The 57,671-nt window shown below is 50.8% G+C and carries 39 protein-coding genes, 3 tRNA genes and 3 pseudogenes (1 of these 45 running past the window's edge); 20 read left to right on the forward strand and 25 right to left on the reverse strand.

All coding sequences use genetic code 11. The features are described 5' to 3' along the window. Nucleotides 1-117: 117 nt before the first annotated feature. Nucleotides 118-594, reverse strand: a complete 477-nt coding sequence (locus EFB02_RS07965) for an ATP-dependent Clp protease proteolytic subunit (protein ID WP_438947142.1) — start codon at nt 592-594, stop codon at nt 118-120. 33 nt (nt 595-627) lie between these two features. Here EFB02_RS07965 and EFB02_RS08925 point away from each other — a divergent pair. Continuing rightward, nucleotides 628-966 (forward strand): annotated as a pseudogene (locus EFB02_RS08925) (hypothetical protein); the annotation flags it as partial. On the opposite strand, the gene EFB02_RS07970 reads toward EFB02_RS08925, so the two are convergent. Next, complete coding sequence (locus tag EFB02_RS07970; RefSeq protein WP_438947143.1) at nt 907-2,178, reverse strand: phage portal protein; 1,272 nt, start codon at nt 2,176-2,178, stop codon at nt 907-909. The pseudogene EFB02_RS08925 and the gene EFB02_RS07970 sit on opposite strands and share 60 nt — an antisense overlap. A 137-nt stretch (nt 2,179-2,315) precedes the next feature. Between EFB02_RS07970 and EFB02_RS07975 the strand changes: the two genes are divergently transcribed. Continuing rightward, entirely contained in the window at nt 2,316-2,936 is a 621-nt protein-coding gene (locus EFB02_RS07975; protein ID WP_122821066.1) for a DUF1643 domain-containing protein, read from the forward strand. Here EFB02_RS07975 and EFB02_RS07980 read toward each other — a convergent pair. Then, a pseudogene (locus tag EFB02_RS07980) lies at nt 2,922-3,704 on the reverse strand (terminase TerL endonuclease subunit); the annotation flags it as partial. The gene EFB02_RS07975 and the pseudogene EFB02_RS07980 overlap by 15 nt on opposite strands. A gap of 243 nt (nt 3,705-3,947) precedes the next feature. Next, entirely contained in the window at nt 3,948-4,391 is a 444-nt protein-coding gene (locus EFB02_RS07985) for a hypothetical protein (RefSeq protein ID WP_122821067.1), read from the reverse strand. 816 nt (nt 4,392-5,207) lie between these two features. Here EFB02_RS07985 and EFB02_RS07990 point away from each other — a divergent pair. Next, entirely contained in the window at nt 5,208-7,055 is a 1,848-nt protein-coding gene (locus tag EFB02_RS07990) for a phosphoenolpyruvate carboxykinase (GTP) (RefSeq protein ID WP_122821068.1), read from the forward strand. A gap of 551 nt (nt 7,056-7,606) precedes the next feature. Here EFB02_RS07990 and EFB02_RS08945 read toward each other — a convergent pair. From EFB02_RS08945 to EFB02_RS08020, 6 genes and pseudogenes are all read right to left on the reverse strand, one after another. Continuing rightward, nucleotides 7,607-7,784: pseudogene (locus tag EFB02_RS08945) on the reverse strand (terminase large subunit); the annotation flags it as partial. 292 nt (nt 7,785-8,076) lie between these two features. Then, nucleotides 8,077-8,856, reverse strand: a complete 780-nt coding sequence (locus tag EFB02_RS08000) for an ABC transporter permease (RefSeq protein ID WP_122821069.1) — start codon at nt 8,854-8,856, stop codon at nt 8,077-8,079. Continuing rightward, nucleotides 8,853-9,686: an ABC transporter ATP-binding protein gene (locus tag EFB02_RS08005; RefSeq protein ID WP_122821070.1), complete on the reverse strand. Its 834-nt coding sequence runs from the start codon at nt 9,684-9,686 to the stop codon at nt 8,853-8,855. The genes EFB02_RS08000 and EFB02_RS08005 overlap by 4 nt, the downstream gene beginning before the upstream one ends. A gap of 2 nt (nt 9,687-9,688) precedes the next feature. Continuing rightward, nucleotides 9,689-10,015, reverse strand: a complete 327-nt coding sequence (locus EFB02_RS08010) for a PLD nuclease N-terminal domain-containing protein (RefSeq protein ID WP_160115400.1) — start codon at nt 10,013-10,015, stop codon at nt 9,689-9,691. Beyond that, nucleotides 10,015-10,707, reverse strand: a complete 693-nt coding sequence (locus tag EFB02_RS08015; protein ID WP_122821072.1) for a DUF5808 domain-containing protein — start codon at nt 10,705-10,707, stop codon at nt 10,015-10,017. The genes EFB02_RS08010 and EFB02_RS08015 overlap by 1 nt, the downstream gene beginning before the upstream one ends. Beyond that, complete coding sequence (locus tag EFB02_RS08020; protein WP_122821073.1) at nt 10,707-11,033, reverse strand: PadR family transcriptional regulator; 327 nt, start codon at nt 11,031-11,033, stop codon at nt 10,707-10,709. The genes EFB02_RS08015 and EFB02_RS08020 overlap by 1 nt, the downstream gene beginning before the upstream one ends. Nucleotides 11,034-11,517: 484 nt before the next feature. Between EFB02_RS08020 and EFB02_RS08025 the strand changes: the two genes are divergently transcribed. Together EFB02_RS08025 and EFB02_RS08030 are read left to right on the forward strand one after the other, a co-directional pair. After that, nucleotides 11,518-12,024, forward strand: a complete 507-nt coding sequence (locus EFB02_RS08025) for a methyltransferase family protein (protein ID WP_200831587.1) — start codon at nt 11,518-11,520, stop codon at nt 12,022-12,024. Between the two features lie 231 nt (nt 12,025-12,255). Then, nucleotides 12,256-14,052, forward strand: coding sequence for an NTP transferase domain-containing protein (locus EFB02_RS08030; RefSeq protein ID WP_122821074.1), 1,797 nt, complete (start codon nt 12,256-12,258; stop codon nt 14,050-14,052). A gap of 42 nt (nt 14,053-14,094) precedes the next feature. Here EFB02_RS08030 and EFB02_RS08035 read toward each other — a convergent pair whose 3' ends face one another. The 8 genes from EFB02_RS08035 to EFB02_RS08070 all read right to left on the reverse strand — a co-directional run bounded on the left by EFB02_RS08035 (nt 14,095) and on the right by EFB02_RS08070 (nt 25,227). After that, nucleotides 14,095-16,368 (reverse strand): BspA family leucine-rich repeat surface protein, encoded by a 2,274-nt coding sequence (locus EFB02_RS08035; protein ID WP_160115401.1) that lies wholly within the window; start codon nt 16,366-16,368, stop codon nt 14,095-14,097. Nucleotides 16,369-16,538: 170 nt separating this feature from the next. Next, on the reverse strand, nt 16,539-18,374 hold the full coding sequence (locus EFB02_RS08040; protein WP_234992798.1) for an ABC transporter ATP-binding protein: 1,836 nt from the start codon (nt 18,372-18,374) through the stop codon (nt 16,539-16,541). Beyond that, entirely contained in the window at nt 18,307-20,121 is a 1,815-nt protein-coding gene (locus tag EFB02_RS08045; protein ID WP_234992799.1) for an ABC transporter ATP-binding protein, read from the reverse strand. The genes EFB02_RS08040 and EFB02_RS08045 overlap by 68 nt, the downstream gene beginning before the upstream one ends. 13 nt (nt 20,122-20,134) lie before the next feature. Beyond that, nucleotides 20,135-21,598, reverse strand: coding sequence for an ABC transporter ATP-binding protein (locus EFB02_RS08050; RefSeq protein ID WP_122821077.1), 1,464 nt, complete (start codon nt 21,596-21,598; stop codon nt 20,135-20,137). Continuing rightward, complete coding sequence (locus EFB02_RS08055) at nt 21,595-22,404, reverse strand: energy-coupling factor transporter transmembrane component T family protein (protein WP_122821078.1); 810 nt, start codon at nt 22,402-22,404, stop codon at nt 21,595-21,597. Before EFB02_RS08055 ends, EFB02_RS08050 begins: the two co-directional genes overlap by 4 nt. Beyond that, complete coding sequence (locus tag EFB02_RS08060) at nt 22,404-22,970, reverse strand: MptD family putative ECF transporter S component (protein WP_122821079.1); 567 nt, start codon at nt 22,968-22,970, stop codon at nt 22,404-22,406. The genes EFB02_RS08055 and EFB02_RS08060 overlap by 1 nt, the downstream gene beginning before the upstream one ends. Before the next feature lie 261 nt (nt 22,971-23,231). Continuing rightward, nucleotides 23,232-23,900 (reverse strand): potassium channel family protein, encoded by a 669-nt coding sequence (locus EFB02_RS08065; RefSeq protein WP_147471056.1) that lies wholly within the window; start codon nt 23,898-23,900, stop codon nt 23,232-23,234. Further along, nucleotides 23,893-25,227, reverse strand: coding sequence for a TrkH family potassium uptake protein (locus EFB02_RS08070; RefSeq protein WP_200831588.1), 1,335 nt, complete (start codon nt 25,225-25,227; stop codon nt 23,893-23,895). The genes EFB02_RS08065 and EFB02_RS08070 overlap by 8 nt, the downstream gene beginning before the upstream one ends. Nucleotides 25,228-25,501: 274 nt before the next feature. Between EFB02_RS08070 and EFB02_RS08075 the strand changes: the two genes are divergently transcribed. Next, nucleotides 25,502-28,003 carry an isopeptide-forming domain-containing fimbrial protein gene (locus tag EFB02_RS08075; protein ID WP_160115402.1) on the forward strand — a complete coding sequence of 834 codons (2,502 nt, stop codon included), beginning with the start codon at nt 25,502-25,504 and terminating at the stop codon, nt 28,001-28,003. A gap of 84 nt (nt 28,004-28,087) precedes the next feature. On the opposite strand, the gene EFB02_RS08080 is transcribed toward EFB02_RS08075, so the two are convergent. Next, a complete protein-coding gene (locus tag EFB02_RS08080) occupies nt 28,088-28,978 on the reverse strand; it encodes a DMT family transporter (protein ID WP_122821082.1) in 891 nt (296 codons plus the stop codon). Nucleotides 28,979-29,404: 426 nt separating this feature from the next. Next, on the reverse strand, nt 29,405-32,086 hold the full coding sequence (locus EFB02_RS08085) for a DEAD/DEAH box helicase (RefSeq protein WP_160115403.1): 2,682 nt from the start codon (nt 32,084-32,086) through the stop codon (nt 29,405-29,407). Between EFB02_RS08085 and EFB02_RS08090 the strand changes: the two genes are divergently transcribed. The 5 genes from EFB02_RS08090 to EFB02_RS08110 all read left to right on the forward strand — a co-directional run bounded on the left by EFB02_RS08090 (nt 32,031) and on the right by EFB02_RS08110 (nt 36,215). Continuing rightward, nucleotides 32,031-32,912, forward strand: coding sequence for a fumarylacetoacetate hydrolase family protein (locus EFB02_RS08090; RefSeq protein WP_160115404.1), 882 nt, complete (start codon nt 32,031-32,033; stop codon nt 32,910-32,912). The two genes, EFB02_RS08085 and EFB02_RS08090, sit on opposite strands and share 56 nt — an antisense overlap. Before the next feature lie 80 nt (nt 32,913-32,992). Beyond that, a complete protein-coding gene (gene gltX, locus EFB02_RS08095; RefSeq protein WP_122821085.1) occupies nt 32,993-34,525 on the forward strand; it encodes a glutamate--tRNA ligase in 1,533 nt (510 codons plus the stop codon). A 101-nt stretch (nt 34,526-34,626) separates the two neighbouring features. After that, nucleotides 34,627-34,698 (forward strand) — tRNA-Gln (locus tag EFB02_RS08100). 32 nt (nt 34,699-34,730) lie between these two features. Then, nucleotides 34,731-34,806 (forward strand) — tRNA-Glu (locus EFB02_RS08105). 71 nt (nt 34,807-34,877) lie between these two features. Continuing rightward, a complete protein-coding gene (locus EFB02_RS08110) occupies nt 34,878-36,215 on the forward strand; it encodes a histidine--tRNA ligase (protein ID WP_160115405.1) in 1,338 nt (445 codons plus the stop codon). 125 nt (nt 36,216-36,340) lie between these two features. On the opposite strand, the gene nhaA is transcribed toward EFB02_RS08110, so the two are convergent. Continuing rightward, nucleotides 36,341-37,714 (reverse strand): Na+/H+ antiporter NhaA, encoded by a 1,374-nt coding sequence (gene nhaA / locus EFB02_RS08115; RefSeq protein ID WP_122821087.1) that lies wholly within the window; start codon nt 37,712-37,714, stop codon nt 36,341-36,343. 150 nt (nt 37,715-37,864) lie between these two features. Between nhaA and EFB02_RS08120 the strand changes: the two genes are divergently transcribed. From EFB02_RS08120 to EFB02_RS08135, 4 genes are all read left to right on the forward strand, one after another. Further along, nucleotides 37,865-37,938: transfer RNA gene (locus tag EFB02_RS08120), tRNA-Leu, on the forward strand. 96 nt (nt 37,939-38,034) lie between these two features. After that, the gene (locus EFB02_RS08125) at nt 38,035-38,991 is read left to right on the forward strand and encodes a Bax inhibitor-1/YccA family protein (RefSeq protein WP_122821088.1); all 957 of its coding nucleotides are present in this window, start codon (nt 38,035-38,037) and stop codon (nt 38,989-38,991) included. Between the two features lie 87 nt (nt 38,992-39,078). After that, entirely contained in the window at nt 39,079-39,576 is a 498-nt protein-coding gene (locus tag EFB02_RS08130; RefSeq protein WP_122821089.1) for a hypothetical protein, read from the forward strand. 107 nt (nt 39,577-39,683) lie between these two features. Further along, the gene (locus EFB02_RS08135; protein WP_122821090.1) at nt 39,684-41,282 is read left to right on the forward strand and encodes an AI-2E family transporter; all 1,599 of its coding nucleotides are present in this window, start codon (nt 39,684-39,686) and stop codon (nt 41,280-41,282) included. Between the two features lie 3 nt (nt 41,283-41,285). On the opposite strand, the gene EFB02_RS08140 is transcribed toward EFB02_RS08135, so the two are convergent. Then, the gene (locus EFB02_RS08140) at nt 41,286-42,050 is read right to left on the reverse strand and encodes an isoprenyl transferase (RefSeq protein ID WP_122821091.1); all 765 of its coding nucleotides are present in this window, start codon (nt 42,048-42,050) and stop codon (nt 41,286-41,288) included. 149 nt (nt 42,051-42,199) lie between these two features. Here EFB02_RS08140 and trhA point away from each other — a divergent pair, with 149 nt between their 5' ends. From trhA to EFB02_RS08155, 3 genes are all read left to right on the forward strand, one after another. After that, nucleotides 42,200-42,892: a PAQR family membrane homeostasis protein TrhA gene (trhA, locus tag EFB02_RS08145; RefSeq protein ID WP_122821092.1), complete on the forward strand. Its 693-nt coding sequence runs from the start codon at nt 42,200-42,202 to the stop codon at nt 42,890-42,892. Nucleotides 42,893-43,028: 136 nt separating this feature from the next. Further along, nucleotides 43,029-43,505, forward strand: a complete 477-nt coding sequence (gene greA, locus EFB02_RS08150; protein WP_122821093.1) for a transcription elongation factor GreA — start codon at nt 43,029-43,031, stop codon at nt 43,503-43,505. 206 nt (nt 43,506-43,711) lie between these two features. Then, nucleotides 43,712-52,414 carry a SpaA isopeptide-forming pilin-related protein gene (locus EFB02_RS08155; protein WP_122821094.1) on the forward strand — a complete coding sequence of 2,901 codons (8,703 nt, stop codon included), beginning with the start codon at nt 43,712-43,714 and terminating at the stop codon, nt 52,412-52,414. A gap of 132 nt (nt 52,415-52,546) precedes the next feature. Here EFB02_RS08155 and EFB02_RS08160 read toward each other — a convergent pair whose 3' ends face one another. From EFB02_RS08160 to xseA, 3 genes are read right to left on the reverse strand one after another with little or no spacing between them, the layout of a single operon-like run. Then, nucleotides 52,547-54,019, reverse strand: a complete 1,473-nt coding sequence (locus EFB02_RS08160) for an LssY C-terminal domain-containing protein (protein ID WP_122821095.1) — start codon at nt 54,017-54,019, stop codon at nt 52,547-52,549. A 2-nt stretch (nt 54,020-54,021) separates the two neighbouring features. Next, the gene (locus EFB02_RS08165) at nt 54,022-54,237 is read right to left on the reverse strand and encodes an exodeoxyribonuclease VII small subunit (RefSeq protein ID WP_122821096.1); all 216 of its coding nucleotides are present in this window, start codon (nt 54,235-54,237) and stop codon (nt 54,022-54,024) included. Nucleotides 54,238-54,246: 9 nt separating this feature from the next. Next, nucleotides 54,247-55,515, reverse strand: coding sequence for an exodeoxyribonuclease VII large subunit (gene xseA, locus EFB02_RS08170; RefSeq protein WP_234992800.1), 1,269 nt, complete (start codon nt 55,513-55,515; stop codon nt 54,247-54,249). Between the two features lie 79 nt (nt 55,516-55,594). Between xseA and EFB02_RS08175 the strand changes: the two genes are divergently transcribed. Both EFB02_RS08175 and EFB02_RS08180 read left to right on the forward strand, forming a co-directional pair. Beyond that, the gene (locus EFB02_RS08175) at nt 55,595-56,599 is read left to right on the forward strand and encodes a 4-hydroxy-3-methylbut-2-enyl diphosphate reductase (RefSeq protein ID WP_122821097.1); all 1,005 of its coding nucleotides are present in this window, start codon (nt 55,595-55,597) and stop codon (nt 56,597-56,599) included. Nucleotides 56,600-56,607: 8 nt separating this feature from the next. Then, a protein-coding gene (locus tag EFB02_RS08180; protein WP_122821098.1) for an alpha/beta hydrolase crosses the window boundary here: on the forward strand, nt 56,608-57,671 show its 5' portion. The gene runs 406 nt beyond the window's last position; only the first 1,064 of its 1,470 coding nucleotides appear in the window; it begins with the start codon at nt 56,608-56,610; its stop codon lies beyond the right edge, outside the window.

Here is a 57,671-nt window from a genome sequence, read left to right on the forward strand (position 1 = left end):
TTAAAAGGGCGTATAAATCAACAACCCGCCGACCACAAGGGGCAGCGGGCTTTAAACAAGGATGCTCACTTACAGGAGGCGGCGGCCCGGGAGGGGCAGCACTTTTACCGTGCATAGCTAGTTGGGCAACAAGTTGTTGCTCTGAAACCTTTCTGGAAAACACCACGCCGCGCTCATTTTTTGCTCGCCCCGGTGGTTTCTTGCTCGCGGATTCTTCATCCTCGCCATCACCAGGATCATCACCCTTGTCAGGATTGGCCTTATCGGGCTCATTGCCACCGTGGACGCCGCCATAGCAATCACAGATGCCGCCGATGCCGCGATCCCGTCAATATTCACCGTGACTTTACCGGGATAATCCAGCAGCATGTTATAGATACGAGCAGCTGCCACTACGTCACCGCCAGGCGAATTCAACCAGATAGTGACCGGCTCAGACCCCGCGTTTAACTCGGAGGCAAAAACCGCTGGGGTTATGTCATCATCTAGCCATGATTCCTCAGCAATAACCCCGTTAATACGCAAAACCCTTTCACCCCCATCACTGTCCGGGCTGGTTTCCTGTGGGGTTAGCCAGTTCCAAAAACGCTTCATATGTTTTCCTTTCGAATGTGGGAAGATTGATTAATGAACTACAACAAGACACCCGCGCAGCAGTGGGATGGAGTGCGTGAGCTCCATGACCAACTCGCAGCCGGAAATCAGGGCTACAGATTGGTGCCCCCTAGCAAGAACAAAGACGGAGTCACGGCTCTCGGTTCGATCAACTACGCCGACTGGCTCTGGGAAGGGATCTGGGATGGCATCAACCTGTTAAAAAACCACCTCAACGGAGACTGGGAACCGTACTACCACGACTTGGACGACTTCCCAACCGAGACAATCCCACAGGCCAGCATTGGTGAACTAACCGCGTGGTTTATCCTGTTTGGTAACCGCGAGCGCATCAATGAGGGTCTCATCTCCTCTGCGGTTGATGACGGCACGATTCTCGCCCTCTCCAAACGGTTCCTCGAGCTCGTCGACAGACCCACCTTCTAGCCCGATTCCCCTTGCGGCAGCGTAAGCACCGGCCATATCAAGCGGCAGCATGTTCCCATTAACCAGGTAGAGATCCCCGCCGTCTGCCGCCTCGATCCGGTCAAGGTTTTCTAACTCGCGGATGTCGTTGGCGCTCATCCACCCGTTTTGGCGAGCCACCGCATAGCCCTCCATCCGAGACTGATAATCGCCTCGCAGTAGGCCCTCGACATTGTACTTCACAAACAACTGCTGCTTTTCACGCGGGTTCAACAGAGTTTTCGTGATGGCTTGTTCCCAGCGAATCACCCACGGGTCAAGCGTGTACTTCACGAACTCTAAAGACTGCTGTTCAATATTGGAAAACGAGGATTTTTCCAGGTCACCAATCATGTGGGGCGGAATACGAAAAATACGGGCGATCTCATTGAGCTGAAACTTTCGTGTTTCTAAAAATTGTGCCTGCTCCGGGCTTACCGAGATCGGCGTGTACTTCATGCCCTCTTCAAGCACCGCAACTTTGTTGCCGTTACGAGCGCCACCAAACGTTGCCTGCCAAGACTCACGCACCCGAGAAGGATCCTTGATCGTGCCAGGATGCTCTAACACACCGCCAGGAGCCGCACCATTAGCAAAAAACGACGCTCCGTAATCCTCGGTAGCCTGCGCGAGTCCGATAGCGTTTTTTGCCATCGCGATCGGGGAATAACCAACCAACCCATCAAAACCAAGACCTGGAACATGAAGCACATCATTAGGGGTAGGCCGAATGGTTTGGTACTCTCCTGCGGGTTCGTCCCAGCTGGTTTGGTACTCGTAATACAAAGCCTTGCTGTCCAGATCCCTGCCTACGCTCATCCGATTCGGCTGCAAAGGATACAGACCAATGACTTCGCCCAGTCCGTTGCGCACTACCTGAGCGAACGCATTACCCCACAACAACAAATGCGTCATCAAAGTTTCGCGGAACACGAAGCTCGTCATCTCAGGGTTAGGTTCATCGTGAAGCAGGCGGTACAAACCATGATCGATCGCTTTTTCTTTACCACCGCCGTCCTTATAGCGGTATACGTGCAGTGGTAGCCCGGCTATAGCTTCAGCCAGGATCCTCACGCACGAATACACGGCGGTCATTTGCATCGCGCTTCGCTCGGTCACCGGACGGCCAGAGGAAGTGGGGCCGAACAGGAACGAATACGACGAGCAAATCGTATGGTTCTCGGTTTGGCGGGTTTTGAGGCGCAGCCAGTTCAGAAATCCCATGTGTCCTTCTACTTTCGATTTAAACTGTTGGGGTGGATAAGGGGTTTCGGCAGGCGTGGCAGAGTGGCGAGTTGGTATTTCCCGCGGCTCCTTCGCAAACTGGCCAGCGGTGGTTTCTATGTACGCCGGTGAATCCAGCGAATAGTCGAGACCTTGTGTTTATTGGGATTAACCCATCGAGTGCGACGCGATTTGCTGCTCAGAAACTGGGTGGTGATCCAACAACCGAAATGGTTCTGAAGTCTTTCCACCTCGGCGAAGATGGATCTCCGCTCGGCTGGCGTTCAATGACGATCCTGAACCTGCTCCCTTTGATTGGGCAGCCTCGTGATCTGCCTTGTTGGTATAGCGATACTGGCCGCCAGAAGATTCTGGATTCCATCGACATTACCCGTCAGATACTGAGAGTGATTCTCCCGAAATGCCACTGTGTTCATCTGATGTGGGGTACCCCCAATGACAAGAATTTCCCGTGGAAAAGCACAGTGCTCAAACAACTAATACCCGAGATCGACTTGCTTATTCCTGCCGATCACCAGGTTCAGGCGTACCTATCCAAGAGCGGACATCCACTGCATCCAGGGTTCGGCGGGCTTGCCCATTGGCGAGGCAAACAACCCCACGACGCATACCACCTGCTACAACACCAGTAACCCGCGCTGATCGTAGACCGATCCTGTTGATGTTCCTGTGCCGCAGCGGATGGCCCGGTCGAGAGCCATGATGGTGGCTACTACGCCGTCAATCTTCTCCGTAGACTTCTGCTTATCCGGCTTAATGTTGCCTGCCGGGTCGGTGCGCACGTGAATGTTATCGACCATCCAGGCCAGCACCGGGTGCCCACCATGGGTCAGCTTGCCTTCCAACGCCAGCTTCATCAGTTCCTTGGATGGTGGGGACATGTCTTTAAAACCTTGCCCGAAAGGCACCACCGTGAAACCAGCATCCTCAAGGTTTTGGCTCATTTGGACCGCACCCCACCGGTCGAAAGCGATCTCTCGGATATTAAACCGGGTGCCAAGATCCTCAATGAACTTCTCGATATACCCGTAGTGCACCACGTTGCCCTCGGTCGTCTCCAGGAATCCTTGACTGTTCCACAGGTCGTCGGGGACGTGATCGCGGGCTACCCTAAGTTTCAGGTTGTCTTCGGGAATCCAAAACCAGGGCGCGACCGTGTATTTGTCATCGTCCCCGTAGGGTGGGAATACGAGAACAAAAGCAGTGATATCGGTGGTGGATGCCAGGTCCAGCCCGCCGTAACAAACCCGGCCTTCTAACTCATCCAAGTGGACTGGACCATCGTTCTTGTTCCAGGTATTCATAGGCATCCACCGCACAGACTGTTTGACCCACTGGTTCAAACGCAACTGTCTGAAAGTGTTTTCCTCAGCTGAATTCTGTCGAGCACTATTACAAGCGTCCACTTAGACGTCGGATTTGATAAGTACCCTTTTGCGTTAGCGAGTATCGCTTAGGGGGGGGGAAATCGTTTGCGTTAGCGGGTTTGGGTTTTGCGTTACCCAGTATCGTGTTTTTCCTGTTCGGATAGGATTTTGGGGTTTAACTCGCTAATGGAGATGAAACATGTGCCTATCTGGCCCGGCGCTAACGGTGGGGCAGTGGTGTTGGTTCTAGGTTAGTAAACTTAGAACGATATTGAGTTATTTCCCCTTCTCCTTTTGAAACCCAATCGCTAACTGACCTTTTTCTGGAATGGATTTACAGTTAAGTTTTGTATCCTCGGAAACGGCGCGGTCAAACTCCGCTACCAGGAATAATGCGGCTCCGGAACTTGATGGAAGATTGAAATGTGAATCATGGTCGCTAAAGCTATCGCTGCCGAGTTTGCATTGAGTGAAGTCATAACCGGTCTCGAGTAAGTCACGAGAAGCGAAAAGGTAAAGAGGTTCCTTATTTGCATATGTAGTGTCAAGCTGGTCGCCGCTCTTTAACTCGTCGTATACCCAGGAAGAATTTATCGCAAATTCTTCCTGCTCAGAATCAATTTTTTTATCAAGGAGAACAAAAATAGCAACGATTATTAAAGTGAGCAATAACACGCCTGCAATAAGTGCCACTATCCGTATGGACGTATTTTTTGCCATGATTCAACGCTCCTAACGTGTTGCCCTCTATGTATTGAGATGCTCAAAGTTTAGTAAATCGAGGCGTAAAAAATAAATACCCAGACATAAAGAGTTAACAATTAGTTTTCTGCGATAAAAGTATTGTCCCATCGTAAAAATTGCCTGATTGCACGTTAGTTAGGAATAAGGGTATACCCTTCTGCGAGTGTAACCTTCGCGCTGGCAGCTGTGTGGTCGATCAGGGTGTTCCATTGACAGGATTGGAAGTGCTCGATGGGTTTGTTAGCTAGCTGGGTTGCGGGGCGGATAAACCAATATCTAGCATTCGCAGATAGATAGCCGTAAGTTGCTTGTGGTAGCCTCATGTCAATCGTTTAGCCCGCTGTTACCTTTGGTTGCAGGCGGGCTGGATTTCTTTCTGCCAGTAAGGGAATGCGGATGGCTGTTCGGAACCCGCCCGCAAACATTGATTAGCAGATTGAATTTTTGGGTGTTAACCCGGTAGTAGCCCGTAGACTGAAAATGAAACGAGAAAAGAGCCTAGCAGCGCTTACGTCTGCTAGAGCCCTCTTAGACGTGGTGGGAGACTTGGTTTCCAATCCGCGCGAGCGGTGGCGGTCTATAAACTCTTTCAGTTTGGCGTGAACGCGTTGCATGGTTCCTCCGCGCGCGTGTCGGAGTGGAAGCGGGAGATGGTGGTAGAAAGCTTACTAAGGGTTATTCCTGTGCAACACCGTATATCTTCCAGGCGGGACTTAAATCCAAATTCGTCTCAAAAGTTTCGGGTATACTAAATTTAATGTTCCGATACCCGAAATTTTAGGAGTAATGAATATGGATAACATTGACAAGATCCTCAGCGATGCGGGGCTGGAAAATCCCGCAGTAGCTGAGTATGTAGCGCACTGGGCCGGAATTACCGAACCCGCTGCGATCGAAGTTATTTCCGCAAAGGATGACGACCGGCTCATCGCCGAAGGCTTAGCCACTGGTGAAATTGCGTCTGCGGGCGATGGACTCTACTACTCCCGCTCCTACTACAAGGATACTGCGCGCAGCGAGGAACGCACCGTCGTCGCCACCCATAATCCGCAAGAAGCCGGAATCTACAACAACTGGCACGACGCCACGGAAGTAACTGCCCGGCAGCTGGAAAGTATGAAGGGCGCCTCCCGAGGTAAAACAATGTATGTGGTGCCCTACCTGATGGCACCGCCGAAATCACCGCTAGAAAAGTGGGCTCGTGGGGTGGAACTTACCGACAACCTCACCGTGGTTCTTCATATGATCCGCATGGCTCGGGTTGGCGTAGAATACTTGAACAATTTGGAAAATCCGGAAGAATTCGTGCACGCAGTGCACGTGACCGGCGACCTGGAGAACCTGGGGCAGGGCACCGATAAGGATAAGCGCCTGTTTGCCACGGTGGCAGACGAACGCACAATTTTGCACTTTGGTTCCTCCTACGGCGGCAACGCGCTGCTCGGAAAGATTGCCCACGGTCTGCGCCAAGCTTCTTACGACGGCTGGGCTTCCGGGGAATTCCTTTCCGAACAGTTCATGTTGATCGGGATTAAGGATAAGCTCAAGGGGCGCACCTACTACGTGTGTGGCGGTTTCCCCTCAGCTTCCGGTAAAACCAACCTCGCGATGATGCTAGCCCCGGATGCCTTGGGCGACCGCTACGAAGTTTACTTCTACGGCGATGACATCGTGTGGCTTCACGTTGGCGAAGACGGCAAGATTTACGGCATGAATCCCGAATACGGCGCGTTCGGAGTGGCAAAGGACACCAACTGGAAGTCTAATCCCACCGCCATGGCCTCCATCAAGGAAGGCTCTAAGACGCTCTTCACCAACGTCGCTTACAATCCCGAAACCCAAGAGCTGTGGTGGGAAGGTAAGACCCCGGATTACCCCGAAGATGTTACTGGCTGGCTGGATTGGAAGGGCGAAAAGATTTCCGACCGCCCGGCCGATCGGCAGCGCTCCGAGGCCAAGGGCGACGAGTGGGCACACCCCAATTCCCGCTTCACCACGTCTTTGGCTAACGTGCCCAACGTGGCTCCCGACTACGAAGAGCCGCAGGGAGTGCCAATCGACGCCATCATCTTTGGCGGGCGAGTAAAGGACAGGGAGCCGCTTATCCGGGCAATCACCGACCTAGCCGAGGGTGTTTACGACGGTTTGACTCTGGGAGCCCAGGCCACTTTCGCGGCCGAGGGTAAGGAGGGAGTACTGCGTTACGATCCGATGTCGATGCGCCCCTTCATGTCCTACCCTGAAGGGGACTACGCGGCCCACTGGTTGAAGATAATTGGTTCCGCGAAGGAACAGCCCATTTTTGCGCACGTGAACTGGTTCCAGCGCGATCCGGAAGACGGCCACTTCCTCTGGCCTGGCTACCGTGACAACTTGCGGGCGCTGCTTTGGCTGCTAGATATTAAGGAAGGACGCGCTGAGGGCGTGCAAACGCCGGTAGGTATTTTGCCGAAAAAAGAAGAGTTGAATCTGGATGGTTTCGAAGGTGACGACGCAGATTTGGATAAGCTACTCTCCATTGACGCCGAACTGTGGAAGAAAGAGATGGGCTACCGCCGCGAACATCTTGCACAGTTCAAGAATCTACCTGAACCAATCTGGGCTGCGCATGAGCGTATAGAGCAGGCGCTTAACGCCTAATCGGTCACCTGGTTTTGCATTAGTGACGGGGGGATTTCCTCCAGGCGGGTTAATTCCAGCGGGTAGCTATGGCTCCTGCTAGAGTTAACCCGCCACTTTTATCGCATGTATCGCACCGTATCAGCCCGTAGTATTCTCCGAGCCGTCGTCCTGATGTGGTCGTATTTTCTGAATCACTAGGTCTTGGACAAATATTAAGTCTTGGCGGGCTAAAGTCATCCGCTTTCAGGGTAAGCCCGAAACCGTACACAATCTTATCTCGTATTAAGGTGTTGGCGTAACGTTTAAGCACGATCGTTTCAAACGAATCATCATCCCAAGGCTACGGATCTGTCAGAGCGCTGCCCAGAGCAATGCTGAAGTCTTCAAACCTAAACTCGTGTAAGAATGTGTTGATGAGCGCAAAGTTGTAAGTGATGACGTTTCTTCCGCTTCAATTTTCATTGCGCCCATGCTGATCTTTTCAACGAATCCGCGCTGATTTACGGGGTAGCTTATTCACTGCTGGCAGTAATAGCTAACCAGATTGGCAGCTTTATTCACTCAAAACCTCATAGCATCAGCAGTCTCCGTGAATCATAAACTGAGCTCGCCTCTGAGGGTGCCGCATCTTATTGCCCCATCCAACGCCACGATGGTGGCGACTACTCCGTTGATTTTCTCGGTGGATTTTTGTTTGTCAGGCTCGATATTCCCCGCAACTGGTATACGCAGATAGATATTACTTAGCCTGATGTTTGCGCGCACGTATTGGTTATCGAATCCGATGCCTAGGCCTCAACTTAGACGTCGGATTTGATAAGTACCCTTTTGCGTTAGCGAGTATCGCTTAGAGGGGCGAAAAATCGTTTGCGTTAACGTGTTTGGGTTTTGCGTTACCCAGTATCGTGTTTTCCCTGTTCGGATAGGATTTTGGGGTTTAACTCGCTAACGGATGGCAGGTGGCGTTCGCTCCCGTGCTTGCTATGGTGGTTCTATTTCTATTTTTGAATCGGATCTATTTGCGCCCCGTGTTTGGCTTTTAGTCGAGTTCTACTCGGTTGTATACGTAGGTGGCGGTGAAAAGTAGCGCAATGATTAGCAATAGGCTGCTGGTGATTGGCCAGACACAAGGTGCCTCGAGTGTGTTTTGAGCGAGGTTGTTGATTACGGGGGAGAGGCCAAGGGGAGTTTTGTTGCCCTCCTGGATAAATATCGCTGACATCGTTATTAGTAGGTAGGCTCCGAATCCGGCCGCAAGCGGCATGCCGATGCCTGGTTTAAAAGTGGCTGCGACCGTTTGTATTGCGTGAATGAGAATGATTTGTAGTGCCCATACCAAACTAGCCAATATGATCGGGGCGGGATTAGCGCCTGGGAATAACAGTGATGTTCCTGCCCAAGCCAGGGTAGCGCTGAAGACTGCAATGAATAGGGTAGATATCCAGCTGCTGATAGCAAAGCTGATGAGGTAGTGAGAGCGCTGCACGCTACCAGGGAAAATAAAAGGAATGTCACCATTGCCGGTAAGCACACTGCAACGAAAAGAGTTCATTGCAACGAGGATTACGCTAAGAATTTGGGTAAGGTTCTTTATCCATCCCGCGTAGGCTTGCTGCCAGGAAGGTTCTGGTAGTGACTGTATTAGCGTGGTTGCTTCTGATCCGGCCAGAAATCTGATGATTCGCGGCGTGTATTGGGTAAACAATCCTTGGGTGAGAGCAAGGATAACGAATACCCCGCCTATAATCCATGTGCCATAGGAGCGTAGGAGCCAGACAGCTTGATAGCGCCAGATCAATCTGAAACTCGAGGTATTCACGATTTTTTACCGCCGTCCTTAGTTAGTTTGGTGAAAAGTTCATCTAAGCCGGTAACGGTGGGGTGAATCTTTGCGGCAGAGTCGAGGCTGTAGATAGCCTCCGCCACGGCGGTGGCAACGTCTGAACGCACCGTGACATCAAGGGTAACGTGTTTAGTTTGCTGATTGACCAGCTCGCCTAACTGTCCTTGAGCGAGTAGGCTACCGCGATGCAAGATCCCCACATGGGTAGAGACTTTTGCAACATCGGTGAGAATGTGGGAGGAAAATACTATCGTTACCTGCCCGGTTAACTCGCGTAGTAGCCCCAGAACATCTGCTCGCCCGATCGGGTCAAGAGCGCTGGTTGGTTCGTCTATCAGTAGTAGTTTCGGGGCAGTAACGAGTGCTGCTGCTATTCCCATTCGTTGCTTCATGCCTCTAGAAAAGGAGCCGATTCTTCCGGGGGCTTTGTCGAGGTTAACCAGATTGAGTAGTTCGTCACTTCTTTCGGCTGCCAGGTCTGGGGAGATTCCACCAAGGCGGGCGAGAGTGATGAGCGCATCTTTGGCTCTAAGCCAGGGGCTAATCTGGGGGACATCAGTCAGGTAAGACACGCCAGGGATCGGTTTGACCGGAAGTTTGCCCCGGCTAACTCCCAGCACGGTGGCGCTGCCACTACTGGCTCCGGCCAGTCCTGCAAGGATCCTCATGGTGGTGGTTTTGCCAGCCCCGTTCGCTCCCACAAACCCATAACAGGATCCGGTAGGAACTCGAAGGTTTATGTTGTTTAGTACTTGGTGTTTACCGAAGGTTTTGGACAAATCTTTAGTACAGACCGCTAAATCCATGTTCATTCCTTCGGATATAGCTTGCTTACCACTGAACTCGCATCAACCTGGTGATGCTTGGCTGTAGCTTTCTGTTCATATTCACGCTGTACCTTAAGCTGTCTTTGTTCGTGAAAGTACATAACCAAAAAGACGATTGGCCCAATCACTTGGCCAAAGAAGATAACCAAGAGCCACAGTAGGCGATTTAAACCGGCAATGTGAGTTCGCTTATCGCGCAGCAAGCAAATCAAAGACCAGACCACTGCTACCAGTTGCACTCCTATAAGGATGCAAACTCCTATTAATGCTGGGGTCGGCAAATCCAACAGTTTATCTATAGGGTTCATTACTTCGCTCCTGAATTGTGTAGCCGGGTTTTTACCCTGGCTAACGCGGTTTTTACATAAGCGAGTTGGCAAGCGCCAGCAACGAGGGGCCATAAAGCAACAATGGGCACCATCGACCGGCGGCTCATTTTTTGCTTGTCGCCAGCCCGGCGCATTGCTGCAAGCCAGGCTATGGACATGGCTTCAACGCCCATCAGATCGGCCTGATTAGCCAAACGCACGGCATCTTCGGATTCTGGGTCATCGCGTCGAAAGACCTGTGGCGCTAGCGCGGCAACGGTCGTTAAAACCACTGGAGCTAGCGCAGCCTGTCTGCCGGTAATAAATCTTTGGGATCCTCCGCGTGTTGAGCGTTGGAGGAGAACCTGTTCTTTGCGGCTGAGCAGTACCGCCAAGAACGCAACCCCAATCCCACCGGCAACAGTGGTGAGCTTAATGCCGCGCTTTAGACGCGTGGGGACATAGCTAGCCAAGTCAGGTAGAGAATCATCGGGTCGAATTAGTCCTAAACGCACCCCAACAGCACCCAGATTGACGTCCCAACCAAGTCCGTATTTTCTAGGAATGAACAAGCGCGGATTCTCTGGTTCAAAACCATCCAGCGCAGCATCAGAGCGCCCCAACCACAGTCCGGAGACAGGTATTCCCAAAACTCGCGCCTGCCCTTCTGTGTCCTTACCGAACCACTTCATTACCGTATTCCTTTCTGTGTTGTTCGCTTCACAGCACAATCAAGCGCCTCCCACTCACGGCGCATCTGCAATAAGCGATTCTTCCCAGGGTTTGCGAGCTTATAAATCTTCCTCGGTGGCCCTACCGGAGACTCCTGCCAAGCCGTAACTACCAACCCTGACTTACGTAGGCGCGCGAGCAGCGGATATAACGTACCCGTAGAAATCTCCAACCCTGCTTCCTCGCGAAAACGCTCTACAAGCTGCCCCCCGTAAGAAGGATGAGACGAAAGCAATCCCAGGACAATCAGTTCAACCGCGCCCTTGCGTAGTTGTGACTCAGACACAACCCCTCCTTGCTTAACCATGTTCCTTGTATAGCATACTACCGGGCGTGAGAAAATATATTTAATAGCTACTTTTCCAAGTGGCTTTTTCATTGCGGCCAAGGTTAGGAAGAGAAAGGAAATAGCTGGCTAGTAGGGTAGTGGCACGCTGATTTTGGTGCGGAATCTAAAATAAATCCAGTCTGGTTTGCACTGAAGTTTCCTGATTTTCCACCTATCTCTACTCTTGGAAGGAAATCAGGAGAATCCATCAGGGAATAAACTACCAATCCACCAAACTCCAGAACCGACAGTAGAATCGGCATACAGCTATCGATGGGTGTTATTTTGCGTTGCGGAGCGCTCGGTCACCGAACGTCAGCCACTTTAGTTCTGAAGACGAAATCATAGGGTGCGTAAAACCTGCTAATTCTTTGCTGAGTGTTCTAGTTAGCTATTTTTCACTCCCTGGATAACTCCATTGAGCTCGTGCGAAAATAGCTGTATGACTAAGACCAGTCCTTCGCATCTGCCCGTGTTAGGCGTAGGCCCGTTGTATGTTTCGGGTATTTTCGCTGTGACGATTGTAGCGAGTATTTTTAATTTTTTAGGCTGGATCGCAAGTGGAACTATCGTTACTGGCCGGGTGCGTAGCCTCATGATTGTGGCGGGGCTGATTATTATTATGCTTGCCGTAATCGTGTGGGTTTTAGCGGTTTTCGGCTCTCACATGGTAGAAAATGTTAAAACTGGTCAGCTTATGACTAGCGGGATTTATGCGTGGGTTAGACATCCCGTATATTCATCCTTTCTACTATTAAATTGCGGCATACTGCTTACCGAAGTGAACTGGTGGCTACTAGCCCTGCCGTTCATATATTGGGTGGCATTGACTATTTTGATGAAATGTACTGAAGAACGCTGGTTAGAAAATGAATTCGGGGATGAGTATACCCAATACGCTGCTCGCGTTAATCGCATCTTTCCCTGGCCGCCTCGCAGTATCCACTAAGCTCGCGAATTGTAAACAGATTCCGGGTTTGGTCAGTTGTAAAGCCTATAACTCAATCTAAAGTCATTATGAGTGATACCAAATAGTAGCGGTTTTACAGGTGATTCCTAAAAGCTGCGACTGTGTAAAACAACAAAAATGTGACACCAAGACACGAAATGTTAATAATATGTCCTACAGCCTAGATATTTAAATGAGACTCTAAACAAGTAAAATTTGAACGGATGGATTATGGTCGCAGGCCTAAATGAAGCACAATTTAACGTCCTTTATGCTTTTTATCGGTGCTCGGAATCACAAAAACCAAGTCAAGTGCAATCATTAACTGGCCTGCCGTTAGCAACGCTGAATTCTACAGTTAAAGAATTGGAAGCATGGGGCTATCTGGCTGAACAGCAGATAACAGTGGCTGGAAAGGAGGCTTTAGCGCCTTACGCGGTTGACAATGCGGTAATCATGGCTGCTGGACTATCCTCCCGTTTTGCGCCGATTTCTTATGAGCGCCCCAAAGGTATGCTCAAGGTACGGGGTGAAGTACTCATTGAACGCCAAATTGAGCAGCTCCATGAAGCTGGAATTACCGACATAATGGTGGTTGTCGGGTACCGGAAGGAATACTTTTTCTATTTGGCTAAAAAGTACGGGGTTAAGATTGTAGTTAACCCTGAATACGCCTCCCGCAACAATAACGGTTCTCTATGGCTGGTGCGGGACAAACTTGCCAATACCTACGTATGTTCCTCCGATAACTATTTCACTGAAAATCCCTTCGAATCGCACGTTTACCGGGCTTATTACTCAGCTCAACATGTACCAGGTGAAACTGATGAGTGGTGCCTACAAACCGATAGTGATGGGCTGATAACCGGAGTAACTATCGGAGGACGAGACGCCTGGATTATGCTCGGGCATGTATATTTTGATCGTGAATTCTCGCGGAAATTTGTCAAGATACTCGAAAATGTCTACCACCTTTCGGAAACGGTTCCAAAACTTTGGGAACAAATCTATGTTGACCACCTAAATACCTTGCCTATGGGGGTTCGCAAGTATCCCGAAGGAGTAATTAACGAATTTGATTCAGTAGATGAGCTCCGCTCATTTGATCCATTATTTATGGAAAATGTGGATTCAGAAATTTTTGAAAACATTAAGAAAACCCTTGGGTGCGATGTTAACGATATTCAGGATATCTACCCCTTGAAACAGGGGATTACTAATCTTTCCTGTCATTTTTCCGTTAATGGGAGCGAGTTTGTCTATCGTCACCCGGGCGTAGGGACAGATAAGATTATGGATCGTCAGGCAGAAAGTGAAGCTTTGAACTTGGCGAGGGAACTGGGACTTGACTCAACGTTCCTAGCGTCTGATCCGGTTAAAGGATGGAAGATTTCTCGCTTTATTCCGAATTGTCGAAACCTTGATGTGAGTAATCCAGGGGAACTGCGCAGAGCCATGAGGATGTCGAGGCAACTTCATGAAAGTGGCAAAATGCTGACGCGTAAATTTGATTTTGTCGCTGAAGGTTTACGTTATGAAAATATTTTTAAACAATATGCTCCGATTGAAATTCCTGGATACGAGGAACTTCGGGAAAAAATATTACGATTAAAACGCCATACAGACGCCGATAATTTCCCTATCGTTCCCAGCCATAATGATTTTTCTAATTTGAATTTTCTGGTGTCTTCCGAGGGTGATTTAGATCTTATTGATTGGGAATATGCAGGAATGTCAGATATTGCTGCAGATTTCGGCACCATGGTGGTTTCCACCGTTGACCTTAACCATGAACTAGCGGATCAAGCGCTCGAGTATTATTTTGACCGCCCTCCGTCTTTAGCCGAGCATCGTCACTTTTGGTCACATGTGGTGTTTGCTGGCTGGTGTTGGTATCTCTGGTCCCTTGTTAAAGAAGCTGAAGGAGATAACATCGGCGAATGGCTCTACCTCTACTATTCATATGCGACTGAACAAATCAATGACCTACTAGCCGCCTATGAAAGAGACCCTAGGGAAAGGTATTAGCCTCCGATAGGCAGAGCTTTGCTCTTTTCGAATGTTGTATGTTCAGCCTAGTGGCGTAACCTCTTGACGGGTAGCCCGTAAGTTCTCTTCCCGGCGTAAGCTGCAAACAGCCATACCTGCGATCCCTAACAAGCAAGCTAGAATCGCAATCTGGCCAAATAAGGTTCCTGTTTGAGGCAGACCGGCAGCCTTCCCAACCTGAGCAGGTTCTGTTTTCTTACCCGAGGCAATCTTAGCCGCCGGCTGCTCGGCAGGGCGCTTGCCAGAGGTATCTGTGGGTTTAATGGAGGGCTGGTTTCCAGACTGGTTATCAGCGCATATGCGGATTTCCTGGTCGGTCATATTCCGCGATTGACTCTCAGTTTTTTCTTTCGCATTAGCAGTATCTAAAATCCATTCATGTTTATTGCTATCCCATTTATGAGGGGTGGTGGTGATGGTACGACTTTGAGATATCTTATGATCGGCACAATTTTTTGCGCCCTGGTTATGGTTATCGATCCATTTAGAAGTATCAACTTTAGCTGCCGGTTGCTCTGGGCGAGCCTTTACATTGAGAATTCCCGCGGTAAATTCTAGTGAATATGCTCCGGCTACCGCGTCTTTAAGTTTTAAAGTTCCTTGCGTAATTGCAACCTGTCCCACCGGGGTATCTGCCCCATAATCAGCGCTGAGGGTACCGGTGAGCAAATCTTTGCTATGAGTCGTATCCACCCGGTAATCCAATACTGGCAGTGGTTCGCCTTGCCAAACCTGTGCCGGAGTTGCCGTTACTTTTACTATTTCATTAGGGCGAATCAAATAGGTGGCATCATCTACGATTTTGTCTTTAACCAAATCCAACATGGCAGAAACTGTTTGCCCGTCACCCGGGGTAGCGTTCAACACCGTGCCATCGTCAACATTACGAATATGATAAGGGCCGGCTATAAACTTGAACCAGCTAGAGATATTACGCTTTAAAGCAGCGCCTTTGATCCGTACGCTCGTGCGCCCCTCAGTAGAGAAAACGTCTGCGATGGTCTCTACCTCAACCTGGCTAATATCCCAGCCAGATACGTCCAAATTTTCTATGCTGCTGGCTCCGGCAAACATGTTGTGCATATTGGTAACTTGGTTGGTCTTCCACTTTGACACATCTGGTTTCGCTGCAGTGGCCGCAGCAAAAACACTTTCCATCTTGGTGACCTGGCTGGTATCCCATTTGGCGACATCTGGGGTGGCAGCAGTAGCTCCGTTGAACATGTCGCTCAAGTCGGTGACTTGGCTGGTATCCCAGTTTGATACATCTGGATTAGCCGATTTTGCGTTCTGGAACATGCCGCTCAGATTAGTAACCTGTTCGGTTTTCCATTTGGAGGTGTTCGGGTTCGCGGTGATAGCTCCTTTAAACATGCGGCTCATGTTGGTTACTTGGCTGGTGTTCCAGTTAGAGGTGTTCGGGTTCGCGACTTTCGCACCCTGGAACATTCCATTCATTCTGGTGACTTTGCTGGTATTCCACTTTGCAGTATCGGGATTAGCTGCTTCTGTAGCGCCGAACATTACACTCATATTGGTGACCTGGCTGGTATTCCACTTTGCAGTATCGGGGTTTGCCGCTGGCGCTTTATAGAACATGGCGCTCATATCGGTGACGTTTTCGGTGTTCCAGTTAGAGGTGTTCGGGTTCGCGGCCGCAGCCGTATGGAACATTCCGTTCGTAGTGGTGAGCATGCTGGTATCCCACTTAGAAGTATCTGGATTAGCTGCTTTGGTGGCGCCGAACATGCCGCTCATACTGGTTACTTGGCTGGTATCCCAGTTAGAGGTATTCGGGTTTGCCAGCGTCGCCTTATAGAACATATGGCTCATCGTGGTGACTTTGCCAGTGTTGATACCAGTATCCGGAAGGTTGATGCTGGCCTTGTCGCAGTGGGAAAATAGGAAGCTGGAATCTTGTGGGAAATCTATGGTGGTACCCGGATCAGGAATAAATTTTATTTCCACAGGTTGCGGTTCGGCTGGCTTTGCGTTGCCGTTTGCGTCTTTAACAGTTCCGCAGAATCTACTATTGGGTTCATTGTGGGTGGCCGGAGTTTTAGACATCCATTTGGCTCGATCTAGTTGGCCATGCCCGCTGACAGTCAGGATCTTGGCTCTCGGATCCCAGGAGGCAGTGAGGTTATCTCCTACACTGGTCGTTTCGGTATCTGCTGCATAAGCTACTGCAACTCCTAAAGAAGTTAAAAATAGGCTGGCAACAGCAAAAATAGTGCCCATAATAAACAGGAGACGAGAAGTAGTAGCTTCCCTATAATTTGATGTATACCTCATGATTTCTCCCAAATCCTCCAGTGGATTCATCAATGCCAAATCACTATAAAAAATAATTGGCATTAATCTCTAGACTTTTTCCTTAAATATTGAAGTAATCGCCATTGCAACGACCTCTAACCGGAAAATGCTTGCAAATAATTCCGTGCATGCTACCTACCTGTTCTGAACTATTGTGCGGCTATTTTCCATCCAGAGGCCGCCTGACGCTCATCCCAAAAATCTCGGTAAATCCCCTGGCAATTTACAAGTTCATTGTGGGTACCAATCTGAGCCACTTGCCCTTGATTATCTAGAACCACAATCTGGTCAGCCCGAGTAATCGTGTGGAGTTTATGCGCGATTACCAACATGGTGGATTGGCGACGTAATACTTCGAAAGAGCGCAGCAGATTTGCTTCGTTCTCGGCATCCAGAGCGCTGGTAGCTTCATCGAAGAGTACAATCGGAGCATTTTTTAATATAGCGCGAGCAATCGAAACCCGTTGGCGTTCCCCTCCTGATAATGCGCAGCCACCTTCACCAACGTTTGTATCCCAACCATCGGGAAGTCGGCTGACAATATCGTTGACACCTGCTAGTTCTGCCGCATGTAGTAGAGCCTCTTTGCTCGCATTGGAGTTACCGATACGGATATTGGCTTCCAAAGTGTCATCGAAAAGATAGACATCTTGGAAAACCATTGAAATCTGGCTCATTAAATCTTCAGTAGTTAATTCTCTGACATCTTGGCCTCCAACGAGTACTGCACCCGAGTTTACATCCCAAAAACGACAAATTAAGCGGGCAATAGTGGTTTTACCTGCGCCCGAAGGACCAACAAGTGCGGTCATAGTGTGGGGAGCGACGGTGAAACTGACTTTGTTTAGCACCTGTTTATCGTTCCCGTAAGAAAAATCAACCTCTCGAAGCTCAACTTGGTGGGGTAGTGGTTGGGCTAGCGAAGTCTCTGGCTCGGGCAGAGGGCGCGCATCTAGTACTTCGTTAATAGTCGCCATTGTCGGGCCAACCGTCAGTAACCCGGTTCGGCAATCAGAAATCGTGGAAAGGTAATGAGTGATTTCCAGGCTTATCCCAATAACCGCCACCACTGCTAGGGGAGCCAAACTTCCAGCAAAAGCAAGATGGACACTGGAAATAATCATTACCACGCAAATTGTTTGCGAGGCAATGCCGCCGAGGAAATTTCCGATGCATTCTACCCATAGTTTGCGAGCGGACCTGCGGCGATTTTCTGCTAAAGCCGTGGCCATTTGGGGGTAAGTCGTCTGATCACATGCACGGAGCATGGCTTGGCAGGTAGAAAATTCTACGATCCGATCAGCTAGTTCAGTTGCCGCCGGTGCTGCGTAGGCGCTGGCGGCACTGTCTAGGTAGGTTAGTGCCCACATCAGGATCAGGTAACAGATTAGGCATAACGCAAAGATTGACCCCAGGATGGGGTACCACCAGAGTAGGCCAGCAAGCAGTGTCAGCAAAGTGACGGTGGCGGCAGACAGTTCCGTGAGTAAGTGGGCACTTAGATTGCCGAGCTCATTGACAGTAGCGGCTCCTAGGCGGGATAAACGCCCGGTAGTATCGGTGGAGAACCATCCCAGGGGCAGTTTTGCCAATTGATCCCCGACGCGGCGATGGACAGTACGCATCACCGAAAAGGCACCTTCGTAGGAGAACCTATCTCGTATGTAGATACTGATCGCCCCGATAATCGCCGTGACCAGCAGGGTTAAAATCCAGGTGTTAACGTTATTAGTAGTTTCTTCTTGCCTGCTAGCCCAGGTATTTGCGAGCTGAATTAGCGCCAGTAAGCCTACCCCCTGGGCAATGCCGCTGATGATGCGAGCTACCCAGCTGATATTTCTGCTGTGATTTTGCGAGTTGGCGCTGAGTCTGAAACTCGTTCGAATTATGTCGATAGCTCCCATTGACTTATCCATTTTAGTTTCGTCCTCCTTCCGTAAGTTCAACATTCGATGCCGACCATAGGCGACGATAGAGTTCTTCATATTGAAGCTTCTGGTGATCACCACAGGCCACCAGCTGCCCTTTATCTAGTAGGACAATTTGATCGACGTTCTTTACCGAATCTGGACGGTGATCGATAACCAGAACCGTACGTCCGGCCATTAGATGGTTTATAGCTTTTTGGATTTGAGCTTCACATTCCGGATCCACCATGGCTGCTGCCTCATCCAATATGAGTATCGGCGCATCCAATAGTAAGGTTCTGGCGATCGCAATTCGCTGAGCTTGCCCTCCTGACAGCTTCAAATCTTCTCCGACAACAGTGTCATATCCTTTAGGTAGTGCCATGATTTCCTCATGAATCTGCGCCTGGCGAGCAACGCTAACAATCTCGGCCTCGTCTGCGTCGGGTCTACCTATAGAAATATTTTCACGGATGGAAGCCCGCAATAGTTGCGCATCTTGGAGCACGAATCCCAGGTGACGATAGAGATCGCTTCTACTCAGTTCTTTAAGATTGACTCCACCGATTAGCACTGTGCCGGTATCAGGATCTAGGAAACGAGCAGCCAATTTGGCCAGGGTGGTTTTCCCGGCCCCTGATGGCCCCATGAGAGCGGTTACTGTACCAGGAGCACAACGTAAGGAAACATTATCCAAAGCTAGGGTATGGCCATAGCTGAGCGATACATTTTTAAATTCGATGCTTGCGTCTTGGGGTAAAGACAGTGATTGGTCTGGGCAGGAGAGGGAGTTTACCCTAAGAAGATCAAGAATCCTTTTGGCTGCGGCACCTGCTAACTGGTAATTCCAAGCAAGCTGGGTTACCAGGTTAATTGACGAGGGCAGTGCGATGGCAATTAAACAACCGGCAACTACTTCTACCGGACTAACCCAATGCTCGGAGACGAACCAGGGGCCGACAATCCCAAATAAGAGAACTATCAATGGGGTAGAGGTGAGGGCGGTGGTCAAGGAAGCCGCATGCACCATTGGCCGATTCCATTCCTCCATATAGTCACAGGCTTCATTGGCGCTGTGAGCATATTTGCGGTGTGCTTTTCCGGTGATCCCAAAAGTCTTAACCACCTGGATGCCTTTTACGAACTCCACCATTGCGGAGGAAACCTGATCAAGTTTTGCATCAAGTTCTAAGGATTTATCGCTCATTCCCCGCATCATCACCGCGTAGGCAATGATGTAAATCGGTACCGTAACAATTACTAAAAGTCCGAGTCTTAAATCAATAGTGAAGGTATAACCCGCGCAAAATATGGGCACTAGGGTGGCAATCAGCGAATCTACGGGGCGGTGTGCTACCAGCACATGTAGATTCTTTACATCGTCTTGCAGCACTTTACGCACATGCCCAGAAGTGTTATCGCTAAACCAAGTTAAAGGAGCTTGCCCCAGAAAACGAATAATCTTTTGCTGAATACTTGCGGATAGGCGATTATCTGCAATATGGGTAACTAACAAGCCCACAAAATAGGCGAGCAGCCCTCCGCAAAATGTTCCGATTAACACCTTTACCCAAAATATGATGACGCTTTGGTTGGGGGATGCGCCATTGCCCAATGAGGTTAGGAGTTCGTTGCCGATTCCCACCAAAGCAACGAAAGGAAAAACTCGCAAAATAGCGGAGATAACCGCCATTACTTGACCAACCCGGAGCGCCATTTGCACGGGAGCTAAGAGTTCTCGTAATGCGGCTTTACCTTGCTTGCTGCTCAGCTTGATATTTTCCGCTGAATCTTTTCCTGGTTCGCTAACTTGGTGATCAGTCACTTGGCTTCCTCTTTCAATGTTTCTCTTGGTCAGGTGCGGTAAGTTGCATGCTCATCTCGCTATCGAGAGGCTGGAGCATTAACTGATAATCGGCAACTTCATTGATGAACTCCAGGTCGTGGCTAATGATTAGGATTGCTTCGTTCTTGGCAGCTAGTGAGCGAATCTGAGAACTAATCGATAGTAGGTGCTGGTAGTCAACCCCCGAAGTGGGTTCATCGAATACGTAAAGCTCTGCCTCGCTCGCCAGGGCGTTCGCAATTACGAGACGCTGTTTTTGTCCCCCGGAAAGAGTCATCGGGTGTCGTTCGGAAAGCCCTTGCAACCCCAGATCACCTAGAAGTGCCTGCACCTGCTCATCGCTAAGATTGTCATTTCCTAGTACGACCTCTCCCGCTACCGTTTCGGCAAATAGCTGCCGGTTTACATCTTGCATGACTAGTACGCTGCGTTTTTGTCTTTCGGCTGCCCGGCAAGATTTGCCGCTAAAACTAATATCGCTGCCTCCTTCCGGGTGAGCTAACCCGATGAGGGTGCGTGCGAGAGTAGTTTTGCCCGCTCCGTTTGGACCGACTAACGCTACTACTTTTCCCTTCGGTAGACATAGGGAAGGAATATTGAGGACGCGGTGTTTGCCGTAACTGAACCTTAAATTTTTTGCGGTGATACCGTCCGCCTGCTGATCAGGAGGAGTGTTAACGCACATTTCTGGTTTTTCCAGGGTGCGCAACCCTAGCTCTTTACGCTGTTTAGAGGACAAACTAAAAAACTCGTCCGCAGTATATAAATGCTGGATTCGTCCTTTACCCATGATCGCGACTTGATCTGCGAGACCTTTTAGAGGGTAAACGCGGTGCTCGGCTACTACCAGGGTCCAGCCCGCGCTTTTTAATCTTTGTAAGACTTCGCTGAATGCGGAGATTGCTTCAGGGGAAAGGTTAGAGGTGGGCTCGTCTAAAAGTAGGATTTGCTGCGGTCCGGCCACTGCTGCCGCGCAAGCAACCAGCTGCAATTCACCTCCGGAGAGCTTACGTAACTCTTTGCCTAGCAGTCGCTGAATGCCCCAGGTGTTTACAGCTTCCGCGATCCGGTTAGCGGTTGTTTGGGCACTGTCACCGGCATTTTCGCTCGCGAATGCTAACTCTTCTAGTACATTTGCTGTAAAAAATTGGGAACGGGGATTTTGAAAAACTGTCCCGGCGGTACGCCCTAATTCTTGGATATCTGTTTGCACGGTATCGAGACCGGCAAGGGTGGTGCGTCCGCTGAGATTACCCTTATAAAGTTCGGGTATTAAACCGTTCAGAAGTTTTAAGAGGGTCGACTTGCCTGCTCCGGAAGGACCGGTGATTAAGGTACAAGATCCTGTAGGGAAATCGAGGTTGATATCGCTGACTGCGCTAACGTGAGCTGATGAGGTTTCTTCTTCTGGGTTGAACTGGTAATCGAAGGAGACATGGTCGATTGAGGTTCTCATTTGAATCCGCCCGAGAGTATAGCTAGATGATCTGAGTAGGGGATGAGAGCAATCAGGGCAATTAGCGTCAATATCCAGAGGGCGTCTCGTAGGTTAAATCGAAGCTGTTTCAAAGTGCTTGGGCAAATATTGGATCCTAAACCACGAACCATGCCGGCGGCAGTCATTTCATCAGCGGTTCGCGCGCAGGATGCCAGTAAGGGCACTAAAACCATTTCTAGAAAATGGAGGGGATGTAAGAGGGCGCGCCATCCCATTTGTAATCCCCGCAGGGACATTGCTTCTCTTACTGCGCGGTATTCCCGAAATACTGTCGGTATGAATCGTAATAGCACTACCAGGGGAACGGTTACAGCTAACGGTATGCGTAAGCTGCGAAGACCAGCTACGAGTTCTCCGGGGACGATAGTTTTAATCGCGTAACCTGCCAGACCGCCAACAGTGCAGAGCTTTATCATCCAATAGCCTAAAACCATTAGGAATGCGGTGAGGGCACTTGGCCAGATTCTGGGGAAAAGATAGATACAAGCGATCCAGGTTCCTTCCACGGCAAGGAAACCTAGCGCCCATGAATAGCAGCGCGACAATAGTAAAGCCAAGAGCGCAATAGCGGCTACCAGGAAAGTGATCACTATGGGTAGTCGCGACATTACCAGGGCATTTAATACAAATATAACCAGTATTACGGTGCGCGGATCTGGTCGGGAATGTCGTTGGTTAGCTGCTAAGATTTCAGCGCTGGTGACCTGATCCTGGTGATAGCTTGCTGCTGATCCGGGGGTGCTAGTTTGGCATTGAAGACTCATTACTTTGCGATGCCAGCTTTACGGAAGTGCCGCGCCATTAGAGAATTTCCGAAGACTCCGCCGATAAGCCCGAGAACGAAAATTCCCACGCCCCAGGCCACAATCATCCATGGTGACAAGAACCAGCGTAATGAATCTGCATAGGCGGTCCCCATAGAGTTGGCAATATATTTGTAGTAGCCCTGTGCGTCAATGAATACGGGGAACCAGGGCACCACGTACCATACGGACATGACAGCGTATCCTAGAACTCGGAAAGCTGCTGAGTTTTTCGCAAAGAGGAAGTCTGCGGCTAGTCCCAGTAAGGGTGTAAGTAGGGCAGTAACCCAGGGGTGCCCGGTAATTACCATTAAAATCCCGACTAGTAGTCCCATTAATGTCAGGGCGCCAATCTTGGGTACCCGCGACTTAAATAGCATTACTACGGCGCCGTTAGCGATAAGTCCCAAGGCATAGCCCACGAACATCATTGCTGGATTGATAATACCGAGCATTCCGGTGGCGAAAACTAGCACAAAATAGATTGCGGTGAAAACGCCAATGTTGATGAAGTCTCGTGTTTTCATTAGATAAACCTCTTTGAATTAATGCATTAGGTAAGCCTTGCCTAATATAGGGTAGCCTGGGTGCCCCCTCATGAGTCAAATAGTTTCCGGGTAATCTACCCGACATTAAGGGAGAGGCATGAAGAAATGCGATATATCGAATAGTTATTCCACGGGTGACTAGCCTAGTGGTGAATTGGCTATTCTACGGGGAGCTGAGAACCTGGCATCAGGGTCGCGGGTTATCGATAGGGTGTCGTTTAGAATTGGCTTTTGCGCTACCTATAGGCGGGGAGAAAGGCGAGCGAACTTTTCTACCTGCTTTGCGCTACCGTAAATCTGTACTTGGTCGCCCTCGGTAAGTTCGATGTCCTGTAGTACCGGTTGCCATTGATTTTGACGCAAAACCGCCACTATTTTTACCCCGTGTCGGTTCCAGAGGTCAACCTCATTTAGAGGGCCGGCCGCCGACTTGGGGAGGATGGTTCTGACCATTGCGGTTCCAGCAGATAGTTCAACGTAGTCAATATTTACCCCGCGTACCAAGTGAGCCACCCGGCGCCCCATCGCTACTTCGGGGTGGACGATATGGGGAACCCCAATCTGCTCTAAAATACGTCCGTGAGCAGTGCCGGAGGATTTTGCCCACAGGTTTTTCACCCCCATATCGGTAAGCAAAGAACAAGCCAAGATGGAAGCCTCTACGTGGGGGCCGCCGATACCGACTACTACTCCGTCGCAATCGGCTACTCCTAGTTCAGTAATCGAGGCAATATCGGTGGCGTCAGTTTGAGCCACCTGGCTCAAGATGCCGTTATTGCGATTTACTATCGTCTCGTTTAAATCAATGCCGATAACCGCGGCATAGTCGGACATTAACTCGCGCGCAACCGCAGAACCGAAACGTCCTAAACCGAGAACCGCGTATGTAGGTTTTGCGAAGTTAACCAATGATCGGCCTTTCTGTGGGGAAGGAAATGTTGGAGGCGCTAGGGGCGAAGGCAAGGGCAGTAGCCACTGTAATCGGGCCTAGGCGTCCAATAATCATCAAAGTTATCAGGATTAGTTGCGAAGGATTGTTAAGTTGCGGTGTTATTCCCGTAGATAATCCCACGGTACCAAACGCTGAAAGTACTTCAAATAGAGTTTCCGACAAAGTGAACTGGGTTAAAAACAGGATGGCAATGGTGGCGGTAGCGGTCAAGATAAAGGCCAGCACCACAACAGCTACCGCTTGGTGGGCAACCTCCGGCGAGATACTTTTCCCAAAGACCACTGCTTGACGTCGACCGCGAATAACCGCAGCTACCACAGCTAAAAGGGCAAACATGGTAGTGATTTTAATACCGCCCGCGGTTCCGGCCGGTCCGGCTCCGATAAACATGAAAGTATCCATGGCGAACAAAGTAGATTCGTGCATCTGACCGATATCAATTGAGTTAAAGCCGGTAGTGCGGGTTTGTACCGCTTGGAAAATCCCGGCAAGAATCGCATCTGCACTTGGAAGCTTGCCCAGGGTTTTGGGGTTGTGCCACTCGAAAGCCGTCACCACCAGGGAAGAAAACAGTAACAATCCTGTACTGCCTGCTAACACCATCCGTGAGTGCAAAGACCAGCTGTAGGGTTTGAGAGGGCAAGTGCGCAGTTCAAAGAGGACAGGGAACCCTAGACCTCCGATAATGATTGCTACCATTAGGGGCAGGCAGATTCCCCAGTCACCTACGAAAGATGACAGATTATCGGAATAGAGCGCGAATCCTGCGTTATTAAAAGCTGATACCGCATGAAATATTCCATGCCAGAGGGCACGGGGTGGGGAATATCCTAAGGAAAGGAAGCGAATCGTTAGGGGAATCGCGGTGAATAGCTCAATCAATAGGGAAACGGCTAGAACACGTCGCAGTAGGGTGCTTATTCTGCCAGTTCCACTGCGCCGCTCGGCTGCGGAAGCCAGGTTAGTGCTGTGATTTTCTCGGCGAACAACCGCTTGGGCAAGTACCGCCGCAAAGCTCATCACTCCAAAGCCGCCCACTTGGATGAGCGTCAGGATTACAATTTTTCCAAAATCTGTCCAGTAGGTGGCGGTATCTACAATGGTCAGCCCAGTAACGCATAAAGCAGAAGTTGCAGTAAATAGTGCCGGAAGCAGCGGCAATCCCCCGACATGTACAGTTGAAAGTGGCAACATCAATAGGCAGGTTCCTATCAGTAGGGCAATGAGGAACCCGGACAAGATAACCGCCGCATAGTTAAAGTAATGGCGTTGTGTTCTAGCCACGAAGTGCATCCTACGCAGCATTACTGCATCCTGCAAATAAAAGGTTGCCAAAGGAATAAATAGGCTATTTTCACAGGTAAATAGGAAAAAGAATAATTCTTCTGAAGTGTTTTCACATGGTTTTCTAGTCTCGTCTGCAGGGTGAGGGGGATGGGACTTTTTTCCTCGTATTACTTTTAGCTCGCCCGGCAAGATATTCTGGGGATGCCAGTTAATGCCGAAATGGACTTTATCCTGGAAACAGGTCGAAATACTGCTACCGCAAGTGGGGAAGATGAATAGAAAAACCGCAAATCTTTGCCTGATCGGCGTTATCGTCGCTCTGATCCTGGGGATGGCGTTTTTATCTCCCCTGGCTCAGGCTGCTGGTGACGAGGAGGAAGACACCGCCGCCCTCTATGCGACTATCTATACTCGGGCTAACTGTACCGATTTAGAAATCCAAGAAGGCACTGGCTGGTTCGCTGACTCCTACGAGGTCGAGGGGGACGACGTTACCTCGGACAAAACCTTAGAAAATGGGTTGCGAAAATGCGAGATTGAATTCGCCCTCGACGCCGCAGATTATCCCATAGGCAAGCAAATAACTTTTTCGGTAAAGAAAGGTTTTTCGCAGGTAGGGGAGTCGGTAAAAGTCAAGGTTGCGGCGGGCTCTGATGGTACCCCGGAAATGCGGATGACTTTTAAAGAAAAAATCTCGGCGCGCTACGAGATTGCCATGATCGATGAAGCCGGTAAAGCCCTTGCGGGTACTGCCGAATCCTTTGAACTTCTACTCTATGACCCGGTTAGGAAGAAAAATGAGGCGGTTACGGTCACGAAGGATTCTGCTGGTTACGGTTTCCTAAAAACGGTAGCTTATGACGATAACGGCAAGTTCGCTCCAAGCTTGCTGGTTCCGGCAACGCAAGCAGATTTTCCGACCGTTACCTTGAAAGATGGTGGGCGGAAAACCTTGTATTCGGTGCAAAAAGTATCGGCCAAGGGTGAGGGGTTCCAGCTGGTGTTAAAGCCGCTAAAGCTGGTGAACCAGACTTATCACGTGACTATTAAGCGTCCCCTAGAGGTGCTAGGGAAAAATGATATTTGGAAGTTTAATATCGGGGGTAAGCCCGATGCCCAGGCTGAAAAACAGCTTTTATTGCCTACGGCTAGCGGTGATTATTCCTTCGATATTAAAGCCACTGGAGTTCCAGAAGGGGCGACACTGTCTTTACCTAGCCTGCCGAATTCCTACATATATTATGCGATTGCGGAGCAAAAATTTGATTCGGCAACTAATACTTTGACGGTTACCATTGGGAAAAAGGTATATGTCCTGACTTCAAATATTGAAAGCGTCAAGTATGACTCTTTTGCAACTTCCTATGCGAAAGCCGGGTTTACTTTAGGGCTCTATGACCAGCGCGGGAAGCTGGTCGCAAAATCTACTGCCACCAAAACCGCCTATGATTTTCCGGCAAGTTTGTTTAAGGCGGTAACCCCAGGGGACTATACGGTTCGGATTGAGGACGCGGCGCCAGCCTTCATAAAAGACTACGACCTGTCCCTACATTACGGAGTTCGCTTGGCCAAAGACGGGCGCCTAACTATGGGGATGCTGCAGGCCAACAGTGATAATGAAGTGTGGGCTAATCCTTATGGTGGTACCGATGAGCGCTTTAGCGATGACGCTAGCTCTCGCGCTTTGCTTGGTTACAAGACGCCGCTGTTATTACTGGTACCGAAAAAACCAAGTTTTGCCAAAGTGATTGACCAGGCCAAGTATCCGATTGGTGAGGATGGGAAGAAAGCCTATGCCAGTAAGGGAGACGTAATCGACTACAAGATTAACGCGAAGATCCCGGGAGACCACCGCCTGGTGGTGGCGTATGGCAAATATGTGGAGATGGGATTTAAGAATAAGGTCACGGTAGTCGATAAACTCGATCAACGCTTAGAGCTGGTTCCTGGATCCCTCAAAGTAATGGAGGGCGAAGAAGTAGCTCCCGACTTTACAGCTAGTTATGATCCGGGTACTCGGGAGATTAGGCTGCTAGATAACGCTAAAACCCAGGTAGCAGAGTTTGGTTTTAATAAGGCGATTAAGATTCCTGCGGAACGAAAACTCGCTATCAAGTTCCAGGTTAAGCTGAAAAACTTGGGGGATCAGCCGATTTATAATCGGATTCCTGATTCGGAAACCGAGATTATCCCTTACCTGGATTTACTGGTTAAAAAACACTGGGAGGGCGGGCTTGACCTGCTTAAAGATATCGATATACGCGATTACATCGATAACTTCAAAGTGGAAACCTGGCAAAGAAAGAAGAAAATAGCGACCGAGCCGGTGCGGAGGTACCTGCGGGTCGATAGTTTTAAGCAAGGAGAGGGCAAAGACTTCCAATTTGTCCTCGAGAAGTTACCGAAATATACGCCAGCAGACGTAGAGAAGAAACCCGAAGAGCGGGTACCACTTACCTATAAAGTGACAGAGAACTTGCCGGAAGAGCTTGCGGGCAAGTTTAAAGTCAGCCAAGTCGCCCAAGCCGAGCAAAACGATGGGGTTAACCTGGTGTCCTTCACTAACACTTTCCTGCCGCCCCCGCCCCCGGTGACTCCCCCTTCCACTCCGCCGGTAACTCCACCAGTAACGCCTCCGGTGACTCCACCTACAACCCCGCCAGTGCCAGAGGAAGTCGTCCATACGGGTAGTGGTGCAGCTTCGCTTTTGGGGATTTGCGTCCTGGGGGTAGCGCTAGGAGGCATAATTATCATGCGTCGCCGCTACCTTTAGGGAGAAAGGTTGTTCGCAATATAAGTGGGAGCTATTACGGTAATCGCAGTTTTCAGGCGAGCGGTCGCGGGTTTCTTAGTACCGTTAATCCGCTGAACGGTTTATGGCTTTCGGGGTGAGGATGCGCAGCCAGCTGGGAAGAGTAATCGCGATTAGGATTAGCGCAACCGCAAGCACCCCTAGCCAGCCGAACTGTTCGTGTTGTACGAGGGCTCCTAATATTGCGGCTACCGCCGGGTTTAATGCTGATAGTAGTCCGGTAATCTCTGCCGATACTCGTGCCTGAGCAACTGGTTGAAAAGTAAAACCAAAAACCGTGCACACCACTACTAACACTGCTAGCATGCCCCATTGTGCCGAAGAAGAAGGTAAATGCGGGGATTCTAAAAATAAACTTGCGATGCTAGCTAGCAGTGCTAGCGTACCCAGCTGAATAATGCCGACCGCGAATCCTTCTGCGGGGCTGTGGGTTAATCGATCAGTCACGATGATGGTTACTGCGTAACAGATGGCTGACAGGAGAGCGATCAACAGCCCGGCAGAGAGATTTCCTCCGGGCAGCGTCAGCATCCCCACGCCGGTAACCGCCAGGAAAGCCGATAGCAGCATTACGAGATTCGGGCGTCCCCTGGATAAAGCGGCAGTTGCAAGCGGCACCATCACAATGCTGGTATGTTCGGTGAGCGCTACCGAACCGGTATCTGCCATGGTTAAAGCGGTAAGCTCTAACGACATCACCAGGAAATACAAGAATCCAATTAGGGATCCTGCTAGCCATACTTTTCGGCTCGTGCGATAGAGGTGGCGAGCAAACAACGCAGCCAGTACCAGGAAAGCAATCCCAAAACGCAGCGCCAAAACGTTAAAAGTGCTCATGGTTTCTAATAGCAATTTACTGAATATAAACGAAGTGCCACGAGCCATCATCACCAGAGCTAACAGTATTTCCAGTCCGCGCCTATTCGTTTTCTTCATCTTTCCCACCCTATCAACGAAGCAATTGGCGCAGACTTAAAGGTTCTACTTTTGAAATAACCACTGTTCCTAGGGGAGTGTGAGTTTCAAAAGGCGGTACCGTATTGAAGTTTGGTGAGGGCACTGGATTACCCGCTGGCAAATGTCTCGCAGCTGCTTGGGTTACGGCTCATCGCTGGCAACCCCAAACGGCATTTGCGCGTCTAACATCCAGCTTTCGGGCAGGTCGAACATTTGCTGCACCGTGTGGTTAATTGCTGGATTATAGTGCTGCAGGGAAGCGCCGATTCTGCAAAAGTTCCAAGGTCTTCATAGTTATTCCTTTCCTCTGTCGCCTCTTTATTTTCTAGGAAAAGCCTTCTTTTTCGCTCTAGGGAACGCGAAAAAATCAGCTACCGGCGCATATAAGTGCCCCCGCTATGATGTCTAGTTCTTATCGTTATTTTCCATTAACAGGGAACTAGCAAGTTCAGTTAGGGAGCCAGAAGATTTAACGATTGAAGTAAAGAGGTCGCGCTTGCGCGCTTGCAGTTGGGAGACTTTTTCTTCGATGGTTCCTTTAGCCACTAGGCGGTAGACATTGACTGGACGTTCTTGCCCAATACGGTGAGCGCGATCGATTGCCTGCTCTTCGACTGCCGGGTTCCACCACGGATCCATCACAAAGACATAGTCGGCGGCAGTCAAAGTAAGCCCCGTGCCCCCTGCCCGCAGCGAAATCAAGAAAGCTTGCGCGTCTCCCTCAGAAAACTCCTTCACAACCTGGTCGCGCTGCCGAGTAGACCCATCCAGATAGGCGGTTTTTATTCCCGCTTGCTCCAAAGCCTCTTTAATTAACTTTAAATAGGAGGTGAACTGGGAAAATACTAATGCTTTATGGCCGGGTATTGCCTGCAACTGTTCCACCAGGGCGTTAGTTTTCGCGCTGGTTATTCCTGCACGTCCTCCCACCAGACGTAGATCTAAGCTGGCTCGCCGTAGCGCTGTCAGTGCCGCCAAAATCGACATCCGATCCCCAGATTGCAACAACCCGCTAACCTGGTGGCGCGCCTGGGTTTCTAGTTCTCGATAGGCGGCGCTATGTCCCGGCTCTAAATCAACCCGCAAAACCTGTTCAATCTTCGGGGGTAAATCTGGTGCCACCTCAGCTTTAGTGCGTCGCAACATGTAGGGAGCAACCAGTGAACGCACCTGGCTAAGCCCGCGCAGCTGCAGAGCAGCAAACTGTTCCCGCGAAAGCAACGTGCCTGGTTGCGCCAAAGATAAAATCGCATGTAAATCGGCTAAAGAATTCTCTAGGGGAGTGCCAGTAGCACAAATCGTCCACTCGCGGCGCAAATCTGCCAGGACGCGCCACGCTTGGGTACGCGGATTCTTTACCAGCTGCGCCTCGTCACAAATCACCCCTTGCCACTGAAACTGCAAAAATGCCTCTGCATGACGACGCAGCAACCCGTAGGAGGTAATCACTAAATCTGCCCCGCTAAAGCCTTCCTCAATCTCGGTGCCGCTACGCAGTGCCCGCACCTCTATCTCGGGATAAAAACGCTGTGCTTGGGACTCCCAAACATTAATTACCGACGTAGGAGCTACTACCAACACCGGGTTCGAGGTGGGTAAGGATTTAATCGCTGCTAAAATCTGCAGGGTTTTTCCTAATCCCATTTCATCAGCAAGTACCGCACCCGGTCCAATGGATAGTTGCGCCAGCAGCCAAGACACACCCGTGTGTTGATATTCACGCAGTTTAGCGGTATGCGGTGGAGCTATCGGCGGTAACTTCAGTTTGCGTGCCTTCCACGCTTCTATGCCGCGCACCTGCGCCTGCGTACCTTCCAGGATCTGGGCGAGATCAATAATCGCCGGGTGGATACCACGCCGATTAAGGCTAGCTCGCTCACAAAGCAGCGTCAGGTGATCCAGATCAGCTTCACTGAGATACGTATCGGCATCGATAAGCCCGCCCTGCTTGCGAATCTGGGCAAGTTCGGAGGACGTAAAGTCACGTTCACCTAAACGTAAAACTACTTTCGGGGTGAACCAACCGTAAGTGTTGGGGGATAAATCCACGATGATTTTCCCGCCCCTTTCTAAAAATGAACGGGGAATACCTTGGCGGCTAACCTCTAAAATGTGACCGTCAAAAACGGTTTCCAACTCATCCAATAGCTGGTTAATGCGGTGAGCCGGGCAAGAAAGAAAACTATCAAAAGTAAAAACTCCTTCTTGGCGGCGCAACCATTTAGTTACCTGGGTTTTCAGCTCTGCAATTTGGTCAGGCAGAGCACTGGTTTCAATCTTTTGTCCCGCAAGCTCACGCATTCCGCGCAAATGAATGCGGTAAAGATCCTCTGCCCGGGAAGTTCCCACTTCTAGCAGGTAGCGATAATTGGGGAACTCGAAACTGTCATCCAAAGAATAAACCGGGAAACTTTCGGTTAGGCGCGGAAAATCTTGTAACAAAAAATCCGCTAAATCCGCTGGCGGTACGCGCACCGGTTTTGCCCCCAACACCCGGTTGAGCGCTCCGAAGCGATCATCCCACAGGGCAAAACACCCCAGTTCCGCGCTGGCTACCAGTTCAAGACCGGCCGCTACGCAGGTAGCGGCCACTGTGCGCCCAGCCGGATCGTTGCCGGCAGAAAAATCAATCCCAAAACGCAGCGCCACGTCCCCCGGGGCGGAGATGTCTAGGAAAGGACACGCCAGAATCGGGGAAAACCGCAAAGGAGTGAGGGGCTCAGTGCCGAGCGCAAAAGAAAATCCTGCGCGCGCTAAAGTGCGAATAGCAGAGGATACCTGCGCGGCATCCTCCGAGGACAACCGCAGAGGAGCCTGTTCTAATAGCCCGGCCACCTGCCGTAGGCAGCTCAGCTGTGCCCTATCTAAACCGGCCGAAACCGACTCCCATTTAGTTTGGCAAAGGTCACGCCAACTGGCGCGATTGCGAGTCCAAGTTCCAGAAACCTCTCGGCGTAAAGGATGGAAACTGCCATCCATCTCGATACAAATCCCTAGGTCAGCTCCAGGAGCTATCTGGGGATGCGGGGAGGTGAACATCGCGCCTGCAAGGCGGCGCCACACCGGTTCCTGGGTATTGTTACTCACGCGTTCCTCCTTGGCTCATCCTTTCTACTTTAGCAAGGACGCTATGCTTGGCTCTATGAAGATTGTGCGATTTCGGATAGATGCCAACCCTATTTATGGAGCTTTAGAGGATGACAGTGAGCGGATAGTCGCCCTCAAAGGTGATCCCTTATTCCAAAAGGTGGAACCTTCTGGACAGCTCTATAACTTAGAAGAGGCGCGGTTACTGTCTCCGGTTATTCCCCGCTCAAAAGCAGTCAGCTGCTGCGCAAATCTGGCTGGATCAGCAGGAGGAGTAGGGCAGTGGCCCCAGGTGGCGATTAAACCCAATACTTCGGTGATTGGACCAGATGATCCTGTCGCTATTCCTGCTTGGGGAGGTAGCACGGCACGCGCCTTTGTGGGGCTAGCAGCAGTCGCTAAAACTATTTGTAAAAATGTCACCCCCGAGCAAGTGGGATCGCTAATCGCCGGCTGGACTATCGGGATAGACTTTGCGAGCGAAGGGGAAGACATCAGTTTTTCTCAAGGTAGGGCTTGGGATACTTCTGCCGTGATAGGTCCGTGGATTGTGGTTGACCCTGGTTTTAATCCCGATGATGTCACCATTAGTGCTAACGTTTCCGAGCAAGAGGTAGCCAGGGCTAACAGCGGCGAGTTTCCTGTAAAAGCCGCAGAGGTATTCGCTAAAGTGAGCGCCATGATGACCCTGCTACCCGGGGACGTGGTAATCGTAGGCGGAATCGAATTACCGCAATCACTGCGTGCCGGACAGCACCTAGAAACTACTATCACCGGGGTGGGGCAGATGGAAAATATGGTGGTTAGCGCAGGAGGTGGCGAATAACGAACCCAGGTTCGAGAATCCGGGCGGACGCGAAGTAGAATCAAGGGGAACTAACGATTTTACGCAAGGAGATTTTAGGTATGAATCCGGATGCTACTTCCCCTATTCGGGTGCGGTTTTGCCCTTCACCCACTGGTACCCCGCATGTGGGAATGGTGCGTACCTGCCTATTTAACTGGGCATATGCGCGCCATACTGGGGGAACTTTCGTTTTCCGGATCGAGGACACCGACGCGAAACGTGACTCGGAAGAATCCTTCCAGCAAATTCTAGAGTCTTTACGTTGGCTGGGTCTAGATTGGGACGAAGGCGTCGGCAAAGGCGGTCCCTACGGTCCCTACCGGCAAAGCGAACGTATGGATATCTATAAAGAGGTAGCAGATAAGCTGCTTGCCGGGGGGTATGCCTACGAATCCTATTCCACTCCCGAGGAAATCGAGGCGCGTCATAAAGCTGCTGGACGTAACCCGCATCTGGGCTACGACGGCTATGACCGCAATCTTACGGAAGAACAAATCGCCGCTTTCCGCGCGGAGGGGCGCCAACCGGTTCTACGGATGCGGATGCCCGATGAAGACATTACTTTCCATGACCTGGTGCGTGGAGACATTACTTTCCAAGCCGGTTCTGTTCCGGACTATGTGATTGTGCGCGGCGGTGGCGATCCCCTCTACACCCTGGTAAACCCGGTAGATGACGCCCTGATGCATATTACCCATGTGCTGCGCGGCGAAGACCTACTTGCATCCACCCCTCGCCAAATTGTGCTCTACCGTGCCCTTATCGAGTTGGGGATCGCAGATCAGATCCCTCAGTTCGCGCACTTGCCCTATGTAATGGGGGAGGGCAACAAGAAACTGTCTAAGCGGGATCCCGAATCAAATCTGCTTTTACACCGGGAAAACGGAATGATCCCCGAAGGATTAGTGAACTATTTAGCCCTCCTAGGGTGGTCTTTATCTGCAGATCGGGATGTGTTTAGTAAAGAAGAAATGATCGCAGCCTTCGATATCGAGGACGTCAACCCCAATCCGGCGCGTTTTGACTCTAAGAAGGCTCTGGCGATTAACGCTGACCATATTCGGTTGCTGCAAACCGGTGATTTCACTGAGCGGATTGTTCCGTACCTGCACGCCGGAGGATACGTGAGCGCGGACAAGCTAGGTGATTTAACCGATAAAGAAAAACAACTTTTGGAAGCTGCCGCTCCGCTCGCTCAAAGCCGATTGCAGGTACTTTCCCAAGCCAAGAGCCTGCTAGGGTTCCTGTTTATCGCTGATGACGAGGTCGAATATCAAGAAAAACCGCTCCGTAAACTTAAAGATAATGCCCCTCAGGTACTAGCCGCCGCGGCTAAGGTAGTAGCAGACCTACCGGCAGGCAAAGTTGGCGAGGTTGGCACTATTGGGGATCCACAGGCAGTTAAAGCCGCTATGAGCCAGGTAATGGTCGAAGAGATGGGGTTGAAGCCACGCGTTGCTTTCCAGCCGCTATTTATGGCGATTACTGGTTCTAACGTATCGATCCCGGTGTTTGATTCCATTGGAATTTTGGGTAAGGACTCCACCATTAAGCGTCTACGTAAACTAGAAAACCGTCTAGAACAGGCGTAACGTCAGGTGATTAGTCACACAAGGAAATTATTTGAAGCTGCCTAAGTGCCTGCGTTAGAGTAGATGACTGCAGCCCGGCGCAAGCCAAGGTTTGCAGCCCATGGGGTATGGTGTAATCGGTAACACAGCTGATTCTGGTTCAGCCATTCTAGGTTCAAGTCCTGGTACCCCAGCGAAAATGGGAACCTGTTGGTTCTTATTTCAGGCCCCCATAGTCTAGAGGCCTAGGACACCGCCCTCTCACGGCGTAGACACGGGTTCGAATCCCGTTGGGGGTACCACTGGTACTTTTCCTTACTAATCTGAAATCTTAACTATAACTGGTGCATGCAAGATTTTATTTAGTCCCAAGGTGAAAACTTTCGTCAATGCTAAAGTGATAGCCATGTCTGGAAAAATTGTTGCGACTCGTGGAATGCGAGACTTTTTACCCACCGAAAAAACTTGGCGCGAACGCGTCCTTAGCGTCTTGCGTGAAACCTATACCTCTCTGGGGTTCATGGAAATAGAAACCCCGGCCCTGGAACCAATCGAGCGGCTCCAGTCAGGGCAAGGTGGGGAAAACGAGAAAATGATTTTCCAGGTGATGCGGCGAGGTATGGATCCACAAGCAGGCGTTTTGCCCGCTGAAGCAGTGGATTTGGGGCTGCGCTACGACTTAACTCTTCCCTTAACCCGCTACTTTGCCAGCCACCAGGCAGAGCTGCCCAACGTGTTCCGCGCTTTCCAGACTGGGCCAGTGTGGCGCGCGGAGCGCCCACAGAAGGGGCGTTTCCGCCAGTTCAACCAGGTGGATATTGATATTTTGGGAGAGGCTTCTTTTAGCGCGGAAGTCGAAATTATCGTGACGATGTGGAACGCGATTGGCAAACTGGGACTAGATAAAGATTCCACGATTTTGCTTAATGATCGCCGGTTCCTGCGGGAGTTAATGAAAGCGGCCGGGGTAGCGGAAGAAAAGCACGATAGCGCCTTTATCACCCTAGATAAGCTGGAAAAAATCGGGGAAGAAGGAGTTATCAAAGAGCTAGTCGGGCAAGAAATTGCCAGCGACTCCCAAGCCAAATCCCTAGTAGAGGCAGTAGGTAGTATCGCCGAGCTGGAACTGGGCAGTGACGTGGAAACTGTGAATGTTCCCGCGCTAGGCGCCGAATTGCCGCTCTTTGAGCTGGGGGCAATTGCCTCTCAGGTAAGGGAAATCGCTCCGGATATAAAGATTTCGTTCACCCCTACTTTGGTGCGTGGCATGGGGTATTACACTGGCCCGATTTTCGAGGTATCCCATACGGCCTCTGGCTCCTCGATTTGTGGAGGCGGACGCTATGACGGGGTGGTAGGGCGCTGGCTCGGACGTGATGTTCCCGCAGTCGGTTTCAGTTTCGGTTTTGAACGGATCGTGGATCTAGTATCCCTTCCCCAGGAAGGGCAGCAGCTAAAGGTAGCGCTAGCCTATCAAAAGCCGCGTGAAGCCCTAGCAGCGTTGCATCTACGCGAAGGGCTGCTGGCAGCCGGTGCCTCCAACGCTGGCCTGTTGAAGGCACCGCGCAAAATGTCAGCAGGATTCTTCGAGCAGGCAGCCTCCCTGGGATATAACCGGGTGCTCTTGCCTAGCCGTTACCTAGAGGCTGCTGAACAGGATGCCCCGGACTTTGCAGCTTTGCTGCAGCAGGCACGCGTCCTCGAAAATTAAAAACCTGGGCGTGAAGGCGCCTGGGAGCTACGTGAGCGGGCATCTAGATAATCTAGCTAACTTAGTGGGGGCAACGTCCTCCTTTAGCTAGCGACTAAGGTAGAACCGCCAGGTAGCGTTATATCTTAGTTCGACATCTTGCCCTGAGCTTTTAAATGCCGTACCCGGATTTGCAGGGAGATCGCAGCGAGAATCACTGAAGCGAAGGTTCCCATTAACACTCCCAGGGAGCCGGCTTGGGTAAGCTCGGCATCCCCTCTGAAGGCCAGGTGGGAAATCAGCAACGCTACTGTGAAACCGATTCCGGCAGTTATCGAAACCGGGAGCACATCCCGCAAACCCACGCCTTTCCCTAAGGTGAGGGGAGTCAGTTTCGTAAAAATAGTCACAGAACCGAAGATTCCTAGCACTTTTCCAATCGGCATTGCCAGCATCACTGAGAGCGCAATCGGGTGGGTGATCACGTGGAAGGGGCCGCCTGCCACATCCACCACATTTACCCCGGCAGCGAAGAAAGCGAAGATCGGCACTGCCAGTCCCGCGCTAAAGGGATTGACTGCTTCCGTGAGACGTTCGGTTTCCGGCGTGGTCTCGCCGGCGCGCTGTTTAGCGGGAACTGTCATCCCCAACAGCACCCCGGAGATAGTGGCATGCACCCCGGAATCAAACATGAAGTACCAGGTAACAATGCCGAGGGGGATTAAGATCCACCAGCGTCCCCACCGTTTTTGCGCGAGGAAACCGAAAAGTGCGGCGCACACAAATGCCGCCAGCAGGGAAATAAATTTCATTCCGGTGGCGTAGAATATGGCGATTACTAGAATTCCGCCGAGGTCATCCGCAACTGCCAGGGTTAGCAGGAAGGTGCGGGCGGCTAGGGGAAGTCCGCGTCCGAAAATCTGCAAAATAGCCACTGCAAATGCTATATCGGTTGCGGTGGGGATTGCCCAGCCGTGCCAGGCGTTATCTCCCGAAATTGCGGTGCCTAGGAGAAAAACACAGGCAGGCCCAATCATGCCAAAGACGGCTGCAATAATCGGCATGGCTGCCACTTTAATGTTGTGGAGGGATCCCACCGCGAACTCTTGTTTTAGTTCCAGACCGACGGTGAAGAAGAACAGGGTGAGAATCCCATCTTGCGCCCACTCGTGTACTGCTAGACGTAATCCCAGGGATTCTGGCCCGAACTCTAAGTTAGAAAGCGTCATATAGCCTTCTCGAATTGGGGAGGGAGCATTGGCTAAAAGCAGAGCAAAGAGGGCAGCCAAGACCAAAATCATCCCGGCTACAATGTCGTTAGCTAATACTCGTTTTATGGAGGTAATCACCCCATGAGGAGATTCTTCGCTGTAATCCTTGGGGGAAGGAGCCGCTAAATCCTGGTAGTCGGGGGGACTGACCAGTTCTTCCACCTCTTTCTCGAGGGGGAAATAATGGATATTTCGCTTGGCGTCCTTTTCTGCGGATTCTTTGTTGTCATCTCCATGTTTTTCACGCATGAAACCATGCTAGCGTTTATTCGTTTCGACAATCTTGGATGCCTAAGGTTTAATATGGAGTGGCGCTTTACAAAAGGTGTTCACTTTTGGTAAAACAAACTTGGCTGTTGCGCGTTGCGCACACCGGGGAAAGTAAAACTTCCTGTTAAAGCCCCCGTAGCCCAATCGGTAGAGGCAGCTGACTTAAAATCAGTCCAGTGTCGGTTCGAGTCCGACCGGGGGTACCGTCCATGATTTTTGCGGCACTCATCCAGAAAATTTTAAGAAACTTTAGCTATTAATTTATTTAGTGGCGCTGCTTCCAGCTCTGGCATTTGCCGGTGGCTGACTATACAGTTACTAAACGGAAGCGGCTGGTAACTGAAGAAAGAGAGATTCAGATGGCTAATCCGGTTATGAATCAAGTGGGCGAGCAGATGCGTCGCACTCCCGCCGGTTATCCCGAAATGCCTGGCTACCAGGTGGGAGGGGATGCACGTTCCGCTTATTCGACCTATCCACAATCCGCTACCCCCGGTGTTGACTCCCAACCTGCTTTTGCGCAAGCCCAGCATATGGGGGCTTCGCAGACTGTTTCTCGTCCTATGACCTTGGATGACGTGCTGGTGCGTACTGGTTTGAGCTTCGGAGTAATGGTACTGGCAGCTGCAGCTTTGTGGTTTTGGGGAGTGAGTGACCTAGCGGCGAATGCGGGAACTATGCTCACTATTTCCTCGGTTTCCGCCCTAGTAGCTTTCGCATTAGTTTTGATACATTCTTTCCGTCGTAAACCTTCGGCGACAATTACCTTGGGTTATTCCTTTTTTGAGGGACTGTTTATCGGTGGTATTTCCGCATTCTTTGAATATACTTACCCCGGGATTGTTATCCAGGCATTGATCGGCACTGCTGCGGTTTTTGCTACCTGTCTGGTGTTGTTTAAGTCGGGGCTGGTGCGGGTGAACTCCAAGTTCATGAAAATCATGCTGTTGGGTGTGGTATCGATCCTTGTATATCGGCTTCTGGCGATGGTTTTAGCGATGGTTACTCCCGCCAGCGCTTTCGGCAATATGGATCAAATCACTCTCTTTGGACTGCCACTGGGGTTGCTGGTGGGCTTATTTGCGGTGATTTTCGGAGCTATGTCGCTGATTTCTGATTTCGATATGGTGCGCGAGGGCGTGCGTTTGGGAGCAGATAAAGACATGGCTTGGAGCTGTGCTCTGGGAATCATGGTTACGGTGGTTTGGCTCTATATCGAAATTTTGCGCATCATTGCGATTCTTCGCGATAACTAACCAGATAACTAGCTAGAAAACTTTGCTTTGGGGCGACTACTATAAGCTGTAGTCGCCCCGAAGTCTTTTTTAGGAAGGAACCTAACTGTGCCGGTGATTGTAAGAACCCCGACTTTGGTTGATGCTGCCGGCGCGGCTATGGCACACCACCGGATATTAATCGAAACTATTGGCAGTCAGGCTCCGGACAGCTTTTGGCAACACCACAGTGAAGAAGCACTCCTTAGTTACTGGCATCAGCAAATTTTGCAGACTAAGGGACGCCGTATAGCTTTTGCTTCCCGGGGGAGGCAAGTCGTGGGTATGGCCTATGTAACTGCTTCTCCCGAAAACGATCATCAGTTAGGACCGGCGCCTCGTGCCCTGGATATTGCGTTCTTTGGGATTATCCGTCAGTTTTATTCCCCGGATCTAGCTCAGAGGCTGTTGGACTACGTACTAGATGCTGATACTCCTGCCCAAGCCTGGGTGTTACGTTCAGACCAGGTTAAACGCCGTTTTTTGCGGGTAAATGGTTTTACTTTGGATGGGCTTAGCCTAATCGACGAAGAGTCTGGGGAGACAATTTCCCGGATGACTCGTTAGTTAGTAGCTTTTGGGAAATGTTATCTCTGGATTAGGCTAAGTAAGATCCGTCACGCTCTTAGCGAGTGATTTACTTGGCAATTGCCGGGCACTGCTAGGGTTGAGTTATGAATTCTCGTCTCGAACGATTTTCACAAGCAGGTCGCCGGTTTCTTAGTGCTCTTTCTAGGGAGCAATCAGGTTCCAGTTCTGTTCCAGCATTGAACGGATCCTATAACCAGGATTTAGTGGATTTGAAACCTAATAGTGAACCGGTTACCGAAAAAGAAGCGGTGCCGCTAACTTTGCGGGTGGCTGCGGATTGGTCTTGGCGCCTGTTAGTGGTGGCCGCCGCTTTCGGTGGGTTCCTGTATGTAGCGGCGAAATTCCAGGTAATTGTGGTTCCGGTAGCGATTGCCGTGCTCCTTTCGGTGCTATTTGAGCCGGTGTTGCGCATTTTCTACGTGAAATTACATTTGCCACGAACTCTGGCGGCTGCGCTTACCTTGATCATTGGGTTGGGGATTGTAACTGCTATGATTTCGGTCTCCAGTACCCAATTGGCTAGCGAACTTCCTAATCTAATTGCCCATACGAAAGAGGGCGTGGATGAGGGTATTCACTGGCTAGCTACCGGTCCGCTAAAGATGGATACCGAGACGGCTACCCGATTGTGGGAGCAAGCCCAGGATCAGATCCAAAGCTATGCCCGCAAGAATGCTTCTTGGCTGGCATCTAATGCTTTAGGGACTATGTCTGCGGTGGCGGGAGCCTTCACCGGGGCGCTGACCGCGCTGTTTTGCCTATTTTTCTTCCTTAAAGATGGGCGTAAAATTTGGCAGTGGTTTTTGCGGTTGACTCCGCGTTCGGCGCGTCATCCCTTAAATGAGGCGGCGATTCGCGGCTGGGTCACCCTCGGTGCCTATACTCGCACCCAGTGCCTGGTAGCGGCGATTGATGCCGTGGGTATTGGGGGCGGTGCCTATGTGATTGGGGTTCCGCTCGCGATTCCCCTAGCTATTTTGGTGTTCTTGGCCTCCTTCGTACCGATTTTGGGAGCGATCCTCTCGGGAATGATGGCGGTAGCGATTGCCCTGGTAGATAAGGGATTCACCACGGCGATTGTAATGCTGGTTATTATTTTGGTGGTTCAGCAGGTGGAATCGAATCTGCTGCAACCGGCATTAATGTCTAATGCGGTTAGTCTGCATCCGGTGGCGGTGCTGCTGGCGGTGGCCGGCGGCGGCGCTTCGATGGGGATCGTGGGTGCGATTTTCGCGGTTCCGATCCTAGCTTTCTTGAACACTACCGTGCTGTACCTACGTGGATATGACAGTTTTATTCGGCTAAATTACCAGAAGGATCGTCCCGGAGGGTCTCCCGGCTCGCTCGATAAGGAACTAGCGGAGGCGGCTCGCCCCAGTGCACAGAACTTGGCGGAGGCGCGTGAGGCCAAGGCTGCTGCGGAAGAGGACGGGGATCGGCATACGGCTAAAGACCATGCGGAACAGGCAGAACAGGTGCAAAGAGAGATTCAAGATACCCTGTCCGAGTTTGCAGCAGCGGATCCGAATCAGATTTTGCCGGGGGATGCCAAAACTGATTTCGAGGTAGGCGCACAGACTAAGATTCAGAAGGTGGCCGAGGCCGAACGTGCCTCCCGGCAAGAGGAACAGGACGCTGACTCGCCAGCCGAAAAATCTAAGCGTGTGGACGAGCAGGAATAGTTCTTATTTGCCCATGCGGCGCTCGCGGAGAGCGAAGTCGCGCAGGGCTCGGTAGAAGTCGATTTTGCGGAAGTCGGGCCAGAAGGCTTCACAGAAGTAGTATTCCGAATGGGTGGACTGCCACATCAAGAATCCAGATAACCGCTGTTCACCCGAGGTGCGAATAACTAGATCTGGGTCAGGCTGGCCGGCCGTATAAACGTGGGAAGTAATTTCGTCTACGGATAGTTCTTGAGCTACGGTTTCTAAGTCCGCGCCCGCCTGGGCTTTTTCTAGTAGTAACTGCCGGACGGCCTCGGTAATTTCTTCGCGTCCACCATAGCCGACTGCGATATTCACGGTTAGGGGAGAGTCTTGGCATGAATCTGCCACTGCCTCGCGTAGGCGGGTTTGTACCGGATCCGGTAATAGGGAAAGATTGCCGAGTAAGCGCAGGTGCCAGCGATCCAAAGAAGCGATTTGCTCTACCACTCCGCAAATAATGTCAAATAGTTTCGTCAGTTCGTCTCCGGAGCGCCGCAGATTATCAGTGGATAGCATCCAGAGAGTTACTACCGGGATTCCGACTTCTTCGCTCCATCCTAAAAATTCGAGGGCTTTATCGGCGCCTACTTTGTGTCCGGTTTCAGATTGCGCCCCTACCTGGTGTGCCCAACGCCGATTCCCATCGAGAATTACCCCTACGTGGCGCGGCAAAGATTCGGTGGGTAGTGCCTTTTCCAGATTGCGGGCGTAGAGGCGATAGACCAGGTCAGTAAGGTGAGTCAAGCTTTCTCCTTTAGGTTTAATAGTTGGATTTTACTCCTCCGGCGAGCTGTTGACAGTATTTATCCCTTACAATTACCGTAGGTTGCAGACAGGCACCCTACCGTAGCTTTTGGAGCTGGGGTGGGTTTTATTCGACCTGAGGAGGACGGATGGCTCCTGATGACGGAAGATATGTGCAGGTGAAAACTCGGGTAAAGGAATCTTTCTATGCTTTACCGAAACCAAAATTGCGCGGTTGGATTCATACAGTTACTGCTCCGCTTTCGCTGGTGGCTTCAATTGTGTTGATTTGTTTAGCAGATACGACCGGTAAACGCTGGGCTTGCACTGTTTATCTGGTGTGTTCGCTCTTGCTTTTCGGGGTGTCCGCGCTTTATCACCGAATTAATTGGGGTAGACGCGCGTTTAAAGTTATGCGTCGTCTTGACCATTGCAATATTTTTCTTTTGATTGCGGGGTCTTATACTCCGATAGCGGTTTCGCTGCTACCTTATCCGCAGGTTAGAAATCTTTTGCTACTGGTATGGCTGGGTGCCTTGGCGGGGATCCTGCTTTCGATATTTTGGCCAGGCGCTCCGCGTTGGCTTTATGTTCCTATCTATATTTTGTTGGGCTGGGTTGCCCTTGGCTATATGGGGTCGCTGCGCCAAGCTGGGGGATTGGCGCTTATCTGGCTGCTGGTAGCGGGGGGACTGAGCTATTCGATAGGGGCAGTGTTTTATGGGCTGCGTTGGCCGGGCAGGAATGCCCGCTACTTTGGCTATCACGAGATTTTCCATGCGGGTACGGTGGCGGGGTGGACCTGTATTTGTATCGCCGCCTATTTCGCGGTGCTGGTTTGACCTGTGCTTTTGTTTGCTAGCAGTTATTAGCTTTTGTAATAGCAACTTTGGCGGCAATTTGTTACACTGATACCTGCTGTTTTACTGACCGCGCTCAGCGTGGTCAGTCTTTTATTTCTGAGCTGAGGAGAAAACGATGGCAGATAAAACCTGGATGACCCAGGAATCCTATGACCGTCTAAAAGAAGAGCTACGCCATCTCCAAGAAGTAGAGCGTCCCGCAATTGCCCGCCGAATTGATGAAGCCCGCCAGGAGGGCGACTTGAAAGAAAATGGCGGTTACCATGCGGCACGGGAACAGCAGTCCTGGAATGAAACCCGGATTTTGCAGTTAAAGGAAATTATTGAGAACGCCGAGGTGGGTGAGTCTCCGGCCGATGATGGCATCGTGGAACCAGGCATGGTAGTGAAGGCTACTCTAGGTCGGCGGGAAGTGAAGTTCCTGATGGGTTCGCGCGAGGCTAGCCCCGATGTGGATATGGATGTCTATTCCCCGGATGCTCCCCTGGGGCAGGCAATTATGGGGCATAAGGTGGGCGATACCGTAGATTATCTGGCTCCTAACGGCAAGAATATTAAGGTAGAGCTGCTGGAAGTTACCCCTTTCGAATAGGGGAAACCCTGGTTAAATAACCCTTTTGAACACCCTGGTTCCGGTGCTATTTTCAGCTTTTTGAGTCCTCTGAGCGCTTGAGGGCACATCCATTAATGTACTATCATTGTTAAAGATGTGTTGAAGCTGGATGGCTGCCTTATGGGGCGGTTGCCCTGTTATATGGGAGTTTAGGTTTGACTAGTAGGGTGCTGAGTAGGCGGTTAGTGGCTTCGCTATCAGGGTTAGGGCTTTTGTTGTCCACTTTGTTGGTGGTGGTTCCGCTTACGGCATCGGCGAAATCGCAGTCGGTTAAGGCTTCTTCGGTATCTGCTGCTTCCCAGTCGGGGATGGCTAAGGCGGTGCGTTCTGGGCAGCGGGTTGCGGGGCTGCTTAGTTTGCAGGATTTGTCGGCGGGGGTGCCGCAGGAGCTGCGTAGCCCGGCTCCGCTGGGGCAGGGGGCGCCTCTGAGCGACCCTCGTTTTACTTATAACGGAACGGAAATCACCGGTCTGACTGCTAAGGGTAAGGAAGAACTCAAAAAGAAGCATGACCTGACCATCCCTGATGGCACCACCAAGATCGCGGCGGAGGTGTTTTCGGGGCAGGAACTCACTCAGGTCACTTTGCCGGCTTCGGTGACTGAGGTCGCGGACCGGGCATTTTACGATAACCAGATTGCGGAACTTAGTGCGCCGGGATTGAAAACTATTGGGGCGGGCGCGTTTCAGAGGAATAAGCTCAAGGTTTTTGAGTCTTCGACGGTGGAGGAAATCGGTGATGGCGCGTTTACTAATAACCAGCTGGAAACGCTAAAGATTACTGATGAGCGTCCGGATGATACCAGTAATCCGCCTAAGCGCTTGACTAAGATTTCGGATAACGCTTTCCGTGACAACCAGCTGAAAACGGTGGAGTTACCTCGGTATGTGACCGAGATCGGGGCTAGTGCTTTTGCCAACAACCAGCTCTCGGGAATCACCCTTCCGCCCAACTTGCAGAAGGTAGGGCAGGAAGCCTTTAGTGGCAACCGAATTGACAAGGTGCAGGTTCCTAAAACTGTTACTGATTTTGGTTCGGAGGTTTTTGCCAATAATCGGCGTTGGGTGATCCTAGAGAAGGCTGAGGGGGAATCTAAGCTCCCGGATGCGGTTTCTTCCCAAAAGTACGATTCTGGTTTTGGGCAGGTGGCTGCGGAGGACGCGGTCTCGATCACCATTAAATATGTGGAGGAAGGCTCCGGTAAGCCTTTGCGTGGCCGGCAGATTTTGCAAAGTGAGTTTACTGAACCGGACGGGGTCTATTTCGCGGGTAAAGAAAACACGATTAAGGCACCGGAATTTGCTGGCTATGAGGCTACGGAAACCTCTAAAAAGTTCACGCCGGAAAAGGGTGCGAAGAATGAGGTTACTTTTACCTATAAGAAAACCGATTTTTCTCCCACTATCAGCGGAGAGATAAACAAGCATATTCCACATGGTGATGACGGTTCTGCAAAGGCCCTATTTAAGGGAGTGACCGCGAAAGACACCGATGGTAAGGATATTACAGAAAGTCTAAAGGTTTCTCCCGAAAAAATTGATACCAGTGTGCAAGATGCCGTTTACGACATTTACTACACTGCCACTGATTCTAAGGGTCGCACTAAGACTGTTAAAGGCAAGGTCGCGGTAGGCCCGGACTGGCCAGAGCAAATTATTTGTCCGGGTTGGCAGGTAAAAGATTTCACCTACAACGGGGGAACTATTACCGGGTTTAGTTCTAGTGGTAAAGAAAAGCACGAGAGAGGAGATACTAAAAAGGAGTGGTGTTGGCCGACCTTTGGGGACAAGGGGCAGCCGATCACAGAGATTGGTGATTATAATTTTAGTAGTAGTAAATTGACTTCCCCGCTGACCAAGCTCCCGGAGTCTTGGGGATCGATTACCAGGATCGGATCAGGTGCATTTTCTGGGCAGCAGATAACTTCACTTCCTAAGTCTTGGGAAAGAGTTACCGATATTGGATCAGCAGCTTTTCATGGCAATCAGCTGACAAAGCTGCCAGATTCATGGGGCTCAATTGAAACTCTGAATGATGATGTTTTCACGTTTAACAAGTTGACGCGACTTCCGGATTCTTGGGGGAAGATTACCAAAATTGGGAAAGAAGTCTTTTGGTCTAACCAGCTGCAGTCGATTCCAAAATCTTGGGAGAAAATTACTGAGATCGGAACATGGGCGTTCTGGTCCAACAAGTTGCAGTCCCTTCCGGATTCTTGGGGAAATGTCTCGAAGCTGGGAGGGAACGCCTTTGCTGATAACCAGCTGACGTCCCTGCCAAACTCTTGGGGCAAGATTACCTCGTTGCCCTCTGGGGTGTTTAGCAGTAATAAGCTAGTTTCTCTACCAGCTGTCTGGGAGCCGATTAACGATATCGGAGACAGCGCATTTAGTAGTAACAAGCTGACTAGGCTGCCGGATTCTTGGGGAAATGTCTCGAAGCTGGGAGAGAACGCTTTTTCTAGCAATCAAATTACTTCTTTACCTCTTTACTGGGGCAAGATTACCTCCTTACCCAATTTTGTCTTTGCAAGTAACAAGATTGCCTCGCTACCTGTCTGGGGGTCGGTTAAAACTATAGGTAGATATGCATTCTCGGAGAATAAACTGGTTAGTCTTCCGGAATCTTGGGAGGATGTTGCCAGCGTTGGAGTGGGAGCGTTTTATAATAATCAGTTAGAGGTTCTTCCGAAACATTGGGGGAAAATCAACGAAGTAGCAGAGCTGACGTTTGCACGTAACCAGTTGAGATCGCTTCCGGCTTCTTGGGGGAAAATTACTAAAATCGGTGAAAAGGCTTTTAATGATAATCAGATAACCGCTTTGCCGGATTCCTGGGGCAAAGTAAATACTCTAGGGAAAGAAGTTTTTTACCAAAATCAAATAACTAAAATAGATGCTCCCTGGGGGCTGATAACGTATATTCCCTATAATGCTTTTGCTACGAATAAAATCACTTCCCTGCCGCAGAGTTGGGGCAAGATTACCAGCCTGGGAGACAACGCTTTCCAGGGAAATAGACTACGTTCATTACCGGCTTCCTGGGGAGAAGTTGCAGAACTGGGAAGACAAACCTTTGATACCAATCAGTTGCTTGCACTACCAAAAACTTGGGGGAAAATTACCGAGATTCCATATTATTGTTTCTCTGATAATAAGCTGCGTTCCCTTCCCGAGGATTGGGGGGAAGTAAAAGAGATTGGTGACAATGCTTTTTCACTTAACCGTATTTTAACCCAGATTCCGGACAACTGGGGAAAGGTAGAGTTGCTTGGCGGCGCCGTTTTTGCCAATGCGGATAATCTGAAGAAGATTCCGGATTCCTGGGGCAAGGTTAGGAAAATTGAGGGAGGTGTTTTTGCTGATACCAAGGTTCGCGCTCCAGTTTTCACAGTTCCTGAGGAAGAACTGGAAAGAACCGTAAAAATGCTGACAGCTGATCGTGACTTTCGAGACAATATATTGTACGTCCCCGGCCCGCTGTATTTGCGGCCGGAATCGGGTAAGAATCCTGCGGGAGTAGCCTCCGTTCCCGGAAAGATCATTATTTTGGTGGACACGCGGGTTAAAGCAGAATATGTCGATGAAAATGGTAATCCCCTCCATGAGCCCACCGACCAGGTAATCGATACTGCTAATGGGGCGCATGAGTACGATGTCGTACCTCCCCTGATTGAGGGATATTCGCTGCCGGCGGTGCAGACCGTTCCCTTAGACGGGATAGATAAAAATCTTAAGTTCGTGTATAAGCCGATACCAGCCGAACTCAAGAATAAAACCTATGCTTATTTGGGGCTAGTGGGGCGGTTAATGAATGAACCCAAGGATGGGGACGGTAATTACCCGGCTTCGGATACTTTGCGGGAGCAAATTGGTAATAAGCTGCGCACTGACCTTACCTATGGGGGAGATGCGCAGGCGACTTTGCAGAACGGAACTATCCGGATAACTTTCGATTCCGAAAAGGTAGAGTTCGTGGAAGCAGGGATCTCGCCCGGTTCCTCCTTTACTTCCGCAAAGGTAGTCGCCCCCGGGGTCTTGGATGTGAAAGTTAAACCCAAGTTTGGTGGTGATACAGGAGTTACGATTCCGATTCACTGGCGTTTAAAGAAACGGGTGACGCCCGCGGATGGTTCTTTTCCGCTTAAAGCCACGTTGCTAGAAAAGGTCGGCGATGGTCTTTTCCCGGTGAAGCCGGCTGCTAGTTCTCAGACCGGTCCGGTTAATTTGGAAGGCTATTACCTGATGCCCCAGTTCGAAAAGACTGTGGGCTGTTACCGTTCAACCTGTCGCAACTACACGCAAGATGATAAGGGCAATGTGGCAGAAAGCGGGGAAAATGCGGTTACCTTTACCTTCGGAATTCCCGGGGGATTATTCCGGAACGTTAAGGGTATTACCATTACTGATCAGCTACCGGTCTATACCAAGGCGGACGGTAGCCAGGCGCGTGCCCAGTTCAATCCGAAAGAGAATGATCTGAAGTGGACGCAAAACGGTGATCAGATTATTTATCGTGACCCAGAGCGGACGATTTTTTCTGAGGATGCTTCTTTAGCGAGCGTGCGTTTGCATTTCCCGGGGGCGAAGCAAAAAACCCGAATAAATAATGATGCTAGTTATGTGCTTACTCCCCATGAAGCCGGCCCCAACGAGGCTCCGATTACCGGGCAGGCGACAACGGACTTTGTGTTTTATAAACCAGTAGAAACTAATCCCACAGGTACCGCCCTGGATAAAAAAGCGGACGGACCGTATTGGCGGTATGGGCAGGCAGTATTATTCGATACGGCGAACGGACGCCAGCAGGAAATCGACTGGACTATTAATACCCTCAACACCACCTCCACCTCCGGGGTAGTTAATGTTGAGGACAGGGAGCTGGATAGGCGCCTGTACTATACGGCGGTTACTCCCGATCCTTTCTTCGTGGGCGGGAAGTTAGAAATCCTTAGTCCCACCGGGGCAAAAGATCAGTACAAAGTGCTTTATTCTATAGATATTTCCGCTGCGGGCAGGATAGAGCTGCCGGAGGAGCTTACCCAGAAGTACTCGAATATTTGGTTGCGCTGGACCAGTAGAGTCCAGGCGGAGCCCGGGCGTAAGACTGTTACCAGGATACATACTCGTTTGCGGGATAGCGCCCAGCAGCTATGCAAAACCCAGAAGCAGGATAGTTGCGGGGGGCCGTTATCTAACCAGGCGCGTTCTGGGGAAAAGATCACGACTGCGCAAATCGAGGTGTATCCGGAAGGAAAGACCATCAAGGCTCTCAAACGTAACACCTATGAAACCAAAACTGTAACCGGAAAGACTGGTGTCTATACGGTGGGAGCCCAGGTAGAAACTGATTATGGGGAACCGCTGACTTCGTTCCAGTTAGTGGATGTGTTGCCGCCAGGTCTGGATTTGCAAAATGTTGCTATGACCCAGGCTTTTGCCTCGCTGCCGGGCGCGGGTTACGAGATTGTTAGTAATTGGAATAACACCGGGCGGACTGCAGTGGTTTTCCGGGCGAATCAGGTGTCTGACCCGCGTGATGTTTATATGGTGGGGCAGTTAGAAACCTACGTTTCCAATCGGGTTGCAGACGGGGACATGGTTAATGATGCGTTTGCACGCGCAGACGGGAAGATTAGGGAGTACTTGAATCCAACAGAAAAGGATCCGGATCCTGTGGCCGGGCCAGGAATCTGGTCGAAAGCCGCTAATACCACTCAGGTATCGGCAGGTAGTGAAGTTTATGTTCGTAAGCTGATTCGACAAAGCAAGAAAAATGCTACCTGGGGGGGAAAGATCGAGACCGCAGCGGGAGTCCCGTTTGATTACCAGTTGCGGGTATCATACGGCAAACAGGCAGAAACTAACCCGATAATCTACGATTTGTTACCGGTGGCAGGTACTCCTGCCCGTGAAGGTTCTACTTTGAATAACCAGTATGACTCTACGCGAAATATCAGTATTGAGATGGCGGACGGAAAGACCCCGTCAAAGTGGACAATCCAATATACCTGTGACCAGGGTTTAACTAAGGAGCAGCTACCCGGCGCTAACTGGCAGAATGATGATGCTTGTGGGCAGGTTACAGCTCTGAAGTTTGCTAGTACTGCCCAGCAGGAAGCTCGCAGTGAAGTGCGGATTACGGTACCGATGATTGCCGGCCCTAAAGGGGCGGATCCGCGCTCACAAGAAAACTTTGGTAAACAGGGGATCAACGATTTCTTGTACTACTCGGGTACCCGTCCCTCCGAGCTGTACTCTAACTCGGTAATCAATACCCTGGTTCCTCCACCTTCCAATATCGTTTTGAAAAAGACCGGGTACGGTAGGAGCAGCTATACCCAGCAAGACGGCAAGATTGGCTATACTCTCACCGAAAAACCGTTGGCGGGGGCTAAGTTTGGTTTATTTAATAAAGAGGGCGTGCTGCAGGCAACCACGCTTTCGGATCAGGATGGGAAAGTTGAATTCCGGGAGGTTAAGGCGCGGCCTGGTTGGGTAGTGCGCGAGCTGGAGGCTCCCGATGGGTACATAATTTCTGCTACCGGGTTTACGTTGCAAGCTGCGCATTTCAGCGATAAAAACTTCAATAAGCAGCGGAAAGCCTATGAGATTAAGTTAGGGACGGTTAAGAACTTTAGCCGCTGGGAGCCGATTGAGCCGGTTAAAGGAAAAGTCTCTTTCAAGAAAGTAGATGCAAACGGCAATCCCTTGGCCGGTATCGAGTTCACGGTCACTCCGCAACCGGTACAACAATTTAAGCGTGACGAACAGGGCAGACCGATTCGTGATTATTCAGGAAAATATGAGCTAGAAGAGGATCCTTATGTTCCTAATTCGCCGGCGATTACGGTGCGTTCTAATACCGATGGCGAGGTTAGGTTCGTTAATCTTCCGGCGGGGAAGTGGCAGCTGACTGAGGGTAAGACCCCTGGTTTGGTGCAGCCGATTAAGCCGATTGATTTTACGATTACTCGTTGTTCAAAGTCAGAGTGTACTCCTACCCGCGGGCTGGATTTAAAGCTTGGTGATGATGGGGTGCTGAAGAATGATAAGGGCCGGGTGGAACTGGTTAAGCTGGGCGTGCGGGGCATGGACCGTAAGGGTAAAAGCTTTGGTCAGTGGCAGCGCGGTGATGGAGTAGTTACCGGGGGCGCGACCTTCAAACTGTATAAGGGGACCATAGGTGACCCTAATCCGAGGGAGTTCACTACTGCTACTGATGGTCAAAAGAATGTTATTTTGGATGATCTGGAGTTAAACCAGGTTTATACCTTGCAGGAGGTTAAGGCTCCTAATGGGTATATTTTGAACCAAGCTTTGCTGCAGTTCCAGATTAATACTGCCGGTGAACTGCTAGACGCGTTAGGTCAAAAGCTGGCGGTGCAGGATTTGTTGGCGGTTCCCAACGAGCAGGAGAAACAAAAATCTTCGTTGTTGATTACCAAGGTCGATCCTGAGGCGGAGACCGGCAGTAAGGCGATAGCGGATACGGAGTTTACTTTCTATAAGCAAAACCAGGATGGATCCTGGCCAGTAGGCCCGTGCGATCCTGCCACTACGGATGAGCACGGGAAGTTTGAGTTTAAGGCGCCGTGCGTAACCGCTAAAACTAATCAGGCAGGCCAGATTGAGTTCGTGGGTCTTACCGGCGGCCTATATAAGGCGGAAGAAACCAAGCCTAGCAGTGGTTATTATCTGACTAATGGGGTGGCTAAGACTTTCCCCGTTGATGATTACAATCAGCAGACGCTGACTTGGACAGTAGATAATAGTCGTTCCCGGTTGCAGGTTTTCAAGTTTGAGCCTCTGGTGAAAGGGGTTAGCGAAGATGCTGCCGATATGGTGGTGTCCGAGAATAAAGATCGGGGAGCGGTTAAACGGCCTGCCCAAGTCGCCGGTTCCTTCGATGTGGTGATTCCGCTTGCGCGCGCGAAGTTCACTTTGTTCGACTCAGATGGGAAAACCCCGTTAGCGGCTGATTTGGAAACCAATCGTGAGGGCATAGTTGAGGTACCCGCAAAAGTTAATCTGGATGCGGATAAGACCTATGTTTTGAAAGAAACGAAGGCTCCTGACGGTTATATCGCTAAGTCGAATCCGATATCGGTGAAAATATCTGATTATGCCCTGCTTAAAGGGTTCACCGGGTTAGTGACTATGGAAGTGCCTAACACTAAGAACACCGGTAGTGTCACGGTTTCTAAGCTGGCTAAGGAGACTGGTAAAGCTTTGGCGGGGGCAAAGTTTACCCTTACCGGCCCAGACGGTACTAAGAAGGAAATGACTACCAACAAGGTAGGGTTGGCTACCTTTACCGGTCTTACTTTCGGTGCCGAATACACGCTGGAAGAGACTCAGGCACCTGACCGTTACCGGAAAGATGCTAAACCCATTCCGGTTAAGGTTACCGGGGATAACCCGGTGATTACGGTGGTGCGCTATAACGAGTTGGCAGAAGTAGAAATCGAGCTAAACAAGAAAGATGACGCGAATAAATCGATGGAGGGCGTGGTCTTTGAACTTAGCCAAGAAGGCGCGAGTACCCCTCCTGAAACTTTGATTACCGGCACGGACGGTAAAAAGAAATTCAAGGTGTTCCCGGGGCAAACCTATGTGCTAACAGAGATCAGCACCAACCCGGGATATGCCCTGTTGCCGCAGCCGGTGAAGTTTGAGGTAGCCGGGGACGGGAAAGTGACCGTTATCAGCGGCAAGGGTGATGTAAACACGGTTAGTGGCGGGGATAAATCCCTGACCGTCACTAACTACCCGGAAGGCAAACTCCCACTCGCCGGATACGCCGGATCGCTAGAAATGCTCCTGCTCGGCTGCCTAGTTCTAGCAGTGGCTATGGTAATCACCCTGGCCGAAAGAAGAAGAAAATAACCAGCAGCCAGTAGCTCCCCACCCCAGGCAACAGGGGTAGGGAGTGGAGTTCGCCCTCGCGTAAGAGTAATAACGTGGGTGTGCTGATTCTGCATTTGGCTAAAAGCTAGGGGTAGCGGCGGAACCCGCTGGTTACTCTACCTTCACCCAACGCCGCGCAGCCGGAGAAGTAATCGCCAAGATTGCCAGCACCGATAGGGTAGTGGAAGTAATCCACAGGGGAGTACCAGACGCGCCCTCAATCCCCAAAGACTCCATCATGCGCACAAATATCGTTGCCGTAAGTACCAACAGCAAGCCTAGGCGCATCCATTTTTGGTGAGATAAAGTTCCCACGATTAGCGCCGTCAGTAACACCGCTAACGCCATGAAACCGTAGCCCGCCAGGCGAGTCTGGTAAAAAGAAAAGCCCAAATCATCAGCGTATTTCGGGTTCGCAGCCAAGATATAACCAACAACCGCCAGTTCCAGGGCGTGCAACGCGGTTAAAGTAATCCCGCAAGCCAACGAAGTTGCCGGCACCTCGCGGTCACGCAGTAGCCGGCGCTTCTTTTTCTTTTCTGTCTGTTCGCGGGAAGAACGCAAATACCCTTTGTGTTGCAAAGCCAAGTTTTCGTGCGGATTTATGTGTTCTTCGCTTACCAGGTTGGCTTCAATCACCGGCAAGCTACCATCGGTTTGCACCCGGTCACCTCCGCCATTGCGCGAGTGATAGGCGCTGGTAGCATCGGGAATCACCTCCACCTCTACGCTGGTGCAGGCTTCGCGGACGGTATCCACTACATGGTCACGCTCAATATCGATGTTCTCATCAATCTTGTGAGTGATTTGCAAAGTAAACAGCGATAAGCCGACTGCTTTATCGAAAGTTGCCGCCGCCAGCCAATCAACCTGGAGTCCTCCCGGCAGTTTCCATCCCTCGGGAACTTTCCAAAAACGCACATGGTGCCGCTTACTGGGATTACCGTCTACCTCTTGTTGATAGGCAAAATCTTGTTTCCTGCCAAAAAGATAGAGCGGAGAAACCGGAGCCGCCGGATAAGAGCGTTTAAAAACACTGGCCAAAACAATTTTCCAAGAAGAAGAAAGCGTGATCTCGTCAGCCAGCGTCCAACCGGCTGCCTGCATCGCCAGGTGAATATCATCATCTTCCCCCAGCCAAGCCAGGTTAATGGGATCCCCCAAAATCCCATCCCCAGTTTTAGAACGCCCAATGTAATAATCCGGAACATAGAGCGAAGACATTATTTGATGCAGACGCGGCAGCGCCAGATAAGCCAAGAGTACCCAGAAAAATGTTAAATAAACCAGAATCACCAGAGAAAGCTGGAAACCATGTTTTAGCAGGATCCAAGCCAGACGCACGGTTAGAACCGCGGCGATTACCACAAAAATATAATCTATTACCTGGTAGGCAGTCAGGGGAGCGGAGCGGTGATAGCCCAGCTTATGCCCCAACTCAAAAGGCAGGTGCTCGCCAGTTGCGGTGTCTTTGTCGGTAGCAGAATCTTTGTCGAAAGTTGCTAAGGACCCCGCGTCTGCGCCCTCCGATAGCTGTTCCTTAACCCCGGTGGCAAGCGCCGGATCGTCCTCGCTGGTAGTCATGACTATTCCGATTGTTTAGCCTGTTCCAAACGTTGCTTGGCCTCATCCAAGAAGGATTGACAGTGGCTCGCGAGTTGTTCCCCGCGCTCCCACACCTTTAAAGATTCCTCGAGTCCCAGCTTGCCCGACTCTAACTGGGCAATCGCGGCTACCAATTGTTCGCGCGCCTGCTCATAGGAAAGTTCTGCCACCGGAACTTCTATGTTTTCTTCACTCATCATTGCCTCCTAAGCTTTTTTCTGATTCGTACCAAAAACCTTGGTTACTGCGGTGCCATCAGCGAAAATCGCCTCCAGCAGATCGCCTTTACTTACCTGCGATACCGAATTAATCACCCCACCGGCAGGTGAGCGCAAAATACTGTAGCCACGCTCTAAAATCCCCTGGGGAGAATAGGCGATCAAAGCATCGCGCCATCCGCGCAGGGAAGTAAGTTGGTTTTCCAGCTGGGTTTCAAAACGAAAACGCAGCCGTTGACCCTCTAGTGCCAAAGAATGTTCCTGAGCCGCAATAACCGCGCTAGGATCGGCCAGGACCGGGCGGGCACGCAACTGGGCTAACTTCCCTAAATGTTGATCTAAGAGAGCGAGCATCTGGGTGCGCAAACGAGAGCGGGCGCCCTGGACCCCCAACAATTCCTCCTGTAAATCCGGGACAATTCTCCGCGCCGCATCGGTGGGGGTAGAGGCCCGATAGTCAGCCACAAAATCTAGCAGGGGCGCATCCTCCTCATGCCCGATGGCAGAAACTAGGGGGGTGCGTGCCGCCGCCGCTGCCCGCACTAAAGATTCTTCAGAAAATGGCAGCAGATCTTCGACTGCGCCGCCGCCGCGGGAAATCACAATCACCTCTACCTGGGGGAGGGCGTCCAGTTCGGCTAGCGCCTTACTTACCTCGCCGGCGCAAGTGGGGCCTTGGACTGCTACTTCCCGCACCTCGAACTCGGCTAGTGGCCAGCGTGCCAAAGAATTCACCATTACGTCCTGTTTGGCTTTAGCGTTGCGCCCTACAATCAAACCGATTTTGCGGGGAATCACCGGCAGCGGCTGCTTGTTTTCCTGAGCAAATAGACCCTCTGCGGCCAGTTTCTTACGCAGTGCCTCAATCTGGGCAAGCAGGTTGCCCACCCCGACTGCATGGATCTCCTTAGCCATCAGCGAAAGAGAACCCGAGCCCTCATAAAAATCGGGTTTGGCATACACAACAACTTGCGCGCCCTCGGAAAAATCTGCCCCCACCGAGTCCAGAACCGTGGGCCAACACTTCACCGTCATCGAAGTACTTTGGTTAGTGTCCCGCAGAACAAAGAAAGCCATGCGCGCGCCCGGACGGCGTTTATATTCCACGACTTGTCCGCTCACCCACAGCGGCGACATTCGGTTCACATATTTCTTGATATTAGCGGTCAGCAAAGACAGCGGCCACGGGTTATCCCGAGTGGTTTGGGCAGCCGTAGGAGCCAGCGGGGTTTGTGAACCCTGAGGATTTGTGTGCACCGCTTCATTCTACCCGCAGGTACTAGTCGGCCTTCTCACCGGTTCGGCGGGAAACAAAATACCTGGGTAGGATAGGGACGTGGCAACGAAGAAAGTACTCTTGGCATCCCCGCGCGGTTACTGCGCGGGAGTCGATCGCGCGGTCGACGTAGTAGAAAAAGCCTTAGCGCTCTATGGAGCCCCAGTTTATGTGCGTAAAGAAATCGTGCACAACAAGTTCGTGGTCGAACAGTTAAGTGCCAAAGGTGCTCGTTTTGTAACCGAACTCGATGAAGTCCCCACCGGAGCGCGAGTGGTGTTTTCCGCCCACGGAGTATCGCCCCTGGTGCGAGAAGAAGCTGAGCGGCGGGGACTAAAAACTGTCGATGCCACCTGTCCGCTGGTGACCAAAGTGCACCGCGAAGCCCTGCGTTTTGCCAAAGCTGACTATGACATTGTGTTGGTAGGACACGAAGGACATGAGGAAGTTGAAGGCACCCAAGGGGAAGCTCCCGACCATATCCAAGTAGTAGGCGATCCCGAAAGCGTAAACCAAGTGCAGGTGCGAGACCGCGAAAAAGTGGTGTGGCTATCGCAAACGACTTTAAGCCTCGATGAAACCCGAGAAACCGTAGAACGACTGCGGAAACGATTCCCAGAATTGAGTGATCCCCCCAGTGAAGATATTTGTTTCGCCACTCAAAACCGGCAGGGGGCTGTAAAAAAGATTGCAGAACGAGCCCAGGTGGTAGTGGTAGTGGGCTCAGCTAATTCCTCGAACTCGGTGCGACTAAAAGAAGTAGCCGAAGTAGGCGGGGCTCAGCGCGCCTATCGCATAGATAAAGCCTCCGAAATGGATGCGGCCTGGTTTGACGGGGTTAAAACCGTGGGGCTAACTTCTGGAGCGTCCGTGCCAGAAGTGCTGGTGAAAGAAGTTTTAGCGCAGCTAGCGCAATGGGGTTTTGAGGACGTAGAGGAAGTGGAAACCGAGCGGGAAACAGTAACCTTCGCTTTGCCTTTGCCCCTGCGTAAAGAACTCAAAGAAGCCGGGATGATAAAGACCGACAACCGTCGGCGCACCAACGATCCGGGGCACACCTGTTAGAGGTAATCGTGCTGACCTCACTATCCTTCGTTACCCTCTTTTGCCTAGTAGCTGTCGTCTTGCTGCTTGCTTTGCCGCAAATAATTCGCAAACCGGGGCGTTATATACGCTCGGTTTTGGCGGTCTTATTGATAGCCGTCATCCAGGTGGTAGCAGTCGGCTTGCTGGTTAACTTGCCGATGCAATACGTGTCCACCCCCTCTGAGCTGTGGCGTATGGTTAACAATCAGCAAGACACCAAAGTGAGAATCAGTGATACCCAGCGGGGATCAAACATAGTCGCAAAGGAATCTGGGAAAGCAGGCAAACGCGTACCCGCTGCCTCAGAAAAAATAAATCCCTTGACCTCGCCGGCCTTGCCGGGACAAGAAGAATGGATACCTAGTTTTAAACCCCTGACAAAGGGTCGGCAGTTAACGGTTTTTTCCGGGCCAAAATCTGGGGTAAAAGAGCAGGTTGTCGTGTGGACGCCGGAGGGGTATGATCCTGCCGATAAAACCACCACCTATAACGTTTTAGAGTTTATCCACGGATATCCGGGATCTCCGGTATCGGTCGCCCTTGCCCTCGATTTTTCTAATAATCTGCAAACGGCAATTGATAGCGGAGAGGTCGCTCCCACCATTGTGGTTATTCCGGAAGGAAACGTTGGGCTTAAAGCTCCTACCTGTGCTGATGTGAAAAATGGGGTACGAACCGCCACCTGGCTCAGCTTCGATATTCCCAAAATGGTGCGCTCTAGCTTCCCTAATGTATCTGATAAACGAAAAGACTGGATGATTACAGGGAACTCCTCTGGAGCTTATTGCAGTGCCCGCTTAGGGATTCTCTACGGGGACGTTTTTGGAACTAGTGCAGTGCTTTCCGGCTATGATCAACCCATTGTGGGATCTTGGGGAGGAAGTAACAGTGCTGGATTCCATGACAATACCCTTTCGGTACTGATGGGGGGAAAACGTCCCTGGACAGTAAATATGTATGTTGCTGGGGCGCGGCTAGATAAAGATTCTTTACAATTAGCGAAAACATTCTCGCAGGCCTCCTTTAAACCAGGCGACCGGATACAACTGAG

Origin of the sequence: Varibaculum vaginae (assembly GCF_900604285.1) — a bacterium.
Classification (GTDB): Bacteria; Actinomycetota; Actinomycetes; order Actinomycetales; family Actinomycetaceae; genus Varibaculum; species Varibaculum vaginae.

Excerpts from the sequence above, each read along its gene's own strand:
- EFB02_RS08010 (WP_160115400.1), bottom strand. The coding sequence starts at position 10,015 with ATGAACCCTATAGATAAACTGTTGGATTTGCCGACCCCAGCATTAATA.
- EFB02_RS07965 (WP_438947142.1), bottom strand. The coding sequence starts at position 594 with ATGAAGCGTTTTTGGAACTGGCTAACCCCACAGGAAACCAGCCCGGAC.
- EFB02_RS08055 (WP_122821078.1), bottom strand. The coding sequence starts at position 22,404 with ATGAGTCTTCAATGCCAAACTAGCACCCCCGGATCAGCAGCAAGCTAT.
- trhA (WP_122821092.1), top strand. The coding sequence starts at position 42,200 with ATGGCTCCTGATGACGGAAGATATGTGCAGGTGAAAACTCGGGTAAAG.
- EFB02_RS08060 (WP_122821079.1), bottom strand. The coding sequence starts at position 22,970 with ATGAAAACACGAGACTTCATCAACATTGGCGTTTTCACCGCAATCTAT.
- gltX (WP_122821085.1), top strand. The coding sequence starts at position 32,993 with ATGAATCCGGATGCTACTTCCCCTATTCGGGTGCGGTTTTGCCCTTCA.
- EFB02_RS08030 (WP_122821074.1), top strand. The coding sequence starts at position 12,256 with ATGGTCGCAGGCCTAAATGAAGCACAATTTAACGTCCTTTATGCTTTT.
- EFB02_RS08080 (WP_122821082.1), bottom strand. The coding sequence starts at position 28,978 with ATGAAGAAAACGAATAGGCGCGGACTGGAAATACTGTTAGCTCTGGTG.
- EFB02_RS08040 (WP_234992798.1), bottom strand. The coding sequence starts at position 18,374 with ATGAAGAACTCTATCGTCGCCTATGGTCGGCATCGAATGTTGAACTTA.
- EFB02_RS08025 (WP_200831587.1), top strand. The coding sequence starts at position 11,518 with ATGACTAAGACCAGTCCTTCGCATCTGCCCGTGTTAGGCGTAGGCCCG.
- greA (WP_122821093.1), top strand. The coding sequence starts at position 43,029 with ATGGCAGATAAAACCTGGATGACCCAGGAATCCTATGACCGTCTAAAA.
- EFB02_RS08015 (WP_122821072.1), bottom strand. The coding sequence starts at position 10,707 with ATGAAGTGGTTCGGTAAGGACACAGAAGGGCAGGCGCGAGTTTTGGGA.
- EFB02_RS08050 (WP_122821077.1), bottom strand. The coding sequence starts at position 21,598 with ATGAGAACCTCAATCGACCATGTCTCCTTCGATTACCAGTTCAACCCA.
- EFB02_RS08135 (WP_122821090.1), top strand. The coding sequence starts at position 39,684 with ATGAATTCTCGTCTCGAACGATTTTCACAAGCAGGTCGCCGGTTTCTT.
- EFB02_RS07990 (WP_122821068.1), top strand. The coding sequence starts at position 5,208 with ATGGATAACATTGACAAGATCCTCAGCGATGCGGGGCTGGAAAATCCC.
- EFB02_RS08160 (WP_122821095.1), bottom strand. The coding sequence starts at position 54,019 with ATGACTACCAGCGAGGACGATCCGGCGCTTGCCACCGGGGTTAAGGAA.
- EFB02_RS07985 (WP_122821067.1), bottom strand. The coding sequence starts at position 4,391 with ATGGCAAAAAATACGTCCATACGGATAGTGGCACTTATTGCAGGCGTG.
- EFB02_RS08005 (WP_122821070.1), bottom strand. The coding sequence starts at position 9,686 with ATGGATTTAGCGGTCTGTACTAAAGATTTGTCCAAAACCTTCGGTAAA.
- nhaA (WP_122821087.1), bottom strand. The coding sequence starts at position 37,714 with ATGCGTGAAAAACATGGAGATGACAACAAAGAATCCGCAGAAAAGGAC.
- EFB02_RS08075 (WP_160115402.1), top strand. The coding sequence starts at position 25,502 with ATGAATAGAAAAACCGCAAATCTTTGCCTGATCGGCGTTATCGTCGCT.
- EFB02_RS08165 (WP_122821096.1), bottom strand. The coding sequence starts at position 54,237 with ATGAGTGAAGAAAACATAGAAGTTCCGGTGGCAGAACTTTCCTATGAG.
- EFB02_RS08035 (WP_160115401.1), bottom strand. The coding sequence starts at position 16,368 with ATGAGGTATACATCAAATTATAGGGAAGCTACTACTTCTCGTCTCCTG.